At 61.9% G+C, this 50819-nt stretch carries 49 protein-coding genes and 2 pseudogenes (1 of these 51 cut by a window edge); 34 read left to right on the forward strand and 17 right to left on the reverse strand.

Annotation, left to right across the window (positions count from 1 at the left end):
- Nucleotides 1-599, reverse strand: the 5' end (the start) of a protein-coding gene (locus I554_RS0111495; protein ID WP_024575691.1) for an MmgE/PrpD family protein. It extends 769 nt beyond the left edge of the window; 599 of the gene's 1368 nt are visible here — the first part of the coding sequence; it begins with the start codon at nt 597-599; the stop codon falls past the left edge of the window.
- A gap of 160 nt (nt 600-759) precedes the next feature.
- On the opposite strand from I554_RS0111495, the gene I554_RS0111505 reads away from it, so the two are divergent.
- The gene (locus I554_RS0111505) at nt 760-1515 is read left to right on the forward strand and encodes a DUF4239 domain-containing protein (RefSeq protein WP_024575692.1); all 756 of its coding nucleotides are present in this window, start codon (nt 760-762) and stop codon (nt 1513-1515) included.
- A 30-nt stretch (nt 1516-1545) separates the two neighbouring features.
- On the opposite strand, the gene I554_RS27270 is transcribed toward I554_RS0111505, so the two are convergent.
- From I554_RS27270 to rpsT, 9 genes and pseudogenes are all read right to left on the reverse strand, one after another.
- Nucleotides 1546-1719: a hypothetical protein gene (locus tag I554_RS27270; RefSeq protein WP_192817758.1), complete on the reverse strand. Its 174-nt coding sequence runs from the start codon at nt 1717-1719 to the stop codon at nt 1546-1548.
- A gap of 110 nt (nt 1720-1829) precedes the next feature.
- Nucleotides 1830-2312: a DUF2867 domain-containing protein gene (locus tag I554_RS0111515; RefSeq protein WP_024575693.1), complete on the reverse strand. Its 483-nt coding sequence runs from the start codon at nt 2310-2312 to the stop codon at nt 1830-1832.
- The gene (locus I554_RS0111520) at nt 2293-3711 is read right to left on the reverse strand and encodes an MATE family efflux transporter (RefSeq protein WP_024575694.1); all 1419 of its coding nucleotides are present in this window, start codon (nt 3709-3711) and stop codon (nt 2293-2295) included. Before I554_RS0111520 ends, I554_RS0111515 begins: the two co-directional genes overlap by 20 nt.
- 96 nt (nt 3712-3807) lie before the next feature.
- A complete protein-coding gene (gene gyrB / locus I554_RS0111525; RefSeq protein WP_024575695.1) occupies nt 3808-6252 on the reverse strand; it encodes a DNA topoisomerase (ATP-hydrolyzing) subunit B in 2445 nt (814 codons plus the stop codon).
- Between the two features lie 245 nt (nt 6253-6497).
- A complete protein-coding gene (gene recF, locus I554_RS0111530) occupies nt 6498-7643 on the reverse strand; it encodes a DNA replication/repair protein RecF (protein ID WP_024575696.1) in 1146 nt (381 codons plus the stop codon).
- 81 nt (nt 7644-7724) lie between these two features.
- Nucleotides 7725-8008: pseudogene (locus I554_RS25535) on the reverse strand (GIY-YIG nuclease family protein).
- 121 nt (nt 8009-8129) lie between these two features.
- A complete protein-coding gene (gene dnaN, locus I554_RS0111540) occupies nt 8130-9248 on the reverse strand; it encodes a DNA polymerase III subunit beta (RefSeq protein ID WP_024575697.1) in 1119 nt (372 codons plus the stop codon).
- Between the two features lie 226 nt (nt 9249-9474).
- On the reverse strand, nt 9475-10911 hold the full coding sequence (dnaA, locus tag I554_RS0111545) for a chromosomal replication initiator protein DnaA (RefSeq protein WP_024575698.1): 1437 nt from the start codon (nt 10909-10911) through the stop codon (nt 9475-9477).
- Between the two features lie 1230 nt (nt 10912-12141).
- On the reverse strand, nt 12142-12408 hold the full coding sequence (rpsT, locus tag I554_RS0111560; RefSeq protein ID WP_006023567.1) for a 30S ribosomal protein S20: 267 nt from the start codon (nt 12406-12408) through the stop codon (nt 12142-12144).
- 310 nt (nt 12409-12718) lie between these two features.
- On the opposite strand from rpsT, the gene I554_RS0111565 reads away from it, so the two are divergent.
- From I554_RS0111565 to I554_RS0111575, 3 genes are all read left to right on the forward strand, one after another.
- The gene (locus I554_RS0111565; RefSeq protein ID WP_024575699.1) at nt 12719-13036 is read left to right on the forward strand and encodes a hypothetical protein; all 318 of its coding nucleotides are present in this window, start codon (nt 12719-12721) and stop codon (nt 13034-13036) included.
- 168 nt (nt 13037-13204) lie between these two features.
- A complete protein-coding gene (msrA, locus tag I554_RS0111570) occupies nt 13205-13858 on the forward strand; it encodes a peptide-methionine (S)-S-oxide reductase MsrA (protein WP_024575700.1) in 654 nt (217 codons plus the stop codon).
- 134 nt (nt 13859-13992) lie between these two features.
- Nucleotides 13993-14559: a polysaccharide biosynthesis/export family protein gene (locus I554_RS0111575; RefSeq protein ID WP_024575701.1), complete on the forward strand. Its 567-nt coding sequence runs from the start codon at nt 13993-13995 to the stop codon at nt 14557-14559.
- Nucleotides 14560-14692: 133 nt separating this feature from the next.
- Here I554_RS0111575 and I554_RS0111580 read toward each other — a convergent pair whose 3' ends face one another.
- Nucleotides 14693-15025 carry a hypothetical protein gene (locus tag I554_RS0111580; RefSeq protein WP_024575702.1) on the reverse strand — a complete coding sequence of 111 codons (333 nt, stop codon included), beginning with the start codon at nt 15023-15025 and terminating at the stop codon, nt 14693-14695.
- A 75-nt stretch (nt 15026-15100) separates the two neighbouring features.
- Between I554_RS0111580 and I554_RS0111585 the strand changes: the two genes are divergently transcribed.
- From I554_RS0111585 to I554_RS0111615, 6 genes are all read left to right on the forward strand, one after another.
- Nucleotides 15101-16459, forward strand: coding sequence for an acyclic terpene utilization AtuA family protein (locus I554_RS0111585; RefSeq protein ID WP_024575703.1), 1359 nt, complete (start codon nt 15101-15103; stop codon nt 16457-16459).
- Nucleotides 16453-16797, forward strand: coding sequence for a hypothetical protein (locus I554_RS0111590; protein ID WP_024575704.1), 345 nt, complete (start codon nt 16453-16455; stop codon nt 16795-16797). Before I554_RS0111585 ends, I554_RS0111590 begins: the two co-directional genes overlap by 7 nt.
- A gap of 225 nt (nt 16798-17022) precedes the next feature.
- Nucleotides 17023-17940, forward strand: coding sequence for an EamA family transporter (locus I554_RS0111595; RefSeq protein WP_024575705.1), 918 nt, complete (start codon nt 17023-17025; stop codon nt 17938-17940).
- 206 nt (nt 17941-18146) lie between these two features.
- Nucleotides 18147-18638, forward strand: a complete 492-nt coding sequence (locus tag I554_RS0111600; RefSeq protein ID WP_024575706.1) for a (2Fe-2S)-binding protein — start codon at nt 18147-18149, stop codon at nt 18636-18638.
- Complete coding sequence (locus I554_RS0111605) at nt 18635-20920, forward strand: molybdopterin cofactor-binding domain-containing protein (protein WP_024575707.1); 2286 nt, start codon at nt 18635-18637, stop codon at nt 20918-20920. Before I554_RS0111600 ends, I554_RS0111605 begins: the two co-directional genes overlap by 4 nt.
- Nucleotides 20921-21054: 134 nt before the next feature.
- Entirely contained in the window at nt 21055-21288 is a 234-nt protein-coding gene (locus I554_RS0111615) for a hypothetical protein (protein ID WP_024575708.1), read from the forward strand.
- 2 nt (nt 21289-21290) lie between these two features.
- Here the strand turns inward: I554_RS0111615 and I554_RS0111620 are convergent, their stop codons facing one another.
- The 3 genes from I554_RS0111620 to I554_RS0111630 all read right to left on the reverse strand — a co-directional run bounded on the left by I554_RS0111620 (nt 21291) and on the right by I554_RS0111630 (nt 22924).
- Nucleotides 21291-22151 (reverse strand): SDR family NAD(P)-dependent oxidoreductase, encoded by an 861-nt coding sequence (locus I554_RS0111620; protein WP_024575709.1) that lies wholly within the window; start codon nt 22149-22151, stop codon nt 21291-21293.
- On the reverse strand, nt 22148-22366 hold the full coding sequence (locus tag I554_RS0111625; protein WP_024575710.1) for a hypothetical protein: 219 nt from the start codon (nt 22364-22366) through the stop codon (nt 22148-22150). The genes I554_RS0111620 and I554_RS0111625 overlap by 4 nt, the downstream gene beginning before the upstream one ends.
- Before the next feature lie 72 nt (nt 22367-22438).
- Nucleotides 22439-22924 (reverse strand): anthrone oxygenase family protein, encoded by a 486-nt coding sequence (locus I554_RS0111630; protein ID WP_024575711.1) that lies wholly within the window; start codon nt 22922-22924, stop codon nt 22439-22441.
- A gap of 179 nt (nt 22925-23103) precedes the next feature.
- On the opposite strand from I554_RS0111630, the gene I554_RS0111635 reads away from it, so the two are divergent.
- Together I554_RS0111635 and I554_RS0111640 are read left to right on the forward strand one after the other, a co-directional pair.
- Entirely contained in the window at nt 23104-23358 is a 255-nt protein-coding gene (locus I554_RS0111635; protein ID WP_024575712.1) for a DUF3551 domain-containing protein, read from the forward strand.
- 304 nt (nt 23359-23662) lie between these two features.
- The gene (locus I554_RS0111640) at nt 23663-25552 is read left to right on the forward strand and encodes a GGDEF domain-containing protein (protein ID WP_024575713.1); all 1890 of its coding nucleotides are present in this window, start codon (nt 23663-23665) and stop codon (nt 25550-25552) included.
- A gap of 15 nt (nt 25553-25567) precedes the next feature.
- On the opposite strand, the gene I554_RS0111645 is transcribed toward I554_RS0111640, so the two are convergent.
- Nucleotides 25568-26554, reverse strand: coding sequence for an aliphatic sulfonate ABC transporter substrate-binding protein (locus I554_RS0111645; protein WP_024575714.1), 987 nt, complete (start codon nt 26552-26554; stop codon nt 25568-25570).
- Between the two features lie 426 nt (nt 26555-26980).
- Between I554_RS0111645 and I554_RS0111650 the strand changes: the two genes are divergently transcribed.
- The 9 genes from I554_RS0111650 (at nt 26981) to I554_RS0111690 (ending at nt 33791) form a co-directional block, all read left to right on the forward strand.
- On the forward strand, nt 26981-27931 hold the full coding sequence (locus tag I554_RS0111650; RefSeq protein WP_024575715.1) for a sulfonate ABC transporter substrate-binding protein: 951 nt from the start codon (nt 26981-26983) through the stop codon (nt 27929-27931).
- A 71-nt stretch (nt 27932-28002) separates the two neighbouring features.
- Entirely contained in the window at nt 28003-28935 is a 933-nt protein-coding gene (locus tag I554_RS0111655; RefSeq protein ID WP_244432739.1) for a sulfonate ABC transporter substrate-binding protein, read from the forward strand.
- Nucleotides 28932-30098 (forward strand): FMNH2-dependent alkanesulfonate monooxygenase, encoded by a 1167-nt coding sequence (gene ssuD, locus I554_RS0111660; protein ID WP_024575717.1) that lies wholly within the window; start codon nt 28932-28934, stop codon nt 30096-30098. The genes I554_RS0111655 and ssuD overlap by 4 nt, the downstream gene beginning before the upstream one ends.
- Entirely contained in the window at nt 30095-30907 is an 813-nt protein-coding gene (locus I554_RS0111665; protein WP_024575718.1) for an ABC transporter permease subunit, read from the forward strand. The genes ssuD and I554_RS0111665 overlap by 4 nt, the downstream gene beginning before the upstream one ends.
- 7 nt (nt 30908-30914) lie before the next feature.
- Nucleotides 30915-31772, forward strand: a complete 858-nt coding sequence (locus I554_RS0111670; RefSeq protein WP_024575719.1) for an ATP-binding cassette domain-containing protein — start codon at nt 30915-30917, stop codon at nt 31770-31772.
- Nucleotides 31773-31779: 7 nt separating this feature from the next.
- Complete coding sequence (locus tag I554_RS0111675; protein ID WP_024575720.1) at nt 31780-32367, forward strand: flavin reductase family protein; 588 nt, start codon at nt 31780-31782, stop codon at nt 32365-32367.
- 155 nt (nt 32368-32522) lie between these two features.
- Nucleotides 32523-32993: a hypothetical protein gene (locus I554_RS0111680; RefSeq protein WP_024575721.1), complete on the forward strand. Its 471-nt coding sequence runs from the start codon at nt 32523-32525 to the stop codon at nt 32991-32993.
- Between the two features lie 56 nt (nt 32994-33049).
- A complete protein-coding gene (locus I554_RS0111685) occupies nt 33050-33334 on the forward strand; it encodes a hypothetical protein (protein WP_024575722.1) in 285 nt (94 codons plus the stop codon).
- Nucleotides 33335-33506: 172 nt separating this feature from the next.
- Complete coding sequence (locus tag I554_RS0111690; protein WP_024575723.1) at nt 33507-33791, forward strand: hypothetical protein; 285 nt, start codon at nt 33507-33509, stop codon at nt 33789-33791.
- Between the two features lie 50 nt (nt 33792-33841).
- On the opposite strand, the gene I554_RS27275 is transcribed toward I554_RS0111690, so the two are convergent.
- Nucleotides 33842-34249: a hypothetical protein gene (locus tag I554_RS27275; RefSeq protein ID WP_024575724.1), complete on the reverse strand. Its 408-nt coding sequence runs from the start codon at nt 34247-34249 to the stop codon at nt 33842-33844.
- A 22-nt stretch (nt 34250-34271) separates the two neighbouring features.
- Between I554_RS27275 and dapA the strand changes: the two genes are divergently transcribed.
- The 9 genes from dapA to I554_RS0111745 all read left to right on the forward strand — a co-directional run bounded on the left by dapA (nt 34272) and on the right by I554_RS0111745 (nt 44573).
- The gene (gene dapA / locus I554_RS0111700) at nt 34272-35204 is read left to right on the forward strand and encodes a 4-hydroxy-tetrahydrodipicolinate synthase (RefSeq protein WP_081710764.1); all 933 of its coding nucleotides are present in this window, start codon (nt 34272-34274) and stop codon (nt 35202-35204) included.
- Between the two features lie 4 nt (nt 35205-35208).
- The gene (locus I554_RS25540) at nt 35209-35628 is read left to right on the forward strand and encodes a hypothetical protein (protein WP_024575726.1); all 420 of its coding nucleotides are present in this window, start codon (nt 35209-35211) and stop codon (nt 35626-35628) included.
- A gap of 377 nt (nt 35629-36005) precedes the next feature.
- Entirely contained in the window at nt 36006-36095 is a 90-nt protein-coding gene (locus I554_RS25545; protein WP_034461992.1) for a K(+)-transporting ATPase subunit F, read from the forward strand.
- A 51-nt stretch (nt 36096-36146) separates the two neighbouring features.
- Nucleotides 36147-37850, forward strand: coding sequence for a potassium-transporting ATPase subunit KdpA (gene kdpA, locus I554_RS0111720; protein WP_024575727.1), 1704 nt, complete (start codon nt 36147-36149; stop codon nt 37848-37850).
- A gap of 24 nt (nt 37851-37874) precedes the next feature.
- Nucleotides 37875-39995: a potassium-transporting ATPase subunit KdpB gene (gene kdpB / locus I554_RS0111725; RefSeq protein ID WP_024575728.1), complete on the forward strand. Its 2121-nt coding sequence runs from the start codon at nt 37875-37877 to the stop codon at nt 39993-39995.
- Nucleotides 39996-40066: 71 nt separating this feature from the next.
- A complete protein-coding gene (locus I554_RS0111730; RefSeq protein WP_024575729.1) occupies nt 40067-40669 on the forward strand; it encodes a K(+)-transporting ATPase subunit C in 603 nt (200 codons plus the stop codon).
- 9 nt (nt 40670-40678) lie between these two features.
- Nucleotides 40679-43399, forward strand: a complete 2721-nt coding sequence (locus I554_RS0111735; protein WP_024575730.1) for a sensor histidine kinase KdpD — start codon at nt 40679-40681, stop codon at nt 43397-43399.
- The gene (locus I554_RS0111740; protein WP_024575731.1) at nt 43396-44085 is read left to right on the forward strand and encodes a response regulator transcription factor; all 690 of its coding nucleotides are present in this window, start codon (nt 43396-43398) and stop codon (nt 44083-44085) included. Before I554_RS0111735 ends, I554_RS0111740 begins: the two co-directional genes overlap by 4 nt.
- 44 nt (nt 44086-44129) lie before the next feature.
- Nucleotides 44130-44573 (forward strand): PTS sugar transporter subunit IIA, encoded by a 444-nt coding sequence (locus I554_RS0111745; protein WP_024575732.1) that lies wholly within the window; start codon nt 44130-44132, stop codon nt 44571-44573.
- A 61-nt stretch (nt 44574-44634) separates the two neighbouring features.
- Here I554_RS0111745 and I554_RS0111750 read toward each other — a convergent pair whose 3' ends face one another.
- Nucleotides 44635-45624 (reverse strand): AraC family transcriptional regulator, encoded by a 990-nt coding sequence (locus I554_RS0111750; RefSeq protein WP_024575733.1) that lies wholly within the window; start codon nt 45622-45624, stop codon nt 44635-44637.
- Nucleotides 45625-46237: 613 nt separating this feature from the next.
- On the opposite strand from I554_RS0111750, the gene I554_RS0111755 reads away from it, so the two are divergent.
- From I554_RS0111755 to I554_RS0111770, 4 genes and pseudogenes are all read left to right on the forward strand, one after another.
- On the forward strand, nt 46238-47218 hold the full coding sequence (locus I554_RS0111755; protein ID WP_029769706.1) for a formylglycine-generating enzyme family protein: 981 nt from the start codon (nt 46238-46240) through the stop codon (nt 47216-47218).
- Between the two features lie 87 nt (nt 47219-47305).
- Nucleotides 47306-48924: pseudogene (locus I554_RS25550) on the forward strand (arylsulfatase).
- A gap of 120 nt (nt 48925-49044) precedes the next feature.
- Nucleotides 49045-49518 (forward strand): hypothetical protein, encoded by a 474-nt coding sequence (locus I554_RS0111765; RefSeq protein ID WP_024575735.1) that lies wholly within the window; start codon nt 49045-49047, stop codon nt 49516-49518.
- 101 nt (nt 49519-49619) lie between these two features.
- Nucleotides 49620-50579 carry a transporter gene (locus I554_RS0111770; RefSeq protein WP_244432740.1) on the forward strand — a complete coding sequence of 320 codons (960 nt, stop codon included), beginning with the start codon at nt 49620-49622 and terminating at the stop codon, nt 50577-50579.
- The last annotated feature ends 240 nt before the right edge of the window (nt 50580-50819 follow it).

Raw genomic sequence — 50819 nt, forward strand, 5'->3', positions numbered from 1 at the left:
ACCAGAAACTGCAGCGAGCCGGCAGCCTGGCTGCCGGAGACGCCGAACGCGGCGACAATCTGCTCGGCGTTGAGCTTGTACAGTTTCGCGGCCGCGGCCGCCGCGCCGTAGGTTCCGGCAGTGGCGGTTGGATGGAAGCCCTTGGCATAGTGCGATGTCGGATCGAGCGCGTTGCCGAGACGGCAGCAGACTTCATAGCCTGCGACAATGGCTGTCAGCACGTCGCGGCCGCTGGCCTCCACGATCTCGCCGACGGCGAAGGCGGCGGGCACCACCGGCGCACTCGGATGCAGCGAGGAATCCGCGTGGGTGTCGTCGAAGTCGAGCGAGTGGCCGAGCGCGCCGTTGAGCAGCGCCGCGATGGCGGGCGTATAGGTTTTGGCGTCGCCGCACACGGTCGCATCGCCCTTATTGTCGAGGCCGAGGGTCGCCAGCATCGCCAGCAGCGACGGCGTCGATTCCGCCTCGCTGCGCGCCCGCACGGCGCTGCCCAGAAAATCGAGGGTCAGCGCCTTGGCGCGCTCCAGCACCTCTGGTGGAATGTCTTCATATCTGAGGTTTGCGACGTAAGCGGCCAGCGTTGCGGTTTCATTCGCCATTGTTGTTTTCCCATTCGTTGGGCGGCAGACTAGGCATCCCGTGACGGATGTTCAACCCGGCGGCGTTCAACCCGCCTTGCGCGAGCCCGCCTTGACATCGGCCGGCTTGCGGGACGACCTTTGAGCCCGGTTCAGGTCCATTTTCACCAGTTGATGGGTCATGTTTACCGGCGCCGGTTTGATCGCCTTCATCTGTATCTTCGGCGCAGCCATGCTGGGCTTTGTGCTCAGCCGTTTTCTGCCGGATCATCACCTGACCGATCAGACCGGCAAGGCCATTCACAACGTGATGGGAGTGGTCGCGCTGCTGGCAGCGCTTGTGCTGGGACTTCTGGTTGCCAACACCAAGGCGAGTTTCGATCTGCGAAGTCAGGAAACCCAGCAATTCAGCGCCAATCTGACGCTGCTTGATCGCGAGCTGATGCATTTGGGTCCCGATGCAGCAAGAATGCGCGAGATGTTGCGCACATTTACAGCACGCAAGATCGCGCAGTTATGGACCGATCGCGACCTGGACATCGAGAATGATACGATTGAATCGGTTCGCCTGCTCGATCAGATCGAGGGTGATCTGCGGGGCCTGCTGCCGCAGAATGCAACCCAGACCGAAGGGCGCAAAAATGCGCTCGACATTATCCGGGAGCTGAAGCGCACCAGCCGCCTTCTTTCCGTCCAGCAAATCAATACGACGCCGCGTCCGTTTCTGATCGCCGGCATTTTCTGGGTCAGTGTGCTGTTCCTGTGGCGGGGGGTATTTGCCCCGTTCAACGCAAGTGTGATCGCCGCATTTTTCCTTGCCGCACTGTCAGTTTCGGTGGCGATCAATCTGATCTTCGATATGGACCGGCCGTTCACGGGCTTCATCAAGGTCTCGCCCGTGCCGATGCAGCAGGCGCTGGACCGGATGACGCGTTAAGCCGGGCGCACTGTCTGGCCAAATATCGGATCAGGTCTTCGACTTCCGGATGTAGGGCCAGAACGCGAAAACCGCGACAATGATGGTGGCGATCACGGTGGCCATCAAGGTCTGGATGATGTCGAAGTGCTGGCTATCGCGGGCGACAAACAGCGCGGTGATCGGAGCCGCCAGCGTGAGCAGCAAACGCACAAATAAGGACATGACCGGACTCCCTTGCACATGCCGCCCTTTGCGGGTGCCAGAAGTCCGATAGCGCGCCGGGGTTCATTTGCCTTTGATCCGTGTCAAGAGGCGGCCAGGTTCGATACGCGTCAGACCTGCCGCAGCATGGCCGGAACGATGATCCGGTGAAACGGCATGATGGTCGCAAGATAGACTCGGCCGAGCAGGTTGTGGGTCATCACCAACGTGGTCGCGGTGACCTGACAGCGGGGCGGGTTGTCGGCAACATCAACGATCACACGGAAATCGAGATGCCTGTCGTCGAATCCCGCCACCAGCCGCTGCGGCGTTTCGCTGATGACGGGAAACGGCCCGATCGAGTTCGCGGCGATGGCCTTCGTATGCGTGGGCGTCTTGAGGCCAAGAGGCGCCACGACAAGATTCCGCAATCTCATCAGGGTGTCGATCCAGCGCGGCAGACGGAGAAACATCCGCTCCGCCGCCTGCCGGGCGGTGAGGGTGTCGTCACTTACCGCAATCCGAAATGCATCGGCGAACTGCGCGCCGGGAAGCAAACCTTGCATCCCGGCATCGGTTTTGAGTTCCTGAACGCTAAGAGCCTGACCGGTCATGTTGCAACCTCAGCCGCTGCGTCAGGGTGCGGAAGCGCAGCACGAGCAGGATGGCATAGATACCGGTTCCGATCGACAGGCCGATCCAGACACCGATTGCGCCCAGGTGAGTCCAGAATGCGAGCCCGCAGGCCGCGGTGAAACCGATCAGCCAGTAGCTGATGGCAGCAAGCAGCAGCGGAATGCGCGTATCGCTGAGACCGCGCAGCGCACCGGCGGCCACGGTCTGGATGCCGTCGGCGATGAAGAATGTCGCGCCGACCAGCATCAGGGTCGCGGCCAGTTCAATCGCGGCCAGACCTTGCCGCGTATCACCGAAGAAAAATCCGGCCAGATCAAATCGCACGACGATCACGGCAAGGGTCATCGTCGTCATGAAGACGATGCCGAGCACAATCGCGGCGACGCCGGCGCGGCGGATCGCCAGCGTGTCGCCCCGCCCCAGCGCCTGTCCGACGCGCACGGTGGCCGCCATACCGATGCCGAACGGCACCATGAACAGGATAGCCGCGATTTGCAGCGCGATCTGATGCGCCGCCAGCGCCGTCGTGCTGATCAGGCCCATCAGCAGACCGGCGGCGGAGAACAGTCCGTATTCCAGCAGGAACGACACCGCGATCGGCGCGCCGATGATGACGAGCTGGCGCATCAACGGCCAGTCGCTCCGCCAGAAATGTCCGAGCACGTGAAATTTCCTGAACGGGCGCTGGCTATAGGTGAACCACAGCGCAGCGGCACACATGCCGAAGTTCACGGTGGTCGTCGCAACGCCTGCGCCCAGCAGTTCCAGTTTCGGCATGCCCCAGTGGCCATGGATCAGCGCATAGCCGAGGACGGCGTTGGCGGGGATCGCGGCCAGGGTGATCCAGAGACCGGGCTCGGGACGATTGACCGCGCCCATGAAATTGCGGATGGCCATGAAGCACAGCGCGGGCGCCATGCCGGGTGCGAGACCGAGCAGGTAACGCTGCGCGAGGCGGGCGTTCTCCGGCGCCTGGCCGAGCATCAGGAGAATCTTCTCGCCAAACAGCGGCAGCAGCATCATCGGCACGCACAGCAGCAGCGCCGCCCACAGCCCGACACGCAGGGCGCGGCGGACGATGCGCGGCTGGCGCGCGCCCAGCGCCTGTGCGGCCAGCGGCGCCACGGCGGACACCAGCCCCATGCCGATCACGAAGGCGACGAAGAACACGGTATGCGCCAGCGAGGCGGCGGCAACCGCAGTGTCGCCGAGACGTCCGATCAGCGCGAGATCGGTGGTCATCATGGCAATCTGCCCCAGTTGCGTCAGCGCAATGGGCAGGGCGAGCCTGATGGTTTCGATGAACTCCGTCGCAGTCGGCGAGGGATAGGCGGTGACGGCGGCCCGTTCGGGCTCTGTTTTGCTGAAGGTCGTCATGAAGGCAACCCTAGCACAGCCGCCTGACGAAATGATGGCTCTGCGTCAGATCGACGCCCCGTGCATGACGGGCGCGTCCCGATAAATGCCTGAAGCCTAGACGTCCACGTTGGCGTCGAGCGAGTTGTCCTGGATGAACTCGCGGCGCGGTTCGACCACATCACCCATCAGCTTGGTGAAGATGTCGTCGGCAGCGTCGACTTCCTTGACCTTGACCTGCAGCAGCGAACGGGCATTGACGTCGAGCGTCGTCTCCCACAATTGCTGCGGGTTCATTTCGCCGAGGCCTTTGTAGCGCTGATAGGTCACGCCCTTGCGTCCGGCATCGGTGACGGCCTCGAACAGGCTGACCGGTCCGTGGATCGGCGTTTCGGCGTCCTTGCGGCGGAGCACGGCGCTGCGCGGATAAGCCTCCTGCAGCCGTCCCGCATACTCATCGAGCTTGCGCGCCTCGGCGGAGCCGAGCAGCGCGTCGTCGATGATGGCGACATCCTTGACGCCGCGCACGGTGCGCTCGAAGAAATAGCCTTCGCCCTCGGTGAAGCGTCCGACCCAGCCGCGTTCGACCTCGTCGGCCAGCGCATCGAGGCGCTTGGCGATGTAGTCGGCGGCCTGGTTGGCGGTCTCGATGTTGCCGATCACATGAGGGCTGAGCACACCGGCGATCGCGGCCTGCTCAATCACGGTGCGATTGTAACGGCTATGCAAGCTGTTCAGGATGCCCCGGATGACCCGTGCGTCCTCCAGCAAGGCCTGAAGATCGCGGCCCTTGCGGTCCTCGCCGGACGACAGCTTGAGAACGCAGTCATCAAGACCGGTCTCGATCAGATAGTCCTCCATCGCCCGCTCGTCCTTGAGGTACTGCTCGGACTTGCCGCGCGTCACCTTGAAGAGCGGCGGCTGGGCGATATAGAGGTAGCCGCCTTCGATCAGTGCGGGCATCTGGCGGAAGAAGAACGTCAGCAGCAGCGTGCGGATATGCGCGCCGTCGACGTCGGCGTCGGTCATGATGATGATCTTGTGGTAGCGCAGCTTCGAGATGTCGAAGTCATCGCGGCCGATGCCGGTGCCGAGAGCGGTGATCAGCGTGCCGACCTGCTCCGATGACAGCATCTTGTCGAAGCGCGCGCGTTCGACGTTGAGAATCTTGCCGCGCAACGGAAGAACCGCCTGGAACTCGCGGTTGCGGCCCTGCTTGGCGGAGCCGCCTGCGGAGTCACCCTCGACGATGAACAGTTCGGACTTCGCCGGGTCGCGCTCCTGGCAGTCGGCGAGTTTTCCGGGCAGCGACGCGATATCCAGTGCGCCCTTGCGGCGGGTCAGCTCACGCGCCTTGCGCGCGGCTTCACGCGCGGCCGCGGCTTCCACCACCTTGCCGACAATGGTCTTGGCCTCGGAGGGATGCTCCTCGAACCACGCGGCGAGTGCTTCGTTGAGCACGTTCTCGACCACGGGGCGCACTTCCGAGGACACCAGCTTGTCCTTGGTCTGCGACGAGAACTTCGGGTCCGGCACTTTCACCGACAGAACGGCCGTGAGGCCTTCGCGGCAGTCGTCGCCGGTGAGCGCAATCTTTTCCTTCTTCGCCATGGCATCGGCATAGCCGGTGACCTGGCGCGTCAGCGCGCCGCGGAAGCCCGCCAGATGGGTGCCGCCGTCGCGCTGGGGAATGTTGTTGGTGAAGCAGAGCACGTTCTCGTGGTAGCTGTCGTTCCACCACATTGCGACTTCGACGCTAATGCCGTTCTGCTCCGCGCGCATCACGATGGGCGTCGGCACCACGGGCTTCTTGTTGCGGTCGAGATATTTGACGAATTCCTCGACGCCGCCCTCATAGAACAGCTCCTCACGCTTCTCGACCGCGTGGCGCATGTCGGACAGCGTGATGTTGACGCCCGAATTCAGGAACGCGAGTTCGCGCAGGCGATGCTCCAGCGTGGCGAAATCGTATTCGATGTTCTTGAAGGTGTCGCTGGAGGCGAGGAACGTCACTTCGGTGCCGCGCTTGCCCTCGGCGGCGTCGCCGACAACCTTAAGCGGCGCAACAGCATCGCCGTGCGCGAAGGCGATGTAATGCTCCTTGCCGCCGCGCCAGATGCGCAGTTCGAGCTTGCTGGAGAGCGCGTTGACGACGGAGACGCCGACACCGTGCAGACCGCCGGAGACCTTGTAGGAGTTCTGGTCGAACTTTCCGCCGGCATGGAGCTGGGTCATGATGACCTCGGCGGCGGAGATCCCCTCCCCCTTGTGAATGTCGGTCGGAATGCCGCGGCCGTCGTCGCGCACGGTGACCGAGTTGTCGGGATTGAGGATCACTTCGACGCGCGTGGCGTGACCGGCGAGTGCTTCGTCGATTGCGTTGTCGACGACCTCGTACACCATGTGATGCAGACCGGAGCCGTCATCGGTGTCGCCGATATACATGCCCGGACGCTTGCGAACGGCGTCGAGACCTTTCAGCACGCGGATCGATTCAGCGCCGTATTCCGCACCCGGATTGGAGACAGGTTCGGCGCTGGTTTGCCGGGCTGGTTCGGTCATGAGTGGCCTTCGAAAGTGGTTCGGCAGAAAGATCGAATCGGGCCGCGAAAAATGCGCCTTCGATTGTCGATTTGTGCCATGAAAACAGACAAGCTCCTAGGACAAAGTGACGTCCCGCAAGCTATTGAATAGATGGGGTTTTCAGGCTGTTTTTCAAGGCTCCGAAACGGCATTTTCGGGGCTGTGGAAAAGCCTGATTCGGACCGCCCGAAAGAGGGTCTCCGTCAGCGGGATTGCCGCCTGATTCAACCGCGCGGGCGGCGCTTTACGGTCCCTGCATCGACCTCGAAGACATCCGCGCGCGCGCCGATATCCGCGAATGCCGCCGGATCGGCGCCGGTCATCCAGACCTGCGCACCCAGCGCCGCGAGTTCGTCGAACAACGCGGCGCGGCGATTGGGGTCGAGATGGGCGACGATTTCATCGAGCAGCAGGAGTGGCGTGATGCCGGTCATCTCGGCCACCAGCGTGGCATGGGCCAGCACCAGCCCGATCAGGAGTGCTTTCTGTTCGCCGGTGGAGGCGTCGCGTGCCGGCATGTTCTTCGGTGCGTAGATGACCTGCAAATCGGTCAGGTGCGGCCCGTTCAGCGTACGGCCTGCGGCTGCATCCTTCGCACGGCTCTCGCGCAGTATTTCGCGATAGCGATCCTCGACGGCGATGGCCGTGTCGGCAAGCAGCGCGTTCTCCATCCAGCCATCCAGTGCGATCAGGGCGGATGGAAATGCCGACGCCGAACCGCGTGCGGCCAGCATCGAACTCAATCGCTGCAATGTCTGGCCGCGCTGGGCGGCGACCGCGACCGCAAGTTCCGCGGTTTCGCGCTCGATGGCGTCGCACCAGTGCGCATCGAAGTTGCGGTCTTCCAGCAGGCGGTTGCGCGACCGCAGCGCGCGGTCCAGCGCCGAGACGCGGCTGGAATGTTCGCTGTCGATCGCCAGCACCAGACGGTCGAAGAAACGCCGGCGCTCCGATGCGGCGCCCATGAACAGGCCGTCCATCGCCGGCGTCAGCCAGACCATGCGCAGATGGTCGCCAAACGCTGTTGCAGATGTCACCGGTTCGCGGTCGATGCGCACGCGGCGGGAGGAGGCTGCGCCGTCCGCGCGCGGGGCATCGATGCCGGTGCCGAGCGTCGCAAGGCCGAGTTCGCCTTCCACCTCGGCGGACACCGCCCACGAGCCGTCGCCCTGGATATCCGCGACGTCATCGAGCGTGGCGCGGCGCAGGCCGCGTCCGGGCGAGAGAAACGAAATCGCCTCCAGGCAATTGGTCTTGCCCGCCCCATTGGCGCCGACCAGCACCACGACATCGCCGCGCACGTCCATGCTTGCCGCGCGGTAGTTGCGGAAGTGCGTGAGACTGAGGCGCAGAATGCGGGAGACGGTCATGGTGGTGATATAGCCCAATGCGCCCGCTCTGAAACCCCGAACTGTCATTGCCGGGCTCAACCCGGCAATCCATCTTCCGCGTCAGCGGACAATCTCGTCGTAAAGATCCAGCCACTCGGGATTGTTTGCGACGATAAGGTCGATTTTCCACTCGCGCGACCAGTGATGTTTTTTTCGCGCTGGAGTGCGGCAGCGATAGTGTCATGCTGCTCGAAATAGACGAGCGTTTTAACGTCGTAGCGTTTGCTGAAACTCTCAGCGAGTCCTTCACGGTGTTCGTAGATGCGCCGTACCAGATCGTTGGTAACACCCACATACAGGGTGCCGCCCGGCCTGCTGGCAAGGATGTAAACCCAATAGCTCATTCAAAGAGGATGGATTGCCGGGTCAAGCCCGGCAATGACGATCTTCAGTTTTGCGAGATCGCACCTCAGGTCTCCTCTCCCACAAGGAGAGGGGAAAGCGCAGCAGTCTGTTCTGGGCGTACTACACCCGCATCGGCATCAGGACGTAAAGCGCGCCCTTGGAGTCCTTGTCCTGCACCAGCGTCGGCGAGCCTGGATCGGCAAGGCGCAGCACGGCGACCTCGCCTTCAATCTGGGCGGCAATGTCGAGCAGGTAGCGCGAGTTGAAGCCGATATCGAGCGCATCGGCGGCGTATTCGACTTCGAGTTCTTCCGTCGCGCTTCCCGAGTCGGGATTAGTCACCGACAGCACCAGCTTGCCGGCGGACAGCGCGAGTTTCACGGCGCGGCCACGCTCCGAGGAAATCGTCGAAACGCGGTCCACCGCCGCCTCGAAATCCTTCTTGTCGACGATCAGTTCCTTGTCGTTGTTCTGCGGAATGACGCGGCCGTAATCGGGGAACGTGCCGTCGATCAGTTTCGAGGTCAGCACAACATCGCCGATGGTGAAACGGATCTTGCCTTGCGACAGTTCGATCTTCAGTTCGGCCTCGTTGTCCTCGATCAGGCGCTGCACTTCGCCGACGGTCTTGCGCGGTACGATGACGCCAGGCATGCCCTCGGCGCTCTTGGGCAGCGGCAAATCGACCTGTGCGAGGCGATGACCGTCGGTCGCGACCGCCCGCAGCGTCGCAGCCTTGGCGGCGCCTGCTGCGTGCAGATAAATGCCGTTGAGGTAGTAGCGGGTTTCTTCGGTCGAGATCGCAAACTGGGTGCGGTCGATCAGCCGCTTCATGTCCGCGGCGGCCAGCGTGAACGAGTGGGTCATGTCGCCGGCGGCGAGATCGGGGAAATCGCTTTCCGGCAGCGTCTGCAGCGTGAAGCGCGAGCGCCCCGCGCGGATGGCCAGCACGGAGCGATCGCCGTCGCCTTCCAGCACGATCTGCGAGCCGTCCGGCAGCTTGCGCACGATGTCGTAGAACATGTGCGCCGGAACGGTGGTCGATCCGCCGGTCGCGGTTTCAGCCGCCAGCGTTTCGGTCACTTCAAGGTCGAGGTCGGTGGCCTTCAGGCTGAGGCGCGACTTGTCGGCGCGGATCAGCACGTTGCCCAATATCGGAATTGTGTTGCGGCGTTCGACCACGCGATGGACGTGGCTCAGCGATTTCAGGAGTTGCGCCCGCTCGACCGTAACCTTCATGACAATTCCGCCCGATCCCAAGTCCATAGCGTGATTGGAGGTGCCGGGCGACTGGACAGCGCGCCGCGGCGACTGAACCCTGCGATCCGGCGAAACGGGAATTTCGCCGGAGCCGCAGGGGACCGTAAGGTGGCGCGGTTGAACGCGAAGCGCAAGGGCGAGAGCCGCCGGAAGGCGGCTTTCCCCCTTTGTTATCTCAGGTTTTTCCAACCCGGGCTGGGCTGGATCACTCCTGAAGCTGGCGCTTCAGCAGTTCGACCTCGTCGGACAGCGACACGTCCTTGGCGACCAGTGCCTCGATCTTGCGCACCGCGTGCAGGACCGTGGTGTGATCGCGGCCGCCGAACCGGCGCCCGATTTCGGGCAGGGAGCGCAGCGTCAGTGTCTTGGCCAGATACATGGCGACCTGACGCGGGCGGACCACATTGGCGGTCCGGCGCGAGGAGAGCAGGTCGGAACGGCTGACATTGTACTGTCGGGCGACCACGCGCTGGATGTCCTCGATCTTGACCCGCTTCGGCTCCATCGGCCGGACCAGATCGCGCACTTCGCGCTCGGCCATTTCCAGCGTCACGGCGGTGGCATTGAGCTTGCTGTGAGCGAGGAGGCGGTTGATCGCGCCTTCGAGGTCACGGCCGTTATGGGTGATGGTCTTGGCGAGATATTCCAGCACCGGCATCGGCACATCGAAGGTGGCGTGATGTGCCTTCGCGGCCGACACGCGCGACTTCAGGATTTCGAGCCGCAGTTCTTCGCCAAGCGAACCCATCTCGACGACGAGACCGCCAGCGAGGCGCGAGCGCACGCGGTCGTCGAGGCTTTCCAGATCGGACGGCGGCCGATCGGCCGCGATCACGACCTGACGGCCGGCGTCGATCAGCGCGTTCAGCGTGTGACAGAACTCGGACTGGGTCGACTTGCCCTGCAGGAACTGAAGATCGTCGATCACCAGCACGTCGATGCCGCGCAGCGCTTCCTTGAAGGCGAGCGCCGTCTGGGATTTCAGCGCGGCGACGAAGCCGTACATGAATTTCTCGGCGGTCAGGTACAGCACCTTGCGCTCGGGATTTGAATTCCCGGCCCAGGTCACGGCCTGCAGCAGGTGGGTCTTGCCGAGGCCGACGCCGGCATGAATGTAGAGCGGGTTGAACATCACGCTGTCGCCGCGACGGCCTTCCGCGACCTGACGCGCGGCGGCATGCGCCAGCGTGTTCGAGCGGCCCATCACGAAGGTCGCAAAGGTCAGGCGTGGATCGAGCGGCGATCCGCCGAGCGCGTCATGGCTTGCGGACACCGGCGCGGTGGCGGTGTTGCGCAATTCGGGGGCAGGGCGGCTTGCGCCAGTGCCGAGTTCCGGCCGGCGCAGGTCCTGCGGCGCCTTGGCGTCCTTCACCGGCACGGCGCAGCGCATCGCGGTGCGCACGGTCAGTTCAATTCGCTTCACGCTCGGCGCTTCCGACTGCCAGCAGGCGAGAACCCGGTCGGCGTAGTGCGCCTGGATCCAGCTCTTCAGGAACTTGGTCGGGACCGTCATGTGAACGCAGTCATCATGAATGCGCTCGAGGTCCATGCGGGCAAACCAGCTCGTGTAAAAATCCTCGCCGACGTTGGTCCGCAGCCGTCCTTTGAAGCGCGCCCACTGATCGCGCTCGATGTCTGCCAGTTCGATGCCTGCCGGGATTGATTCTGCCGAGATTGTCATTTGCGTTCTGATCTTTTGATTGAGTTGTGGTCCGGCCATTGCCGTGGTGGTGCTCCCCGCTGACATGCGCTTCTTCCGTCACTTGCAGACGCTCCGCCGTTCGGCGCTGACCGCCGCGGGCATCGCTCAGCTTTGGGAAGGAAACGCGTGTCGCGTTAGCGCGTACTGGAATGAGGTGGCGGACCGCAGGGCGCGGCTGGAGTGCTCGCTGAAATGAATTCGCTGGAAATGATTGCTGTAAAGTCGATGTGCCTGCTCTGACTGCTGGACATAGAAATTCCCCCTCCTGCCACGGTAAAACCATGGCAAGTTGTTATCGCCTTGATCTGTTCTAGTCTTTTGTTTCGCCCGACCAGTTGACTGATCAGGCTTCAGCCGCCGCTTCGTTTTGCCCGTCCAAACCTATCCCCTGCCTTCAAGCCGGTGGGTTTTTCCTCTGCGGGGTTTCTCGCTTTGTTACGCGGAGCCCGGAATGATCCGGCCGCCGCGGCGGAGAAATTTTTCGCACAGAAGACCGCTCTCACAACTCACGTGAGCTCAGGCCCGACCATCGCTAGGAAAGCGTCGCTAACTTGCAGACCAACTGACTTGCATGCCCGCCCAAGAGTCTCAAACCGCGCTGATCAAGAGAGCCGTGGGCGACGCGACGTAATAAGAAATACACGAGGCGCTGCGGCTCGCAACGAAATTGATTTCGCATCGCGCGCTCAAAGCGCGACTTGCCGCTGATGCGAAACACCGAGCGGTTCATGACAAAACAGCAAGGTTTTGAATCTGTGCGCAGATTCGAAAAGTCGGACAACTGTCACAAATGGAGCAATCGGCAAAACTTCCTTCATAAATAATTTATGATTCCTCAGGCGACGCATGCGTTTTCCAACTGCTGTCCGCCACTATGCCGATAAGGCCTTCGCCAAGCGTGTTTTTTTGTGATCGGCAGAACAGGGTAACCCCAGCGCGCGCTTCAAGGCCGGCGCATCAACGCGCTTGCATTTTCAAAATGTCGAAGGCGCGGCGCGTGCCGTTGGCTTGCGCATTTTGAATGGTGCTCGCGTGCCGCTCGCGTTGTCACATGCCGGAGATTGTTTGCGCGTGATGGTGCACGTGCAAAAGAAAAAGCCCGGCGCTGGCCGGGCTTTTGCAGACGATCTTTTTGAAGATCAGTTTTTCGAGACGCGTGCGCCGCGGAACTTACTTGGCGAGCTTGGCGATCTGGTGGGTCAGGCGCGACACCTTACGGCTCGCGTTGTTCTTGTGAATGATGTTGCGCTGCGCAGCCTGCATCAGATCCGGCTCGGCCTTCTTCATCGCTTCGAGAGCGGCGGCGCGATCGCCCTTCTTGATGGCTTCTTCGACGTTGCGAACCGAACCGCGCATCTGGGTGCGGCGCGATTTGTTGATCAGGGTGCGGCGAGCAATCTTGCGAGTCGCCTTCTTGGCGGAGGTGGTATTGGCCATGGTCTCTCGGTTTCTCTCGGTCCGTCAGACCGCGGCTGTCGTTGTGAGCCGCAGGGCTGATCGCTATCGACCGTTCGGCCGATGATGGGTGAAAATCGGTGGTCCTGAAAATGTTCTTCGCAAAGAGCCTGTCCAAACAACACACTCTTAAAGAACATCGGCGGCAGGATTGCGCCCGCCGCCAGTTGCGGGTTCTTATAGGGATACTGGCCTGCACCGTCAACGATTTCCGGGCCCATTTTGGGGTTTCCGGGGCCGGGTGGGGCGCCCGCCGGGACCGGCGAAGTGATTGAAATAAATGGGGTGAATGATGATCCGTGGGTTTTTTCGTCTGATTGGGCTGTTTCTGCTGGTGATCGGCTTCTTGTCGCTGGTTTACGACGGAGCCCGGACCATTGCCGACCAGACCCTGCGGATTACGCGGCTCGGAGAGCTCTGGAACGACATCAACCAGGCCAGCCAGCAGTCGTTTCAGGCCATGGTCGAGGGCGTTTCGCCGTTGCTCTGGAGCAGCGTGATGAAGCTTCTGCTCAACCAGCCGGCCTGGGCGGTTCTGGGCATTCTCGGTATCGTGCTGATGCTGCTGTTCCGGCCCTCGAAGCCGTTGATCGGTTATTCCCGAAACTGAGCGGCCGCCTGCCGCAAGGGAATTCGCCTGGCGGGCGGACGGCAAAAGCGGATCGCGGATATTTCAAGGGGCGATGCCGGACATATGATGAGCCGGCCGTCCGTAACGCTCTGACAATTGCCGCGTAGAGGCCCATATAGAGAGACGCGAACCCGTAAGGAGCACGCCATGTTCTTCTCCCGCAAACCCCTCGATCTGCCGAGCACCGCCGATGCCCTGCCGGGCCGCGCGACCGCGTTGCCGACGGCGAGAACCCATTTCGTCAACGGGCACGCGCTGAAGGGGCCTTATCCGGAAGGCCTTGAGACTGCGGTTTTCGGTCTCGGCTGTTTCTGGGGCGCCGAACGCAAGTTCTGGGAAATGGACGGTGTCTATGTGACCGCGGTCGGCTATGCTGGCGGGGTGACGCCGAACCCGACATATGAAGAGACCTGCTCGGGCCGCACCGGCCACACCGAAGCGGTGCTGGTGGTGTTCGATCCGAACAAGGTGTCGTACGACGCGCTGCTGAAGACGTTCTGGGAAAGTCACGATCCGACCCAGGGCATGCGTCAGGGCAACGACATCGGCACGCAGTATCGCTCGGCGATCTACACCACCAGCGACGCGCAGATGGCGGCGGCGCTGGCGTCGAAGGACGCCTATAACAAGGCGCTCAACGCCAAGCGGTATGGCTCGATCACCACCGAGATCAAACCGGCCGGCGAGTTCTATTTTGCCGAGGACTATCATCAGCAATATCTGGCGAAGAATCCCGCCGGCTACTGCGGTCTCGGGGGAACCGGCGTGTCGTGCCCGATCGGAGTGGGTGTGAGCGCGTAACGCATGATCCGGAAAAGTGGGAACCGGTTTTCCGATCAGATCATGCGCAACTAACCCCGCGCTTACCCTTTATTAACCATAAATGCTGCAAACCGGGCCTGTCTCTCATCACGAGGACAGGTCCGGAGCGTTTCATGCGTGCGTCGCGGTTGTCGCTGATCGCTGTCGTTGTTACTGCGCTCGCGCTGACGGGCTGCATGCAGACGTCTGCGTCTGTGACGACCGGCTATGCTCCGGTTGATGAGCCGTATCGGCTCGACGCCGGAGACCGGCTTCGCATTGTTGTTTACGGCCAGGAAGGTCTCACCAACACCTATGCGGTCGGTGCCAGCGGGTCGATCACCATGCCGCTGATCGGCTCGGTTCCCGCACGCGGTCTGACGCCGGCCGAGCTTGCAGCCGCGGTGACGGCGCGCCTGAAGCGAGGCTATCTGCGCGAGCCTTATGTGGCGGCGGAAGTCGAGAGCTACCGTCCGTTCTTCATCCTCGGCGAAGTGACTGCGCCGGGCCAGTATCCCTATGTGCCCAACATGACGGTCGAGAGCGCGGTGGCGATCGCCGGCGGTTTCACCCCGCGCGCGGAGCGCAAGGCCATCCGGCTGACCCGCGTTGGTGAAGGCGGCGCAGCACAGGCCGTTGTGCCCCCCGGCACGTTCCTCAAGCCCGGCGATACCATCTCGGTCGCAGAACGCTGGTTTTAAGGGCCTGTCATTGCCGGGCTTGACCCGGCAATCCATCTTTTCAACGCGCGATCGATGCGTGGTTTAAGCCCGCGCATGACTTGCGGACGTCCTTCCATCAGATGTCGGGGATGCCAGAGAGAAGGATGCGGGCTTATCGCCACATCCAGTTGCGGCTCCAGTCGGCCTTCCAGCCGGTGAGGCGGCCGCCGCGGAATTGCAGATAGAGCGGATCGTCGCGGAACGACCACCGCGCGCCGACATTGCGGATCACGACAAAAATTTCGTTGCCGGGCTGCCCGCTGACATAGCTCAGCGGTTGCCCGAGCGCGTCGGTTGCGTCCTCCACGCTCATGCCGAACACCAGCGGGGTGTGGTTGGATAGCGTCGTGGTGAAGGGGGAGGGCGGCAGCCGCTCCGCGCGCGCAGCCGCCGGGGTATGCGCAAGAGCGATGGCGACAAGCGAGGCGAAGGCAACTAGTTTCATGCCCAAAGTGTTCATCGGTTTTGCCGGTCAAGGCAAGCCGAAAGACAAATGAAAATTCCGGGGAAGGATCAATTTTTGTCGGGTTTACGGATAGGTGCGGGATCGGCGTGGTGGGGTGACCGCATCGAGCCTGCGAAGCTCAACGCCGAGCAGGGCGATCTCGATTATCTCTGTTTCGAGACCATGGCGGAGGCGACCGTCTCCGCCGCGCAGGTGCGCAAACGGCGCGATCCCTCGTTCCCCGGATATGACACCTATCTTGACGACCGCATGAAGGCGGTGCTGCCCGGTTGTTTGAAACGCGGCACCAAGATCATCAGCAATCAGGGTTGGATCAATCCGGACGGCGCGGCCCAGCGCATCGTTGAATTGCTGCGCGCGCACGGCGCAGCGGGGAAGAAAGTCGCCGCGGTTTCCGGCAGCCTGATCACCGAGCGGATCGCGAAACTTGGCGGCACCATTCTGGAAAACGGCGCGGCGGTGAGTTCGATCGCGCCGGAGATCATTTCCGCCGAAGCCTATCTCGGCGCGGAGCCGATCGTTGAAGCCCTGCGGCAGGGCGCGGACATCGTGATCACCGGGCGTGTTGCCGATCCCTCATTATTTCTCGCGCCGATGATGCATGAATTCGGCTGGCGCTCCGATGACTACACAACGCTCGGCGCGGGTAGCGGCCTCGGGCATCTGCTGGAATGTGGCGCGCAGGTCACCGGCGGCTATTTCGCCGATCCGGGCTTCAAGGATGTGCCCAACCCGTGGGATCTGGCGTTTCCCATCGCGGAGGTCGAGAGCGACGGCTCTGCGGTGATCGCGAAGGTCGCGGGCACCGGCGGCGTCATCAACGCCATGACGGTGAAGGAGCAGATGCTCTACGAGGTGCATGATCCGGCGAATTACATCACGCCGGATGTGGTGGTGGACTTCACCACGGCTGCGCTTGAACAGGTGGGGCCGGACCGCATGCGTGTCAGTGCCATCGGCGGCAAGCCGCGCACGCCGACTTTGAAAGTCTCGATGGGCTGCATGGGCTTCATCGGCGAGGACATGTTCTTTTATGCCGGTCCCGGTGCGCTGCGCCGCGCGCAGCTCGCCAAAAAGATTCTGGAAGAGCGGTTCCGCATCGTGAATCTCAAGGCCGACGACTTGCGGATCGATTTCCTCGGTCTCAACGCGATCCACGGTGAAGCGACTCCAAACGATGCACCAGAGCCTTATGAGGTCGCGATACGTGTCGCAGCGCGTTGCAGGACGCGCGAGGAAGCCCTGAAGGTCGGCCGCGAGATCGACGGCATGGCGGTGTCCGGTGTCGGCATGACCGGCAAACGGGTGCCGCATCAGGACCGCGCCCGCGAGATCATCGGCGTGTGGTCCACGCTGGTGCCGCGCGAGGCGGTCCCGCCCGTCATCACCTGGTACGAGCTGACGCCATGCTGATCAAACTCGAGCAGGTGGCGCATGTGCGGTCCGGCGACAAGGGCAACACCTCGAACATCGCAGTGATCGCCTATCGCGATGAATTCTATCCGCTGCTGAAGGCGCAATTGACTGCGGCAAAGTTCAAGGAATTCTATCGCGGGGCGATCAAAGGTCGCGTCACGCGTTATGAAGCCGACAATCTGGCGGCGCTGAACTTCGTGGCGGAAGGCGCGCTCGGCGGCGGCGTGTCGCGCAGCCTCAGTCTCGACAATTACGGCAAGGCGCTATCGGCGGCGATCCTCGGCTTTCCGATCGAGGTGCCGGAGAAGTATGCCAACCTGCTGCGCGGCGGATAAACTTCGATCCGCATCGAAACAACGATTGTCTGATATGAGCGAGTATCTGGCTACGAACGAAAAGTGCTCCCTCTCCCCGGCGGGGAGAGGGTGGGGGTGAGGGGATCTCAATCTATCGAGAGATTCTACGCCCTCACCCGGCACGCTTTGCGTGCCGACCTCTCCCCACGGGAGAGGTGAATCATTGCTAACCGATACTTCTGGAAAAGAACGTTATAGGCCGACATGACTCTCGCCATCGAGACGCCTCCCGCGCGCACCGCGGTCAACCTTGCCCTGCTGGTGCTGCTGGCGACGCTGTGGGGCGCGGCCTACACACTGGTCAAGATCGGCGTGGAAACCATCCCGCCGCTGACTTTTATTTCCGGGCGTACGCTCATCGCAGGCGGCATCCTGCTGGCGATCATGGCCCTGCGCGGCATCGCCCTGCCGCGCGATCCGGCGGTGTGGAAGCGTTTCATGATTCAGGCCTGTCTCAACAGTGTGGTGCCCTTCACGCTGATCGCCTATGCGGAAACCCATGTTGGTGCCGGCCTCGCGACCATCCTGGGTTCGAATGCGCCGATCTTCGCATTTCTGCTGGCGCTGCTGTTCGTGCGTCACGAACGTCCGACCCTGCGCCAGTCGTTTGGCGTGGCGGCGGGTCTGGCCGGAATCTGTCTGGTCGTGGGCGTCGACGCGTTGAACGGACTGGGGCAGGACGTTCTCGCGCAGCTGGCGCTGGTCCTCTCCGCCGTGATGTTTGGTGCTGCGGCGTTGTTCGGGCGCAATTTCAACGGGCTCGATCCGATGGTGCCGGCTGCCGGATCCATGATCTGCGGCGCGGTGATGCTGACGCCGCTCAGTCTCATCATCGACCGGCCGTGGACTCTGACGCCGTCGGTGACGTCCATCGCGGCCCTGATTGCACTCGCGGTGTTCTCGACCGCGCTCGCCTTCGTGATTTACTTTCGGCTGATCCAGACGCTTGGATCTGTGGGCACGACCGCGCAGGCTTATCTGCGCGTGCCGCTTGGTGTCGGCCTTGGCGTGGTGGTTCTGGGCGAAACGCTCTCGCCAACGGTCTGGATCGGTCTGGTATGCGTGGTCGTGGGGATCGCTGCGATGACAATTCCCAAGCGCGCGGTCGCACCCATCAGCTAGCCCTTTATCGGCTTGTCGCATCGCACAACTGCAGCGCTGCGTTGCCGCGCATCATTTCATTTTGACCGATTCTAATTCTGTTGCCAGCAGTTGCAAACGCGACCATGCTCCGGTGGCTCGTTACCGACCGGTGCGTGACGGGCGGACGACCTCGATGTGAGTCATCGCCGTAAGCGATGTCGTGCACCGGCGGGGAAACGCAAAAGATGCCAACGATAAGCATTAACGGACGGAATGTGTCCGTCGACGCGGCGAACGACACGCCGCTGCTCTGGGTTATCCGCGAACAACTTCAAATGACAGGGACGAAATTTGGCTGCGGCGCAGGTCTTTGCGGCGCATGCACCGTGCACGTCAACGGCGAAGCGGTGCGCTCCTGCCAGACCGCACTGAGCGACGTCGCCGGCAAGAAGATCACCACCATCGAAGGGCTGAGCGCCAAGGGCGATCACCCGCTGCAGAAGGCATGGATCCTCGAGCAGGTGCCGCAATGCGGTTACTGCCAGTCCGGCCAGATCATGCAGGCGGCCTCGCTGCTCGCCAAGAACACCAATCCGACGAAGGATGAAGTCGTTGCGCATATGGACGGCAATCTGTGCCGCTGCATGACCTATTCGCGCATTCAGAAGGCGATCATGCGCGCTGCCAATGACATGCGCACCGCGTCGAATGCGCCGACCAATCGGAGCGCAACATGAACAAGCACATCAAGGCCGATTCACCGGCAGACCTCAGCCGCCGCTCGTTCATTGTCGGCACATCCGCAGCAGGCCTCGCGCTTGGCTTCGCCTCCGTTCCGGGATCATCGGCGCTCGCCGCCCCGGCCACGCCCGCGGCGTTCGATCCGAGCGTGTGGTACTCGATCGCGCCGGACGGGCTTGTCACCGTGACCTGCGGCAAGGCCGACATGGGCCAGCACATTGCGTCCACCATGGCGCAGCTTGTGGCCGAAGAACTCGGCGCGAGCTGGAAGGACATGCGGGTTCAGCTCGCGTCCAACGATCCGAAGTACAACGATCCGGTTCTCGGCGCGCAGATCACGGGTGGCTCCTGGAGCACCATGATGAACTTCGACGCCATGAGCCGCGCGGGCGCTGCCGGCCGCATTGCGTTGACCGAGGCTGCTGCCGGTATCATGGGTGTCCCGGCCAGCGAACTCGTGGTGCGTGATTCCAGAATCTCGCATGCGAAGTCGAAGAAGTCGCTGAGCTTCGCGGAGATCGTCAAGAGCGGCAAGGCCACCAAGAAGTTCTCTGCCGATGAGCTAAAGGCACTCAAGCTCAAGACACCGGATCAGTACACCTTGGTCGGTCAGTCGATTCCGCAGATCGACATTCCGTCGAAGACCAACGGCACGGCGAAGTACGGCATCGATACGTTCCTGCCCGGCATGGTCTACGGCAAGATCGTGATGCCGCCGGTGCGCTATGGCGCAACGGTGAAGTCGGTCGATGACAGCGCAGCAAAGAAGGTGCCAGGCTTCATCAAGGCGGTGACGCTGGAGGACAAGACCGGCACCACCACGGGCTGGGTGGTGGCGGTGGCCAACACCTACGCCAACGCCAAGAAGGCGGCGGAAGCGCTCAAGGTCACCTACGACAACGGGCCGAATGCCAAGGTCTCCAGCGAATCCCTGCTGGCAGAAGCCAAGCGGTTGCAGGCCGACAACGCATCGGGTCTGTTCTTCGTCAAGAACGGCGACACTGCGGAAGCGCTTGGCAAGGCATCGAAGGTGATGGAGGCGGAATATACCACCAACATCAATATCCATGCGCCGATGGAGCCGATGAATGCCACGGCCGAGCTGAAGGGCGACATCTGGCACGTCTACACCGGCAACCAGTTCGCCACCCGCTCGGGTGCGATTGCCGCCGGTGCGCTCGGTGTCGATCCGAAGTTCCTTGTCATGCATCAGGCATGGCTGGGCGGCGGCTTCGGCCGGCGTCTTGACGGCGACATGCTGATTCCGGCGGTGCTTGCGGCGAAAGCCGTCGGCAAGCCGGTCAAGGTCATTTACTCGCGCGAAGACGACACCACCATGGACTTCTCGCGGCCGTTGACCTTCCAGAAGATCAAGGCCGGTCTCGACGACAGCGGCAAGCTGATCGCGTTCAATCATGACGTGGTCAGCGCGTGGCCGACCAAGCGCTGGGGCATCCCGGCGTTCCTATCGCCGGATGTCGAGAAGAAGGGCGCGCTCGATGCCTTCACGGTGAACGGCGCGGATTTCTTCTACACCGTGCCCAACCACAACGTCCGCGCCATCATCAACGAGATGGCGCAGTCGGCGACGCCTTCGGGCCAGTTGCGCTCGGTGGCTCCCGGCTGGACCTTCTGGGCGGTGGAAAGCATGCTCGACGAACTTGCGGTGGCGGCGGGGAAAGACCCGGCGCAATTCCGCATCGACATGCTCGACGGCGCGGGCGCCAATGCCGGCGGCGCGCAGCGGCTGCGCAACACGCTGCTCGCGGCGATGGGCCTTGCCGGTTACGGCACCAAGAAGCTGCCCAAGGGCGAAGGCATGGGCGTTGCCTGCGTGTCGTCGCAGGAACGCGCCACCGCGAGCTGGACGGCGTGTGTCGCCCATGTCGCGGTGGACGACAGCGGCGAGGTCAAGGTGAAGAAACTTACCGTGGCCACCGATGTCGGCACGCAGGTCAACCCGGACGGCATCCGCGCCCAGGTCGAGGGCGCGGCGCTGTGGGGCATGTCGCTGGCGCTGTTCGAGAAGGCCACCATGAAGGATGGTGCGATCGAACAGACCAATTTCGACACCTATACCCCGATGCGGATGAGCCAGATTCCGGAGGTGGCGCTTGCCGTCATCGCCAATGGCGAACCTGCCACCGGTGTGGGCGAACCTGCGGTGACCGTGGTCGCTCCGGCGCTGGCCAATGCGATCTACAACGCGGTCGGCGCGCGGGTGCGCTCGTTGCCGATCACGGCGGAAGCGGTGAAGGCCGGCATGAAGAAGGCCTGATCACCCCGACTGGTTAAACGAAAGCCGGAGCATCAACGATGCTCCGGCTTTCTGTTGGCATGCGATCCGGAAAATAGCCCTCATATGGAAAGCTGTGCAATTGACCACGATTGCGCCGCGCGCGATCATGACAAATGACTGGAAAATTCCAGAACAAGCTTCCGGAGTGGCGAGGCAGTCTTGAACGGGCCTTGCTGCCGATCCTGATTTTCGCACCGTCGGTCACCGTGCTGTGCTGGGTGGCGGCCTGGATCTTCCGCGACGAATTTGTCTTCAAGGCCGTGCTGATCGGGCTTGGCTGTTTCGCCATCGTGCTCGGAGCCGTGGCCTGTCTGCTGGTGCTTTTGAAGCGGATCGACCGCGAGTGAGGTCAGTCCTTTTTCACCGGCACCCTTCGCCGGGTCATCGTATCGACCACGCGGTCCGGTGTCAGCGCGCGGCCGAAGGGGCCAAGATGCGCGATCACGCCGACGCTGTAACGCGTTCGCGGCCGCTTCACCGTCGCAGCCTTGAACACCGCACGGGCGACTGTTTCGGCGCTCATCACCCCGAACCCGCGCGGATCGAGAAAATCGTGCATATAGGCCGCGAGCCGCTGCTTGAAAAAGGCATAGGGGCTGTCCGGCCCGGTATCCGGAATCTGTTTCAGCAGTGTCGCCTCGAAGTGCGTGGCGATGGGCCCCGGCAGCACGTTGACCACGTCGATCCCGAACGGTTCGACCTCGGGACGCAGCGCATCGGTCAATGCTTCAATGGCGAATTTCGTGGCGTGATACGCGCCGCCGCCGATTGAACTGACACGGCCGGCGACTGAGCTGACATTGACGATCCGCCCATGCCCGGTGCGGCGCATCGCCGGCAGCACCAGCTGCGTCAGCCGCAGGCCGCCAAAAACATTGGTTTCGAACTGCCGCCGAAGCGCGTCGAGCGTAATTTCCTCGAGCGGGCCGTACTGGCCATAACCCGCGTTGTTGACCAGTATCTTCACTGCGCCGAATTCGTGCTCAATGGCCTCCACCGCTGCGCGCCGCGCTGCTTCATCGGTGACATCGAGTGCGAGCGTGCGGCAGCCCAGCGTGCGCAGCTCCTCGAGTGTGGAAATGTCGCGCGCCGTTGCGAACGTCTCGTAGCCCGCGGCGCGGAAGAGTCTTGCCGCTGCCCGGCCGACGCCGCTTGAGCATCCGGTTATGAGCACAGGGCCCATCGCATTCCTGCTGAGGGCTTCCGTCATTTGCGGCGGGCGGTTGTCTTCTTGCGCTTGGCGCGGGGAGCAGAGGCTTTTGCGCTTCTGCGCAATGCCTCCCGCAGGTCCTTCGGCACGCCGTGCTTTTTCAGGAGATCGGCGAAGGATTCATCGGCCAGTTCCTGAAGCGTCGCCATCCGGTCACGGCCGAGCTGCACCAGGGCCTGATAGGTTGTCTCGTCGAATTCGATGACCTTGCGCATGCCAACCCCTCATATGACCGGGCATTCAGGCTGTCATCATACAAGGGATTCCATCGCCTCCGGTCAACGCTTTCAGCGTGCGACAAGTGCGACCACGAACAATGCGCTGGCAGCGGCCGAGGCAACCGTCCGCACATGATTCCAGAAGGTCCAGTCCTTCAGGTAACGCGCCCACACCGCCGCGGCGTCGGCACTGGCCGGATCGACGGCGTCGAGGGCGTTGTTGAGCGGCACGTTGAAGATCACCGTGCAGACGAACATGCCGACCACATACAGAAGACCGGCCGCAAGCGTAGCTGTCGCGGCGGTCTCTCCGAGGCGAAACAGCGCCAGTCCCGCGAGCAGCAGGGCCGCCAGTGTCGTTCCCCAGAACAACGGCATGAACAGCGATTGCAGGATCGTGGTGTTGATCGACTGCATCGCGGAAATGCCATGCGCCTGCGGAATTCGGCCAAGCGCGGTCATGATGAAGGTGGAAAAGGCAAAATACAGCCCGGCCATCATGCCGCAGCCGAGCGCCGAGAACCACAGCAGCACTGTAGAAACGGACTGGTCCATGTCTCATGCCCTCCATGCGCCGGTTGCGGCTGCCTTGCAGACATAGTGGCTGCGTTTTCGAGCGGGCGCTACGGGAGTGCCCGCCCCACGCGCATGGTCACATATTCGTTTCTTGACGGATCGGGAAAGCCGGAGGAACGCTTCAAGGCGGGCCCGTTCCGCTCGGGAGATTGCCAACGATGAATGGACAGAAGATTATTGTGGCCGCGGCGGCGTTTGCGGCGTTTTTGATTCTCGGTACCGGCCCATCGGCCGCGCGCGATTATCCGTTTTGCAGGAAGGCTGAGGCGGGGCCGGGCGATTGCCGGTATGATACATACGAGCAGTGTCTGGCTGCGGTCTCCGGCACGGCTGGTTACTGCCAGCAGAATTTCTGGCTCGCGCCCGCAGGGCAGGGAAGTCAGCCGCGCCGCGCGCGCGCCGTGCCCCGATAGCAATACCGCTATCTTGCCAAAGGAGACGGCGAGGCGTGTAAACGATGCGCCTTGTTGATGCGTCCGCCCGTTATACATGTCACGGCCGGTTAAGCTGAATTTTCCCCTAACGCGCTCGAACCATGCGTGAAGATACGGCGCTGTTGCCGGTGTTTGCGCAGCTTTTCCCCGTACGCTCAACCGGCGCTCGGGTGCAGCCAGCTGTGGGTCCAATCTTAACTGTGTCATTTTACTCAAATGAAATCTCCGCATGTGCTTATGGCGGCAGATGCAGAAGCGCCGTGATGAAGGACCAGCAAGAACGATGACCTCGCGGTCCATCAACCATTTCGGAGCGAGCCTGCAACGGATGAAAAGCCGGTTCGTGCGCAGCATGCCGTGCGGCAGCGACCACAGCCTGCGCCGCAAGCTGCTGATCGGCACCGGCATTGCTCTCATCTGCACCGCGATCCTTGCCGTCAGCGTGATCGGTCAATCGCTCGATGATTATCGCCACGCCCGGCAGAATCTTCGCGGGCTGGAAAGTTTCCGGCTGATCCTCGATACCGCCAATCTTCTGTCGGCCGAGCGGGGGCCGTCGAACAGTGTGCTGGGCGCGACCGCCGCGGAGCATGGTGTGCTCCGCGAACGCCTGACCGCATTCCGCGCCCGCTCGGACGCGATTCTCGATCAGCTATCCACGGGGGCCGGTGTTCCGCCGGAATTGCTCGATGCGACAAGGGCGCAGCTTCGGAAAGGCCGGCAGGAGGTAGACCGGGTCGCAGCCATTCCGCGCGATCGCCGCCGGCTCGAAGACGTGCAGTCGGTCATCGAGAACATGTTCGAGGTGGTCGATATCTTTCAATCCGTGGTCACATGGAAAGCCGGGGACCTGACGACGCAGAATCCCGAACTGGCGGCGCCTGTCATGGTCGGGCGGATTTTCGGAGAGCTGCGGGAGTATGGCGGCAGGATCGCGTCGCAGATCATGGCGCCGATCGCCGTCAGTCAGCCCTTGCAGTCGAAACACCTCGTGGACAGCAACCGGACGCGTGGCCGCATTCTGGAGCTGTGGCGGCTGGCCGGGAATCAGAAAGTTATCGGCATCCACGATCCGCGCCTTGCGTCTGACCTGGGCGATGCTGAACTGATGTTTTTCGGTGAAGGCTTGGGCATACTCGACGGGCTGATTGCGGAGGGCCGGAAATCGGGCAACTACTCCATGACAGCCGACGAGTTCACCGTCCGCTTCGTAAAAACCCTGAAGCCGCTGGAACGTCTGCGCGGAGATTTTCTCGACGTCACCATTGAGCGTTTGACCGAGCTCCGCAACGGCGCTCTCACGATCCTTGCGGTGACGATCACGATCACCATGGTTATCCTGGCCATTCTCGCCGGCCTGCTGATCGCGGCCCAGCGCTTTGTGTTCGGTCCGCTGATGCGGGCGCGGGAAGCCGTGATCGTGCTGGCGGAAGATCGGCCCACCGTGCCGTATCAGGAGCCGCCTCATCACGCCACCGAGATGCGACGGCTGTTCGACGCCATCGCGATCCTGCGCGACAGTCTGGCCGAGCGCGCCTCGCTGACAAAGAAGCTCAAGCAGCAGGCGGAGACAGACGGCCTGACCGGTCTGATGAATCGCCGCGCAATCGATATGATCGGCGAAAGTCACACCAGCAGTCAGGTGATGGCAGACGGCGCCTGCCTGATTCTGATGGATATCGATCACTTCAAGTCGATCAACGACCGTTACGGTCATCTCGAAGGCGATCACGTTTTGAAGGAGAGCGTGCGGCTGGTGCGCGCGATGCTCAGCCAGAACGATATCTTCGCCCGGTTTGGCGGCGAGGAATTTGTCATCCTGATTCCGGGGCATGATCTTGGCGAGGCGAATGCGCTGGCGAAGCGGATTCGCGCCGCGCTGGAAACGCACGAGATTATCCTGTCCAACGGCGCCGCACTGAGCGTGACGGCGAGCTTCGGCGTTGCCAGAGGCAATCTCGGTCAGTTCGCATGGCGGCGGCTGGTCGAGGCCGCCGATGCCGCGCTCTACCGTGCAAAATCCGACGGCCGCAACTGCGTGCGTCATGCCCTGACATCGCAGCCGACATTGGTGCCGGATCTGCCGGAAGAAGGCGCTCTGAATTTGTCGCTTGAAAATGCGCCGCAGACGCTGGCCATTGTCGGAGGAGCGCCTGCGGCGAAGCGTTCGTAGCGAGCCGTCAGCGCATCACGGCGCGTTCGGCGTCCAGATCTTGACGGCGGCAGTGTCCAGCTTTTTCGGAATCAGGCCCTCGCCGAGGAACGCATCGGCGATTTTCTGCTGCTCGCTGAGGCCCACAGGCGTGACCGCACCGACGCCGTAGCTGCGGTGGCTGTTGGCTTCCTCGACAGTCGCGGCGTCGATGCCCCACAGTCCGGCCAGCAGCGTGGCGGCTTCCTTCGGATTGGCCTTCACCCATTTGCCGGTATCGCGCAGCTTGGCGAACACGATGTTCAGCACGTCGCTGCGGCGGTCTGCGAAGCTTTCCGAGGCGAGATAGTAGCGCTTGTAGCTCGCAAGGCCGCCGCTGCCGTCGGTGAGAATGCTCGCGCCGGACTGCCGCTGCGCGCTGGTGAGGAAGGGATCCCATGCCACCCAGGCATCGACATTGTTGCTGACGAACGCCGCGCGGCCGTCCGCCGGTGCAAGATAGGCGGGCGTGATGTCCTTGAAGTTCAGTCCAGCCTTGCCGAGTGCTGCGAGCAGCAGATAGTGGCTGCCGGCGCCCTTGGTCACCGCGATCTTCTTGCCCTTCAGATCCGTCAGCGTCTTGATCGGCGAATCCTTGGTCACGAGGATCGCCTGTGCTGCGGGGGACGCGCTTTCTTCCGCCACGTAGGCGAGTTTCGATCCCGCCGCCTGCGCGAAGATCGGGACGGTGTCGGCGACATCCGCACCGAAGTCGAGATTGCCGACGCCGAGCGATTCCAGCAGTGGAAGACCGCTGGAGAATTCATGCCATGAGACCTTCACGCCGAGCGGCGCGAGCGCCTTGTCGAGTTCGCCGTTGGCACGGAGAACCGCAATCAGCGTCGATGATTTCTGCAAGCCGATGCGGATCTGATCGGCAGGCTTGTCCTGCGCGAGCGATGCCGTCGCTGCGAGCATGATCGACGCGGCAGTGAGCGCGCCGGAAAGCAATCTGGAACCGGATAATCTGAAGCGTTGCGTCATCGTTTCTTGATCCTTGGCATGGGTTGATCCGCTGATCTTGCTTGTGAAGCGCAATCATGACGGCCTCTGGCGAGAGACTGTAGGAAACAAGCCGGACAATGAGTTGCCAAAGTTCCGATACCCGCCGCGCGTTTCATTCTCAATTTCAACGGCGGCGTGAAATGAATGCGCGACGATAAATTGTTGTTTGTTGTGCGCGCATGAGGGATCGGGGACTTCAATGCTGTGGTTTGTTTGGCTCACACCGGCGTGAACAAAATCCGTGCAGAAAATCAGTCTGCGTTCAGTGCGCTTCCTGAAACATTCGTATTGAGCGCGCGCATAACGGCAGCGCAGGCATCGCTATTTTTGTGGAGCACTCGACACCCCTAATTCGCATGATCATCATTCCAGACAACGAACGCAGGTATGTGCGGGAGATCTGGAATGAAGCGGCGAGAATTTCTGAAACTGTCGACGGCGGTCATCGCCGCTGCGGCGTCGCCGGTGGCGACGTTCGCGCAGTCAGCGCCGAGAGAAGTTCGCATTGGCTATCAGAAGACCGGCGTTCTGGTGATCGCGCGCCAGCAGAGAACTATCGAGAAGCGATTTGCCGCCGGCGGTGTGTCGGTCAAGTGGATCGAGTTTACATCGGGCCCGCCATTGCTCGAAGCCATCAGCAACGGTGCGGCGGATTTCGGCGCGGTGGGGGATTCGCCGCCGATTTTCGCGCAGGCCGCGAATGCCAATATCGTCTATGCGGCGGCATCGCCGATCAGCAACGGGCAGGGAATTCTGGTTCCGCCCGGCTCGTCCATCCGCACCATCGCCGATCTGAAGGGCAGGCGTGTCGGCTTTACCAAGGGGTCAAGCGCACACAACATTGTCGTACAGACCCTCGAGAAGGCAGGGCTTACCTATGAAGACATCACTCCTGTCTATCTGACGCCGCCGGACGCGGGACCCGCGTTTGCCAATGGCAGCATCGATGCATGGGCGGTGTGGGACCCTTACTTCGCGATCGGCGAGAGGAAGCAGAATGCCCGCATTCTCATCAACGCGTATGAGGTCGCGAAAACCAATGCCTTCTTCATCGCCAATCGTGACTTTGCCAGCAAGCAGCCGGGACCGCTGCGCGAAGTGATCGCGGGGCTGGCGGTGGCCGCGAGTTGGGCGGAGAGCAATCGCGACGCAGTGGCAAAATCCCTGCATGAAATCACCGGCGTGCCGCTCGATATTCAAGCGGTTGCTGCGAGCCGCGCGTCGTTCGCCATCGGTCCGGTAACCGACGGCATCATCGAAACCCAGCAGGGTGTTGCCGATCGCTTCCACAAGCTCGGACTGATCCCGAAGAAGATCGCCGTCCGGGACATCGTCTGGAAGCCGGCGCAAACCTGATGCGTCATCACCATTCTCCTTCAAAGGATATTTCCATGCACACCCGTCGCGCGTTTACGAAGCTTGGCCTGATGGCCTCTGCCACGGCAGCGTTGGTGCTTACGGCGCTCCTGCCGGCTGCTCCGGCTCAGGCGCAGGACAAGGTCGTCCGTATCGGTTTTCAGAAGTACGGCAAATTGGTGCTGCTGAAGAGCAAGGGCTCGCTCGAACCCAAACTGAAGGCGCTTGGTTATAACGTCGTCTGGACCGAATTTCCGTCCGGCCCTCCACTGCTCGAAGCGCTCAACGTGGGCGCGATCGATTTCGGCAACACCGGGGAGGCGCCGCCGATTTTCGCGCAGGCGGCCGGCGCACCGATCCAGTACGTCGCCTATGAGCCGCCCGCGCCGCAAGGCGAGGCCATCCTTGTTCCAAGAGACAGTCCGCTGAAATCGATCGCCGACCTGAAAGGCAAGAAGGTCGCGCTGAACAAGGGTTCGAATGTTCACTATCTGCTGGTGAAGGCGCTGGAAAAGGCCGGGGTCAAGTACAGCGAGATCACACCGGTGTTCCTTGCGCCGGCTGACGCCCGCGCAGCCTTCGAGAAGGGCGCGGTCGATGCCTGGGTGATCTGGGATCCGTTCCAGGCAGCGGCGGAAGTCGCCACGCAGGCACGTACGCTGGCGGACGGCACCGGCATCGTCTCCAACTATCAATTTTATTTCTCGTCGCAGAAATTCCTCGCCGCCGATCCGAAGATCGTAGATCTGGTTCTGGCGCAACTGAGCGAAGTCGACGACTGGGCCAAGGGGGACATCAAGGCGGTTGCCGAGCAGCTCAGTCCCTCGGTGGGCTTGCCGGTGCCGGTGCTCGAACTGGCGCTGAAACGTCAGTCCTACGGCATCAAGCCGATCAACGACGCCGTGATTGCCGAGCAGCAGCAGGTTGCAGACACGTTCCTGTCCCTCGGCCTGATCCCGAAAGCCATCAAGATTTCCGACGTTGCACGAAAGTCCGGATCATGAGCACAAATACCACGCCAGCCAATATCCTCTGGTTCCTGCCGACGCACGGCGACAGCCGCTATCTCGGCACCACCACAGGCGGGCGCGAAGTGAACTTCAACTACCTGCGCCAGATCGCGCAGGCCGCGGATCAGCTCGGCTATTTCGGGGTGCTGCTCCCGACCGGGCGGAGCTGCGAGGATTCGTGGGTCGTGGCATCGGCAGTTGCGCCATGGACAGAGCGACTGCGCTATCTCGTCGCCGTGCGTCCCGGTCTGCAGTCGCCGAGCGTGGCGGCGCGCATGACCGCGACACTGGATCGCGTCTCGAACGGACGGCTGCTGATCAATGTCGTGACCGGCGGCGATCCGGTCGAGAACAAGGGGGATGGCATCTTCCTGGATCACGATGAACGCTACGCCGTGACGCGCGAGTTCCTGAACGTCTACAGCGATCTGCTCGCGGGCAAGACCGTCAACGTGAAAGGCAAGCATATCTCGATCGAGGACGGGCGGCTGCTGTTCGAACCGATCCAGTCGCCGCGTCCGCCGCTCTATTTCGGCGGTTCGTCGGACGCCGGCATCGACGTCGCCGTCGATACCGTCGACAAGTATCTCACCTGGGGCGAGCCTCCGGCGCAGGTCGCCGAGAAGATTGCGCGGGTGAAGGCGGCTGCCGACAGGAAGGGCCGCAAGCTCTCCTTTGGCATTCGCCTGCATGTGATTGTGCGCGAGACCAACGAAGAGGCGTGGCGCGCAGCGGACGAACTCATTCAGTACGTTACGGACGACACTATCGCCGCGGCCCAGAAGATTTTCTCGCGGATGGATTCCGTCGGTCAGCAGCGCATGGCGCAGCTTCACGGCGGGCGTCGCGACAAGCTCGAGATCAGCCCGAATCTGTGGGCTGGTGTCGGTCTCGTTCGCGGCGGCGCAGGCACCGCGCTGGTCGGCGATCCGCAGACGGTGGCAGCGCGGATCAAGGAGTATCAGGACGTCGGTGTCGATACCTTTATCCTCTCGGGTTATCCGCATCTCGAAGAGGCCTATCGCTTTGCCGAACTGGTGTTCCCGCTGCTCAACCTGAACCGGTCCAACGTTGCGCACCTGCGCGTCAACACCGGACCGTTCGGAGAGACCATCGGCAACGATTTCCGTCCTCAGAAACAGGCCTCGTCGTCATGAGTCTCGCCGAATCCCTGTCACAGGCGCGGTCGCGCAGCTTTCGCATTCCACGGGCCGATGGCCTGACGCAGTGGATCGTCCCGCTGGTCATTCTGCTCGTCTGGCAGGTGGCCTGCGTCACCGGTTTCGTATCCGCACGCGTCCTGCCTGCGCCCTCGGATGTAGCGGTGGCGGGGTGGAAGCTGCTGCTGTCCGGTGAACTCGTCCGTAACATCTGGGTCAGCTTCTGGCGCGCGAGCGTCGGGTTTCTGATTGGCGGCGGCATTGGATTCATCTTCGGGTTGGCCAACGGGCTGTCGGAGCTCAGCAGCAAGCTCACCGACACCACATTGCAGATGGTGCGCAATGTCCCGCATCTCGCGCTGATCCCGCTGGTGATCCTGTGGTTCGGGATCGACGAGTCGGCCAAGCTGTTCCTGGTCGCCCTCGGGGTGTTCTTCCCGATCTACCTCAACACGCTGCACGGCATCCGCACGGTCGATCCACAGCTCATCGAAATGGGCCGGATTTACGGGATGGGCAACGGCGAGCTGTTTCGCCGCGTGATCTTTCCGGGTGCGCTGCCGTCGATCTTTGTGGGCCTGCGCTTTGCGCTCGGCATCATGTGGCTGACATTGATCGTGGCGGAAACCATCGCGGCGTCGTCCGGGCTCGGTTACATGGCGATGCAGGCGCGCGAGTTCATGCTGATCGATGTCGTCGTCCTGAGCATCCTGATTTACGCCTTGCTCGGCAAGGTGGCGGACTCAACCGCGCGCGTGCTGGAGCGGTTTACGCTGTCCTGGCACCCGGCGTTTCAGAAACATTGAGGCTCTCATGCAGCAACTTGTCCGGCTTGTGCCCTCGAGCGCCGAAAGTTTGCAGGCTGCGGAACTGATCCGCCGCGCGGCATTCGTTCGGGAAGACCGGCGGGAGCCCGTCGCGTCCCGCGCGTTATCGTTGACCATTCGCGGTGTTCGCAAATCCTTCGGCGACAACGAAGTGCTGCGCGGCATCGATCTCGATATTCCGGCGGGGCAGTTTGTCGCCATCGTGGGAAAGTCCGGTTGCGGAAAGAGCACGCTGCTGCGTCTGATCGCGGGACTGGACAAGCCGACGGCGGGCAAGATCGAGTTCGGCGATCATGAGGGCAATCCCGGCGATCATGTTCGCGTCATGTTTCAGGAGCCGCGGCTGCTGCCGTGGGCGCGGGTATTGTCGAATGTCGAGGTCGGGCTCGGGCGCGACCGCGACACCACCGACGCGAAGACGCGGGCGGACGAGGCGCTTGTCGAGGTCGGTCTGGATGACAAGCGGGATCAGTGGCCAGCAGTTCTCTCCGGAGGACAGAAGCAACGCGTGGCGCTGGCGCGTGCGCTGGTCAGCCATCCGCGGGTTCTGGCCTTTGACGAGCCGCTCGGCGCGCTTGACGCACTGACGCGCATCTCCATGCAGCGGCTGCTCGAACGCGTCTGGCGCGATCAGGGGTTCACCGCGATCCTGGTAACGCACGACGTGTCGGAAGCCGTGGCGCTCGCGGATCGCGTCCTGGTCATCGACGACGGCCGCATTGCACAGGATATCGATGTCGATCTGGCGCGCCCGCGTGAGCGCGGCTCGGCGGAGCTCGCCGCGCTCGAAGGCACTATCCTTCGCGAGTTGCTCAGGGAAACCGGCGAACCTGCCGGCGCATGAGGCTGTCATGAATTCGGTGGTCCGGAATATTCGCGAAAGCAGGATCGAAGCGTCGGGCGATAATTTCCGGAGCGCGATGCGCTCGCTGGCGGGCGGCGTCAGCGTTATCACGGCGGGGCGGGGGAACGATCTCTCCGGCATGACCGTGACGTCGGTGTCGTCGCTATCGGTTGAACCGGCGACGCTGATCGTCAGCATCAACCGCAAGGCGTCGTCATGGCCGTTGCTTCAGCGGCATGGCGTGTTCGGCGTCAACATCCTCAGTTCCGATCATATCGACATCGCGGAGCGGTTTTCCGGAATCGGCGGGCTGAAGGGCGCGGAGCGCTTTGCCGGCGCCAAGTGGATCAGCCTCGTTTCCGGCGTGCCGTTGCTGGCCGGCGCGCTTGCTGCGTTCGATTGCGAAGTCGAGCATGTCGTCGAGCGTCATTCGCATGCCATTGTGATCGGGCGTGTGCTCGATCTGAGAGTCTCGCCGGGTAAACCCGCGCTGACCTACTGGCAGGGCCAGTATGTCGCTCTCGACCAGAATGAGGACGCGGCGCGGCTTGCGGAAGTGAGTTTCCCGACGTCGCGGGCACTCTGGCAGATCTGACGGCCGCGCGCCTGTCGATGAGCCGCCTATATCGAGCGCCTGCAAATCCTATGAAATGGCTATATTCGCGGCGGCGCTTCCCTCTCGAATTCCAATGACGTTTCGCTCATCTGGATAGCGTGACCATGCGTGGTTGCTATCGAGAGGAGGCCGCCATGTTATTCCATCTCACGCACGCCGAACGGCTGGACAGAGCCGCGGATCGCTTGCAGTCCACCGATGTGGTGACGGCCGGTCTTGTGTCGGAGATCATCGCGGAATGCTGCGATCGCCTTCCGGTCTCGGGTCAGGGCCGCGCCGCTGCGCACCTTCGCGAGCTTATAGCGGCCGGCGCCTGGACTGACGCGGTCGTGATGCTCATGGAGACAGAACTGCCGCGATGGAGGCTGCGTCGCCTGGTGTATGACGAGGGTGAATGGCACTGTGCGCTCTCCCTCCAGCGCGATCTTCCTGATTGGCTGGATCAGGCAGTCGAGACCAGCCATTCCGAGCTGCCCCTGGCTTTGCTCAAGGCATTCGTCGAAGCGAAGAGGCGCGATGGCAAAATTGTCGAAGACGCGCGCCGTCCCACCGGTCTCGGTGTCTCGCCGCAGCAGCCTTCAGTGTCCTGCGAGAACTTCACCTGAATCGCGGTAGCTGCGTGAAGGTGTTCGGGCTGGATCCAAAGAAACGCTTCCAAGACATGGCGCAGTCACCCAACACGCCGAACGGCGCGATATCCGTGCAAGTGTTTGTCCGGTTCTGTTTGCGGATCGTCGTCCTCTGCGTCTTCGCGACGCTGGGAAGTGTCGGTTTCGGCAGGAGCCTTGCGGCGCTGTTGTGGTTCTCGACGATCCTGTGCACCCTCGCTGCGATACTGCGCAGAGAATTGCCGTTGGGTTCCACGCTGACGCACTGGGATGAGGGCGCCGCTTATGGCGCCCTCTACTGCCTGACGCTGACCATCAATCAGGCGAGCGGCACCTGACCCGCAACTCGCAACCCCCATCCTCCATCACTTTACTTTCCCTATGAGACAGCCATGGCTCTGTTCTCGAATTCATATGCCGGTGATCGGATATTGGCGGAGTGAAACTCCACGGGATTGCCCTCAGGCAGTCCTCCATCTCTCCAACAAGGCTCTCATCAGGAGACGAATCGTGAAGCAGACTGAACCTCCGTCGTGTCGCTCCGGACTTGTATTTGTCGGTAAAAACAGTCGCGGCAACTGGGTTGCCCAGGAAGAGCACGGTCTTTTCGGCGGCCTTTTCATTAACCGCGCCGAGGCGATTCGATATGCACTGTTCGAGAATGGCCACCGGCCCGAGGCCGTGGTGACGGCACCAAATGGACTCGAGATCGACATGGGCCGGACGCCACACCCCTCTGATCTCGCGCCGGCACGCGCCAACGACGAAAGCGCCGCTCAGCGGCGGGCCGCGTGAGGCATCGTTTCAACCCTGCCAGTCAGGACATGACAATGCTTAAGCCAGTATCAGATCCCGCGCGCGAGCAGATCATCCGAACCATGATCGAACTCACACGCCCGTCCAGCCTTCACCGGATTGCCGTCGCCGGCAGCGAGAGTACGGAAATCGATCTTGAACTGCGGCGCCGGGGCTATTTCCGGGTCGCGACGACACTCACCTGTGTGCCACGGGCGCAGTATTCGATTGGCCTCGTCGTCGGTCAACATTCGCTTCACGCCCTTGAAACCGCGTTGACCCAGATTTCTCATTTTCTGAGTGCCAACGCGACGATCGCCGTCGTGATCGATTCCTGTGAGAAAGGCCTTGGCCTGAAGGTTCGAGACAGGCTGGAGCAGCTCGGCTTTCGAATCCAGGCCGGTGTGAAATGCCATCGGCAATTCGTGCTCGCGGCGCACCGGCACGGTTTCAGTCACATGGCCAAAGCGGCATAAAGAAATGCCTTCGATGATGAACCATCCGGCTCCCTGGTTAGCCGGCTACATCGCCGATCTGCCGACACCGTTCGACGACAACGACGAAATCGACGCGGCTGCGTTCAGGCAATTGTGCGAGCGCCAGATCGCGGCCGGCGCGAAAGCGCTTGTGGTCGGAGAAACGGCCGGCGAAGACTCGACGCTGTCGCCGCCGGAGCATTCGGCCCTTGTTCGTATCGCAGTCCGGGCTTCACGCGGCCGTGCGGCGGTCATTGCCGGCGCGGGCTCCAACTCAACGAGCCAGGCCATTGAGTTGTCCAGGCGGGCCGAGGCGGACGGCGCCGACGCCGTGCTTTCCGTGGTGCCTTACTACAACAAGCCGACGCAGGCGGGCATCTATGCCCACTTCCGGACCATCGCGGATTCGACGCGGCTGCCGATCATTCTGCATGATGTTCCATCCCGAACGGTCCGCGAGTTGGCGGATGACACTCTCGTACGGCTGGCTGAGTCGGATCAGTTCATCGGCGTGAGAGATGCAACCGGCGATGTTGCGCGCCCGTTGCGTTTGCGGCCGCTGGTTCGGCCGGATTTCCGGCTGCTGTCGGGAGACGACAGGACCGCGCCGGCCTTCCTGGTTCACGGAGGCGACGGATGCATGTCGGTGACATCGAACGTCGTGCCGGAACTCTGCCGGCAACTGTATCTCAATTGCAAGCAGGGTGAATTGCGATTTGCGCGGCATTCCGCATTCCGGATCGGGCAACTGACGGATGCATTGCTGCGGGAGGCTACTCCCGCTCCGCTGAAGTATGCGCTCAGCCTGTTTGGCCTGATGTCGCCCCGTCTCCGTCTGCCGCTTGTTGAACTGGCAGAGCCGGCAAAAGCGGAGGTGGCGCGGGTCGTAGCGCTCGTCTGCAACGGCGCGAGGCCTGTGTCGTTGAACTGCGGCTGAGCGCATGACAGACACCGGCGAGCACAATGAGAAGCTGGTTCAGTCCTGGCTGTTGGCGGTGCTGCGATTTGCGGTCACGCTGGACAACAACGACAGACTGGCGGTCCATGCAATCGCGACCGAGATCGACGGGCGGGACGCGCGATCAACCGGCTTCAGTTTCTTCCGCAAGACCAGTGCGGAACTCTGTAATGCGATCGCCGATCCGCAGCACGCATCCAGTCCTGCCATTCTGCAGCGTCATCTCGACCGGATGGGGAGCGGTCGCCTGAAACAGGCTTTCGCCGCTACCGTTGGACTTTGTGGTCCACAGCCAGGATCGAAGCTGAAGCCGGCTGGACCGGACGGGCGGCATGATTTGTGGAAAGGGCTTCCGGCGCGATCCCGGTCACCACGACAAGCAATGGTCCCGGCAAAGTCATAGAGCAATTCCGGCCAAATCCAGAGCAATCGGGACGCACCTTATTGCTGTTCGGAGTATATACGGCCTTTGCGGTGCCGGCCGGCCGATACAGCAGTGGGTCAACGGAACCCACGGAACCTTTATAAGATTCCTATAACGTCGCGTTCCCGCCCATCTCGAAACTCTATGGCGCAGATGCCATTCCATCCCGTGCAGAAGCTGCGGGATGTGCTCGTGCTTCGGTTGAGACACATGAGACAGCGCCGGCATCGATGGTGCCGTCGCACCGCAAGGAGCATTCAATGTTGGACGTCATCATGCTGGCCCTCGGACTGGGCTTCTTCGTGTTGTCGGTGGGCTACGCCTACGCTTGCGACAGACTCTGAGGGAGAACGATCATGATCTTCGATTACGCACTCGCCGGCGTCGTTTCCGCCGGGCTGCTGTTTTACCTGACCTACGCGCTGCTGCGGCCTGAACGGTTCTAAGCGCCGCTTCCTCGAGCGAACAGGCGCGCAATTTCACGAAAGCACACGACCATGACTGTCATTGGCTGGATTCAAATTCTGTTGTTCTGCGCGATTATCGTCGCGCTGGCGAAGCCGCTCGGCGGCTATATGACGCGCGTCTTCAATGGCGAGCGTACGTTTCTCTCGCCGATCCTGCGCCCTGTTGAGGCAGGGCTCTACTGGATCGGCGGCGTCGATGAGAAGCGTGAGCAGCATTGGCTGACCTACACGGTCGCGATGCTGTTCTTTCACGTCGGCGGTTTCGTGATTCTCTATGCGCTGATGCGCTTCCAGGCTGTTCTGCCCTTCAATCCGATGGAGCAGTCCGCCGTCGCGCCGGATCTGTCGTTCAACACCGCCGTCAGCTTCATCACCAACACCAACTGGCAGAACTACGGCGGCGAGACCACGCTGTCGTATCTGACCCAGATGCTTGGTTTGACTCACCAGAATTTCCTGTCCGCCGCGACAGGCATCGCAATCGCCGTGGCGCTGATCCGCGGCTTCGCCCGCTCGTCCGTGCGCACCGTCGGAAATTTCTGGGTCGATGTCACACGCACCACGCTGTACGTGCTGCTGCCGATCTGCGTTGTGTACGCGCTGTTTCTGGTCTGGCAGGGCATTCCGCAAACGCTCGGCGCCTATGTCGACGCGACCACGCTCGAGGGCGCCAAACAGACCATCGCGGTCGGTCCGGTCGCATCGCAAATTGCGATCAAGATGCTGGGCACCAACGGCGGCGGCTTCTTCAACGTCAATGCCTCGCATCCGTTCGAGAATCCGACGGCCTTGTCGAACTTCGTGCAGATGCTTTCGATCTTCGCGATCGGCGCGGCGCTCACCAACGTATTCGGCCGCATGGTCGGCAACCAGCGCCAGGGCTGGGCCATTTTGGCCGCCATGGGCGTGCTCTTCATTGCTGGCGTCGCCGTCACCTACTGGGCGGAGGCCTCGGGCACGTCGATCATGCACGCGCTCGGCCTGACCGGCGGCAACATGGAAGGCAAGGAAGTCCGCTTCGGCATCGTTGCATCGTCGCTGTTCGCCGTCATCACCACTGCGGCCTCCTGCGGCGCGGTTAACGCCATGCACGATTCGTTCACCGCGCTCGGCGGCATGATCCCGCTGATCAACATGCAGCTCGGCGAACTGATCATCGGCGGCGTCGGCGCCGGTCTCTACGGCATGCTGCTGTTTGTCGTGCTGGCGATCTTCGTTGCCGGTCTGATGGTCGGGCGCACGCCGGAATATGTCGGCAAGAAGATCGAGGCGCGTGAGGTCAAGATGGCGATGCTCGCCATTCTGATCCTGCCGCTGATGTATCCGGGCTGGACCGCGGTGGCCGTCGTTCTGCCGTCGGCCGTCGCCTCGATGGCCAATGCGGGGCCGCACGGTTTCAGCGAAGTGCTCTATGCCTTCACATCCGCGACCGGCAACAACGGCTCGGCGTTCGGCGGCCTCACCGGCAACACGCTGTTCTACAATCTGACGCTGGCGTGCTCGATGCTGGTCGGCCGCTTCTTCATGATCGTGCCCGCCATGGCGCTGGCCGGATCGCTCGCACAGAAGAAGTCGATCCCGCCGTCCGCCGGCACGCTTCCCACAACAGGCGGTCTGTTCGTTGGGCTCGTTGTCGGCGTGATCCTCATCGTTGGAGGCCTCACGTTCTTCCCGGCGCTCGCGCTCGGGCCGATCGTCGAGCATCTGGCGATGACCGCGAACACCCTGTTCTGATCGATCCCTTTTGGAGTGACACTCATGGAAACCTTGAAACTGCAAAAGCGGACGACGGGATCGGCAATGCTCGATCCGAAGATTGTCCTTCCCGCGATCTGGTCGGCTTTCGCCAAGCTCGATCCGAGGGCGATGGTCAGAAATCCGGTGATGTTCGTGGTGGAAGTCGTCGCCGCGCTGACGACGGTTATCTTTCTGCGCGCGCTGCTGACCGGCGGCGACGACCTCGGCTTCACCTTCCAGATCATTCTGTGGCTCTGGTTCACGGTGCTGTTCGCCAACTTCGCTGAAGCCGTCGCCGAGGGCCGCGGCAAGGCCCAGGCCGAGTCGCTCAAGAAGACCCGCACCGAAAGTCAGGCCAAGCTGCTGACCGGCTCGGGATCGGACCGGACCTATCACCTGGTGCCCGGCACCAGCCTGAAGGTCGGCGACATCGTGCTGGTGGAGGCGGGTGACAACATCCCGTCCGACGGCGAAGTCATCGAAGGCGTAGCCTCCGTCAACGAGGCGGCGATTACCGGCGAATCGGCTCCGGTGATCCGCGAGTCGGGCGGCGATCGCTCAGCGGTGACCGGCGGCACGCAGGTTCTGTCCGACTGGATTCGCGTCCGCATCACCGCGGCGCAGGGTTCGACCTTCATCGACCGCATGATCAAGCTGGTCGAAGGCGCCGAGCGGCAGAAGACGCCGAACGAGATCGCGCTGAACATCCTGCTTGCGGGTCTGACCATCATCTTCGTGTTCGCGACGGTCACGATCCCAAGCTATGCCGCCTATGCCGGCGGATCGGTGTCGGTCGTCGTGCTGGTGGCATTGTTCGTCACCCTGATCCCGACCACCATCGGTGCGCTTCTGTCCGCCATCGGTATTGCCGGCATGGATCGGCTGGTGCGCTTTAATGTGCTGGCCATGTCCGGCCGCGCGGTCGAGGCGGCGGGCGACGTTGACACGCTGCTGCTCGACAAGACCGGAACCATCACCCTCGGCAATCGCCAGGCGACGGCGTTCCGTCCCGTGCACGGCGTGACCGAGCAGGAGCTTGCGGATGCTGCGCAGCTTGCCTCGCTCGCCGACGAGACGCCGGAAGGCCGCTCCATCGTTGTTCTCGCCAAGGAGAAGTATGGCATCCGTGGCCGCGACATGGGCGAACTTGGCGCGACCTTCGTTCCGTTCACGGCGCAGACCCGCATGAGCGGCGTCGATGCCGGCGGCTCGTCGGTTCGCAAGGGCGCGGTTGACGCGATCCTGAACTTTGTCAACAGCGGCCCGCGCGCGGCAGTTGCTTCGGGCGGCGCGGTTCGTGCGATTTCTCCCGCAATCGGCGCCGACACCGTCCGGGAAATTCAGACGATTGCCGATGAGATCGCGAAATCGGGCGGCACACCGCTGGCGGTCGCGCGTGACGGCAGGCTGCTGGGCGTGATTCACCTCAAGGATATCATCAAGGGCGGCATTCGTGAGCGGTTTGCCGAATTGCGCCGCATGGGTATCCGCACCGTGATGATCACCGGCGACAACCCGATGACCGCGGCGGCCATCGCTGCCGAAGCGGGCGTGGATGATTTCCTCGCCCAGGCGACACCCGAGGACAAGCTGAAGCTCATTCGCGACGAGCAGGCCAAGGGCAAGCTGGTGGCCATGTGCGGCGACGGCACCAATGACGCGCCTGCGCTGGCGCAGGCCGATGTCGGCGTGGCGATGAACACCGGCACGCAGGCGGCCCGCGAGGCCGGCAACATGGTCGATCTCGATTCGAACCCGACCAAGCTGATCGAGGTCGTGGAAATCGGCAAGCAGTTGCTGATGACGCGCGGCGCGCTGACCACGTTCTCGATTGCCAACGACGTGGCGAAGTATTTCGCCATCATCCCGGCGATCTTCCTCGCGTTCTATCCGCAGCTGCAGGCGCTCAACATCATGAACCTGTCGAGCCCGCAAAGCGCGATCCTGTCGGCGATCATCTTCAACGCGATCATCATCATCGCGCTGATCCCGCTCGCGCTGAAAGGCGTCGCCTACAAGCCGATCGGGGCTGGCGCGCTGCTCAGCCGCAACCTGCTGATTTACGGCGTCGGCGGCATCATCATTCCGTTCATCGGCATCAAGGCGATCGATCTGATCGTGACCGCCCTGCATCTCGCCTAGCGCATGATCCCGAAAGCCGGACCACCGGCTTTCGGGAGCACCGTGCGCAAGAATCTCGAAGGAGAGACACCATGTTGAAAGAAATCCGGCCCGCATTCTTTATTCTCGTCGGCCTCACGCTCATCACCGGCCTGGCCTATCCGCTCGCCATCACCGGCATTGCCGGCACGATCTTTCCATATCAGGCGCAGGGCAGCCTGATCGAGAAGGACGGCAAGACGATTGGCTCGGCGCTGATCGGGCAGGAGTTCAAGGAAGACAAGTATTTCCACGGTCGTCCGTCCGTGACCACGGCGGCGGACCCCGCGGATTCGACCAAGACCGTTCCGGCGCCCTATAACGCCGCGAATTCGTCGGGATCGAATCTCGGCCCGACCAGCAAGGCGCTCAGCGACCGCGTGAGCGAGGATGTCGCCAAGCTGAAGGCCGAGAACCCGTCGATGCCGGTCCCGGCCGATCTGGTCATGAGTACGGGCAGCGGCCTTGATCCCCACATCACGCCGGAAGCCGCGCTGTTTCAGGTCCCCAGGGTCGCGACCGCGCGCAAACTGCCGGAGGATGCGGTGCGCAAACTGGTTAACGACAACGTGGAGGGCCGTTTTGCAGGGCTGCTCGGCGAGCCGCGCGTGAATGTGCTTGCGCTCAATCTGGCGCTGGATCGCGCGGCGAAGTAACCTGCATGTCTGATGGCAACCATCCGCGACCCTGAACAACGGCCCTCACCGGAAGCGCTGCTTGAGGCGGCCCGCCGTGAAAACGGCGGCGGCCGTCTCAAGATCTTTCTTGGCGCGGCTCCCGGTGTCGGCAAGACCTACGAGATGCTGCAAAGCGCGCATGCCAAGGTGAAGGCCGGCGTGGACGTGGTGGTCGGGGTTGTCGAGACCCATGGCCGGCTGGAAACGCAGGCGCTGCTGCACGGTCTTGAAATCCTTCCCCGCAAGGCGCTGGCCTACAAGGGCCAGACCCTCGACGAGATGGATCTCGATGGATTGCTGGCACGGCGGCCGAAGCTCGCCATCGTCGACGAGCTCGCGCATACCAATGCGCCGGGTAGCCGCCATCCGAAGCGCTACATGGATGTCGAGGAACTGCTGGATAACGGCATCGATGTCTACACCGCCGTCAATATCCAGCACATCGAAAGCCTGAACGATGTCGTGGCGCAGATTACCCGCGTGCGCGTGCGCGAGACCGTCCCGGATTCCATCATCGACCGCGCCGACGACATCGAACTGGTCGATCTGACGCCGGGCGACCTGATCCAGCGGCTCAAGGAAGGCAAGGTCTACGTTCCCAGGCAGGCCGAGCGCGCGCTCGAGCATTACTTTTCGCCGGGCAATCTGACCGCGCTGCGCGAACTGGCGCTGCGGCGGACCGCCGAGCGCGTCGACGAGCAGCTGCTCAATCACATGCAGGCCAATGCGATTTCGGGGCCATGGGCGGCGGGCGAGCGGATTCTGGTTTGCGTCAGCGAAGACCCGCGCGCCGCCGGTTTGATCCGTTACACCAAGCGCCTCGCGGACCGGCTGCATGCGCCGTGGACGGCCATCTGCATCGAAACCCGGCGGAGCCTGCAGCTCAGCGATGCCGAGCGCGACCGGATTGCGACCACGCTGCGGCTTGCGGAGGCGCTGGGTGCCGATGCCCTGACGATCCCGGCCGTCGAACGCCGCATTGCCGACGACATTCTCACCTTCGCACGTGCCAACAATGTCACCCAGATCGTGATCGGGAAGGCTACCCGTTCCTGGTGGTTTGAACTGGTGCGCGGCTCGGTGGTTCACGATCTGGTGCGGCGCGCCGGCAATATCAGCATTCATGTTATCGCCGGCGACAAGCTCGATCCGGAGACATTCGCAGGCAAGGGCGTGCGGACGGCGGAGCGCGCGGAAGCTGCCGACCCCGTGCCGTATGTCTGGTCTTTGGCGCTTGTCGCCGTCGCCCTCGGAATCAGCAAACTGATCTTTCCGTTTCTCGGCATCGAGAATGTCGACCTTGTGTTCCTGACCGTCGTTGTCACTGTGGCGGTGCGGTTCGGTCTGTTCCCGTCGCTGGTCGCCAGTATCGCGGCGTCGCTGTGTTACAATTTCTTTTTTCTTCCGCCGGTCTATACGTTCACCATCACCGATCCGACCAATGTTGCGGCGTTCTTCTTCTTCATGCTGATCGCAGTGATTGTTTCCAACGTCGCGGCGCGGGTGCGGACCCAGGCCGTGATGGCGACGGGCAGGGCGCGCACGACCGAGTATCTTTATTCGTTCAGCCGAAAGCTCGCCGGAACGGCGACGCTGGACGATGTGCTGTGGGCGACGGCGTACCAGACAGCGCTGATGCTGAAGGTGCGTGTCGTGCTGCTGCTGCCCGAACACGGTCTGATCACGGTCAAGGCGGGGTATCCGCCGGAGGACGAACTCGATCAGGCCGATCTCGCGGCGGCCAACTGGGCGTGGAGCAATGATCGTCCGGCGGGGCGCGGCTCGGACACCTTGCCCGGCGCGAAGCGGCTGTTTCTGCCAATGCGGACGGGCCGTGGGCCGATCGGCGTCATCGGAATCGACGACGATCGTACTGGCCCCATCCTCACGCCGGACCAGACCCGCCTGCTGGACGCATTGATGGATCAGGGCGCGCTCGCAATCGAGCGCGTGCGGCTCGTGGAAGATATCGATCACGTCAAGCGCGTGGTGGAGACCGACCGCCTGCGGTCGGCGCTGCTGACCTCGATCTCACACGATCTCAAGACACCGCTGTCGTCTGTGCTCGGGTCCGCGAGCACCCTGCGCGATCTGTCGGGTCAGTTGACCGATGCAGAGAAGGGCGATCTGCTCGCAACGATCATCGATGAGTCCGAGCGCCTCAACCGCTTTATCGCCAACCTGCTCGACATGACCAAGCTGGAGTCCGGTGCGATTGTGCCGAATTCAGCGCCACACGATCTCGGCGAGGTGGTCGGCAGCGCATTGCGGCGGGCCAGCAAGATTCTGATACGGCATCGCGTCGATCTGGAACTGCAGGCCGATCTGCCGATGCTCGATCTCGATGCGGTACTGTTTGAACAGGTGCTGTTCAATTTGCTGGACAATGCGGCGAAGTATGCGCCTGCCGGCAGCTTGATCCGGATTCAAAGCTGGCGTGAGAGCGATTCCGTCTGTCTCCAGATTCTGGACGAGGGCGACGGCATTCCGCCGGACGAACTGGAGACCATCTTCGACAAGTTCTACCGCGTGCAGAAGGGCGACCATGTCCGGCCGGGCACCGGCCTCGGCCTTGCCATCTCGCGCGGATTTGTGGAAGCCATGCACGGCACCATCTCGGCGGCGAACCGGTCGGACCGCAGCGGCGCCGTTCTGACGATCCGGCTTCCGATCCCCAAAATCACCGAAACACTGGATACCGCCGCATGAGCCCCGCGCCGCTCAAAATTCTGGTGATCGATGACGAGCCGCCGATCCGCAAGCTGTTGCGGATGGGCCTGAGCACGCAGGGCTATGACATCCTCGATGCGCCCAACGGCAAGACCGCGCTTGAGCTTCTGGACAACAAGCCGGACCTCGTGATCCTCGATCTCGGCCTGCCCGATATTCAGGGTCACGATCTCCTGCGCATGATCCGTGCGCGCAATGAAAGCGTGCCGATTGTTGTTCTGTCCAGCCGGGGCGACGAGGCCGGCAAGGTTCAGGCGCTCGATCTCGGCGCCGACGATTATGTCACCAAGCCGTTCGGCATGGATGAACTGCTCGCGCGTATCAGGGCGGCGCTGCGTCACCAATTGCAGGTTCATGGCGAACGTCCGGTTTTTCGCACCGGCGATCTGTCGGTCGATCTGGTCCGGCGCATCGTCAAGGTCGGCGACAGGGACATCAAACTGTCACCGAAGGAGTATGATCTGTTGCGCGTGCTGGTTCAGCATGCCGGCAAGGTGCTCACCCACAAGTTTCTTCTGCACGAATTGTGGGACGAACTGACCGACGCGCAGTATCTGCGCGTCTATGTGCGGCAGCTCAGGCAGAAGATCGAAGGCGATGCGGAGCGTCCGCAATATGTCCTGACCGAAACGGGCATCGGCTACCGGCTGCGTGCACCGGATTGAACCCGCCCTTGTTGCGACGAACAGCACATTCCACTGGATCATCGATGAAGATTGCAGATTTTCTCGCTCCGACCGACGTCGTTATCGACATGCGGGCGCCAAACAAGCAGCAGCTCTTGCAGGAGCTAGCACGCAGGGCGTCTGTAAGCCTCGGCCTGCAGGCGGACTATGTCGCGTCCGAGCTTCTGAAACGCGAACAACTTGGGTCAACCGGGATGGGCAATGGCGTAGCGATCCCGCACGCGCGTTTGCCGGTGGTGAAACGGCCTTACGGCCTCGTCGCGCGGCTGAAACCGCCGGTCGATTTCGACGCGATCGACGGTCAGCCGGTCGATCTGGTGTTTCTGCTGCTGCTTCCGCCTCCGCCCGAGGCCGATCAGCTGACCGCGCTGGCCCTTGTCGCCCGCACATTGAAGGCGGCCGGCATGCTCGAACGCATGCGGCGCGCCAAAAGCGCGTCCGACTTTTTCGCGGTCATGACCGGATAGCGTAGCGTTTGTGAGGGCTGGCGCTGACCAGCATAACCGAAGTTAAGGCACTTCGAGTCACTCAGGCGCGCGCCAAAGCGCGACGCGTTCGCAATGTATTATTTCCCGCTTGGAGAGTCTGTGAAGGATGCTCTCCAAAGAGGGCATGGTAGTAGTGGGCGAAACGTCCCAATTCGATAAAACCGTGCTTCATTGCGATCTCGGATACCGTGGTTTGGGCCGGATCGCTTTCCTTCAGCGCGGAGTGGGCCTTGCAAAGGCGTTTCTGGCGCAGGAATTTCACCGGCCCCATGCCGAGCACCTCGTCGAACGCCCGGTACAGACTTCGGCGCGAGACACCGAACTGCTGACAGATCTCTGAGATATGGACCGGTCCGTCGTGAACTGAGGCGGTATAGGTCTCCACATCGCGTACCAGACACCCGGATGACGGCGCCCACTCCTGGCCGTCAGGGGGAAGCGTGTGGAGGACGCTCGCGGCAAACGCATCGATCATCGAGCGCCGCCAGAAGTCCACCGCCCGATGTGAAAGCGAGCTCTTTTTCGCGAACAACCCTTCGACAATTCTGCTCAGTTGCCGAATCGTGATTGCCCCAACGCGCGGATCTGCCCTGAACCGGTTTTTCGCCATCCATATCGCTGGATCGTTGAGGCGTGAATCCCCTACAAAAATTGAAGCGATATCAGCAGGGTCAAAACGCACTGCTGCATAGGACGAGCCGCCGAAGAATCGACCGTCGTGCTCGACCCCGGGCGGAACAACGAGAACGTCACCCGGATGCATGTCATAGGACCAGTGGGTAACCGCGCCAGCAGCGCTCAGAAGCATACCTACGATCACATGGTCGTCGCTCGCGATCCTCTGCGTGCGTAAGCCGTGTGAGAATGAGCCTACGCTGAGCGATAAATCGTCGATGCCGATATGCGTGAGCATTCCGCGGAACTTACCGCGCTGGAGCTGGACAACGTCTACGTGAGAGCCGTGGACCGCGCTGTGGAATCCCTCGAAACTATCTACGTACGTTCTGGTGACTGCAATCGATCTGCTCATTTCGGAAATCCGATCCTTCTGCCTTATGGCGAGGGCGACGAACGAGATTTCTTCGAATGGAGTGGCTTCCGATATGGGTGGTCGCAAATGGACTTTCAGAATTTAATTTTTGCCATGCTAGAAATGCGTGACGGATTAGGGGCCTTCGCATCGCCAACTGACCGAGTCGAGATTGCCGACAAGGGTAATCTATGCGGAAGCGAGAAAAGGGCACAATCTGTTTGTGCGGGCGCGACTTCATTGGCGAATGTCAGTACCATCTTGATAAATCGATGAAACATGTAGCGTTCGAGAGAACGCGGATAATCTGTAAAAATGTTAGCAATGCTTTCCTAAGCGTGGCCGAGTTTTGGCACAAACTGCACATCACATGCCGAAAGTCTTCGACTAAGCTCGCACGTATTACTCGCGACGTGTGCGATCGCCCGCCGTACGGACGAGGGGAAGGCTTTGACTCGTGTTTCCGGAGAGGGAGAACTTCAACAAGCTGACTGCAGTAATTCCAAAAGGGCTGTCAGGCTATGGAGATAGAAAGGTTCGTGCTATGCAATCCAGAATGATCTTGCTTAGGGACGTGTGCCAGTAGTCGATTGTTGGTGGGAATGCCATGACGATGCTGCGGGCGGACATCGAGGGAAGCGATCAGCCAGCGGAGGATATGCGAACGAACGGGATGATGTGGATTCCCGGCGGGACGTTCCGCATGGGATCGGACAAGCACTATCCCGAAGAAGCCCCCAGCCATCGCGTCACTGTTGATGGTTTCTGGATGGATCGGACGCCGGTCACGAACAGGCAATTCAAGGCCTTCGTCAAAGCCACGGGACATGTGAGCTTTGCGGAAATTCCGCCTGATCCCAAGGATTATCCCGGCGCGCTGCCTCATATGCTGTACGCAGGATCGCTGGTTTTCTCGCCGCCGCAACGGCCGGTCGGTCTCCGGGACTGGAGCCAATGGTGGTCCTTCATGAAGGGCGCCAATTGGCGGCATCCTTATGGGCCGAGGACCAACATCAACGTGCAAGACAATCACCCTGTCGTGCACATTTCGTATGCGGATGCGCTGGCTTATGCGAAATGGGCCGGCAAGGATCTGCCGACCGAAGCCGAATGGGAATTTGCCGCGCGAGGTGGCCTTGATGGCGCTGAGTTCGCCTGGGGCGACGAGTTCACGCCGGGCGGGATGCATCTGGCCAACACGTGGCAAGGCGAATTCCCGCTGCGGAACCTCAACCAGGATGGCTATGAACGCACCTCGCCGGTGACGGCGTTCCCGCCGAACGGTTACGGCCTGCACGACATGATCGGAAACGTCTGGGAGTGGACCAGCGACTGGTACACGGCGAAGCATGAAGCGGATGCACCGAAGGCGTGCTGCATCCCGGAAAACCCGCGCGGCGGCCGAGAAGATCAGAGCTACGACGCCTGTCAGCCGAACATTAAAATTCCCCGCAAGGTGCTCAAGGGTGGTTCGCACCTCTGCGCGCCGAATTACTGCCGCCGCTATCGTCCGGCCGCGCGGCATGCCGAGCCGGTCGATACATCAACCAGTCATGTCGGATTCCGGTGCGTGACAAGGAAACGATCCTCTTAACGACATTCAACGTCTTGGTGAAGAACGGAGAGTAGAATGGCCAGCAGCGACAAAGACCGAGATCAACTTGAAGCTCCATCGAACGAGATGGAAGAGCGCTCGCTAAGCCGCCGGAATATTTTGCTTGGCTCGTCTGCGCTGGTGGCGATGGCTGCGATGACCGCGACGGCTCAGACTCAGAAAGCCGCGCCGGTAGCGACGGCCACTTCCTCGGGCGGCAAGCCCAACATCCTCGTCATCTTCGGCGACGATATCGGCCAGACAAACATCAGCGCCTATTCCTTCGGTGTGATGGGTTACAAGACGCCGAACATCGACCGCATCGCCAAGGAAGGCATGATGTTTACCGACTACTATGCGGAAAACTCCTGCACGGCGGGTCGATCATCCTTCATCACCGGCCAGACACCAAAACGGACGGGCCTCTCCAAGGTCGGCGTTGCTGGCGCAACGGTAGGCTTGCAAGACCGCGACATCACCATCGCGCAGGCGCTCAAGCCACTTGGTTACGCTACCGGCCAATTCGGCAAGAACCACCTCGGCGATCTCGATCAGTATCTTCCGACCAACCACGGCTTCGATGAATTCTTTGGCAATCTCTACCATCTGAATGCAGAGGAAGAGCCTGAATATCCCACCTTTCCAAAGCCGGGCAGCGATCCACTCTTCAAGCAGAATCCGCGCGGCGTTCTCAAGAGTTCGGCGGACGGCAAGGTCCAGGATACCGGACCTCTGACGTGAAAGCGGATGGAGACGATTGATGACGAGACATCAGATGCCGCGATCGATTTCATGCAGCGACACGCGCGTGCCAATCGCCCCTTCTTCTGCTGGTTCAACGCGACCCGCATGCATCTGTTCACGCACATTCGGCCGGCGATGCTGGGCCAAAGCGGTATGCCGGGCAACGAGTATGCGGATGGCATGATCGAGCACGATGGCCATGTGGGAAAGCTCCTCAAGATGCTCGACGATCTCGCCATTGCCACCAATACCATCGTGATCTACACGACCGATAACGGCCCCAACCGCTGGTCGTGGCCGGATGCCGCGACGTCCCCGTTCCGCAACGAGAAAGACTCGAACTTCGAGGGTGCGTTCCGCGTGCCTGCGATGGTTCGTTGGCCAGGCAAGATTGCCCCAGGCTCGGTCTCGACTGAGATGTTTTCCGGCCTCGATTGGTTCCCGACCCTGCTCGCGGTCGCCGGCGATACCGAGAACGGCTGCTGAAAGGTGCGAATGTCGGCGGAAATACCTTCAAGGTCCACCTCGACGGCTACAACCAACTGCCATACCTGACAGGGCAGCAGCCCAAGAGCGCCCGAAGTGAATTCGCCTATTTCAATGATGACGGCGTGCTCGTGGCCTACCGCCTCGACGACTGGAAAGCGGTTTTCGTCGAGATGAAATATCCGGGCGGTTTTCAAGTTTGGCAGGAGCCCTTCACCCCCTTGCGGGTTCCCAAACTGTTCAACCTTCGGATGGACCCGTTCGAGCGCGCCGACATTGTCTCCGACCAATATTTTGACTGGGCGGTGCGGAACGGCCCCAAAATAGCACAGGTCACCTCACATGCGGCGGTCTTTCTCCAGAGCTTCGTCGAGTATCCGCCGAGCCAAGAACCGGCGAGCTTCTCGATCGATCAGATCGCGCGCGACGTCGAGGCAAAAATCAAGGCGAACGCCGCCAAGGCTGGCGCCAAGTAGTTGCGTCATATGCGAGACGCCGATGTCTTCCGGCGTCTCGCGACCAGCGAGACTTCAATGCACGAGAGTGGTTCGGCCGAGTTAAGGGCTTCGTCGGCGCCGCAAGGAGGCGCGTCGTCGATGGCCCGCGACGCCGTGCTTGAGCTAAAATCGCGGATCGGCAAATCCGTACTCGGCAAGGATCACCTGGTCGAGAGCATGCTGATCGGGCTGCTTGCCAACGGAGGCGCCGAGGTGCCAAAGAATCGGCCGATCGACGGCGTGGACCAGTCGGATTTCTTTATGGGGAAGGCCGACAAGCCAGCGCGCGAAGGAATCTTGGTCTGGTGCGCGGACCGCCTGCAGGCGGTGAAATGGCGGAACTACAAAGTCCATTTCTACCAGCAGGAAACGATGGTTTCGCCGCCGGTCAAGCTCGCGATCCCGTTTCTGTTCAATCTCTATACCAATCCGCGTGAGGATACCGACAAGCAGATCACCGATAGCTGGGTCATCGGTCCTGTGCTGAAGATGGTCGGCGAGTTCGAAGCCAGCGTGAAGAAGCATCCATTGATCGCAATGGGAACGCCGGATCCATACGTGCCGTCACATTGATGCTGGATGACATTTTTGAAAGGGGGGGAATGCGCGTGAACCTGATAGCTGCAAGCGGAATTCGTAATATCCGGAAATATGCTGCGGTTGGCCTGTTCGGAATGGCAGCCTGCATGGCGTCGCGGACGGCGATTGCGGACGAAGGCGGCGTCAGCTTCTGGCTTCCGGGTCAATTCGGGAGTCTGGCGGCAACGCCGGGGACGCCCGGCTTGTCGTGGGCGATGCTCTACATCCATCCCTCAGTGGATGCCGGTGCTGGTGCGAGATTCCCGCGCGGGGGGCGCGTCGATCTTGGTATTCAGGGCCGAGGTGATCTGCTCGCTTTCGGTCCTACCTATATTTTTGCAACGCCATTTCTGGGGGCACAGGTGTCGGCGAGCGTCCTTGGCATCGTGGGGCGCAATGAGGGGACAGTCTCCGCTTCATTGACGGGCCCGATGGGTAACACGATTTCGGGAAGCCGGACTCAGGCGCTGACCTCGGTCGGCGACATCATTCCGCAAATCAGTCTCAAGTGGAATCAGGGCGTGAACAACTACATGGTCTACGGGATGGGGGACATCCCCGTGGGCGATTACGATCCCAAACGGCTCGCCAATCTCGGCATCGGTCACGGAGCGATCGATTTCGGCGGCGGCTACACCTACTTCAATCCGCAGACCGGCAACGAACTGTCAGGCGTCTTGGGGATGACCTACAATTTCAAGAACACCGACACGCAATACCAGAACGGGGTCGATCTTCACTTCGACTGGGGTGCGTCGCACTTCTTCTCGAAGCAGTTTCATGCCGGTCTGGTTGGCTATTATTTCCAGCAAATCACCGATGATACCGGCGCCGGCGCAACGCTCGGCGGGTTTCGATCACGCTTAGCGGGCATCGGTCCGCAGGTCGGCTTCCTGTTTCCGGTCGGCGATATGGAAGGGTACTTCAATGTGAAGGCCTACAAAGACTTCGCAGCTGAAAATCGACCCGAAGGATGGAGTGCGTGGGTGACTTTCGCCATTTCGCCGAAGGCTCCAGAGGCAGCGTCGCCGAGGCCGCTGCAGCGCAAGTACTGATCAAAAACCGGATTGTTCGTTTTCGATGCTGCCAGACGGGCTTTCAGAAGCTGGCGCGGAGCAGATATCCAGCGCTTCATGACATTCAGTTCGTCGACGATTAGTCAATCTGCCGATCAGCTCGGCTAGCCAATACCCTGTTGCTTGCTATCTATCTGCTAGCTAAGTCAAAAATGCCAGGGTGAGGACAATTGCTAAGTCTTTGATTCCATGGCGCACCCGACACGATTCGAACGTGTG

This window comes from Afipia sp. OHSU_II-C1, assembly GCF_000497575.1.
Classification (GTDB): domain Bacteria; phylum Pseudomonadota; class Alphaproteobacteria; order Rhizobiales; family Xanthobacteraceae; genus Afipia.

Bases quoted from the DNA above. Each gene is read 5' to 3' on its own strand.
- I554_RS0111675 (WP_024575720.1), top strand. From the start codon at position 31,780: ATGAATTCGGTGGTCCGGAATATTCGCGAAAGCAGGATCGAAGCGTCG.
- I554_RS0111575 (WP_024575701.1), top strand. From the start codon at position 13,993: ATGCGTGCGTCGCGGTTGTCGCTGATCGCTGTCGTTGTTACTGCGCTC.
- I554_RS0111565 (WP_024575699.1), top strand. From the start codon at position 12,719: ATGATCCGTGGGTTTTTTCGTCTGATTGGGCTGTTTCTGCTGGTGATC.
- I554_RS0111630 (WP_024575711.1), bottom strand. From the start codon at position 22,924: ATGGACCAGTCCGTTTCTACAGTGCTGCTGTGGTTCTCGGCGCTCGGC.
- I554_RS0111590 (WP_024575704.1), top strand. From the start codon at position 16,453: ATGCTGATCAAACTCGAGCAGGTGGCGCATGTGCGGTCCGGCGACAAG.
- I554_RS0111670 (WP_024575719.1), top strand. From the start codon at position 30,915: ATGCAGCAACTTGTCCGGCTTGTGCCCTCGAGCGCCGAAAGTTTGCAG.
- I554_RS25540 (WP_024575726.1), top strand. From the start codon at position 35,209: ATGACAGACACCGGCGAGCACAATGAGAAGCTGGTTCAGTCCTGGCTG.
- I554_RS0111730 (WP_024575729.1), top strand. From the start codon at position 40,067: ATGTTGAAAGAAATCCGGCCCGCATTCTTTATTCTCGTCGGCCTCACG.
- kdpA (WP_024575727.1), top strand. From the start codon at position 36,147: ATGACTGTCATTGGCTGGATTCAAATTCTGTTGTTCTGCGCGATTATC.
- I554_RS0111650 (WP_024575715.1), top strand. From the start codon at position 26,981: ATGAAGCGGCGAGAATTTCTGAAACTGTCGACGGCGGTCATCGCCGCT.
- I554_RS0111750 (WP_024575733.1), bottom strand. From the start codon at position 45,624: ATGAGCAGATCGATTGCAGTCACCAGAACGTACGTAGATAGTTTCGAG.
- I554_RS0111740 (WP_024575731.1), top strand. From the start codon at position 43,396: ATGAGCCCCGCGCCGCTCAAAATTCTGGTGATCGATGACGAGCCGCCG.
- I554_RS0111765 (WP_024575735.1), top strand. From the start codon at position 49,045: ATGGCCCGCGACGCCGTGCTTGAGCTAAAATCGCGGATCGGCAAATCC.
- I554_RS0111770 (WP_244432740.1), top strand. From the start codon at position 49,620: ATGGCAGCCTGCATGGCGTCGCGGACGGCGATTGCGGACGAAGGCGGC.
- I554_RS0111745 (WP_024575732.1), top strand. From the start codon at position 44,130: ATGAAGATTGCAGATTTTCTCGCTCCGACCGACGTCGTTATCGACATG.
- I554_RS0111640 (WP_024575713.1), top strand. From the start codon at position 23,663: ATGACCTCGCGGTCCATCAACCATTTCGGAGCGAGCCTGCAACGGATG.
- I554_RS0111595 (WP_024575705.1), top strand. From the start codon at position 17,023: ATGACTCTCGCCATCGAGACGCCTCCCGCGCGCACCGCGGTCAACCTT.
- msrA (WP_024575700.1), top strand. From the start codon at position 13,205: ATGTTCTTCTCCCGCAAACCCCTCGATCTGCCGAGCACCGCCGATGCC.
- kdpB (WP_024575728.1), top strand. From the start codon at position 37,875: ATGGAAACCTTGAAACTGCAAAAGCGGACGACGGGATCGGCAATGCTC.
- recF (WP_024575696.1), bottom strand. From the start codon at position 7,643: ATGACCGTCTCCCGCATTCTGCGCCTCAGTCTCACGCACTTCCGCAAC.
- I554_RS0111655 (WP_244432739.1), top strand. From the start codon at position 28,003: ATGGCCTCTGCCACGGCAGCGTTGGTGCTTACGGCGCTCCTGCCGGCT.
- I554_RS0111625 (WP_024575710.1), bottom strand. From the start codon at position 22,366: ATGCGCAAGGTCATCGAATTCGACGAGACAACCTATCAGGCCCTGGTG.
- dapA (WP_081710764.1), top strand. From the start codon at position 34,272: ATGCCTTCGATGATGAACCATCCGGCTCCCTGGTTAGCCGGCTACATC.
- ssuD (WP_024575717.1), top strand. From the start codon at position 28,932: ATGAGCACAAATACCACGCCAGCCAATATCCTCTGGTTCCTGCCGACG.
- I554_RS25545 (WP_034461992.1), top strand. From the start codon at position 36,006: ATGATCTTCGATTACGCACTCGCCGGCGTCGTTTCCGCCGGGCTGCTG.
- gyrB (WP_024575695.1), bottom strand. From the start codon at position 6,252: ATGACCGAACCAGCCCGGCAAACCAGCGCCGAACCTGTCTCCAATCCG.
- I554_RS0111515 (WP_024575693.1), bottom strand. From the start codon at position 2,312: ATGACCGGTCAGGCTCTTAGCGTTCAGGAACTCAAAACCGATGCCGGG.
- I554_RS27270 (WP_192817758.1), bottom strand. From the start codon at position 1,719: ATGTCCTTATTTGTGCGTTTGCTGCTCACGCTGGCGGCTCCGATCACC.
- I554_RS0111615 (WP_024575708.1), top strand. From the start codon at position 21,055: ATGACTGGAAAATTCCAGAACAAGCTTCCGGAGTGGCGAGGCAGTCTT.
- I554_RS0111635 (WP_024575712.1), top strand. From the start codon at position 23,104: ATGAATGGACAGAAGATTATTGTGGCCGCGGCGGCGTTTGCGGCGTTT.
- I554_RS0111520 (WP_024575694.1), bottom strand. From the start codon at position 3,711: ATGACGACCTTCAGCAAAACAGAGCCCGAACGGGCCGCCGTCACCGCC.
- I554_RS0111605 (WP_024575707.1), top strand. From the start codon at position 18,635: ATGAACAAGCACATCAAGGCCGATTCACCGGCAGACCTCAGCCGCCGC.
- dnaN (WP_024575697.1), bottom strand. From the start codon at position 9,248: ATGAAGGTTACGGTCGAGCGGGCGCAACTCCTGAAATCGCTGAGCCAC.
- I554_RS0111680 (WP_024575721.1), top strand. From the start codon at position 32,523: ATGTTATTCCATCTCACGCACGCCGAACGGCTGGACAGAGCCGCGGAT.
- I554_RS0111755 (WP_029769706.1), top strand. From the start codon at position 46,238: ATGCTGCGGGCGGACATCGAGGGAAGCGATCAGCCAGCGGAGGATATG.
- I554_RS0111685 (WP_024575722.1), top strand. From the start codon at position 33,050: ATGGCGCAGTCACCCAACACGCCGAACGGCGCGATATCCGTGCAAGTG.
- I554_RS0111600 (WP_024575706.1), top strand. From the start codon at position 18,147: ATGCCAACGATAAGCATTAACGGACGGAATGTGTCCGTCGACGCGGCG.
- I554_RS0111645 (WP_024575714.1), bottom strand. From the start codon at position 26,554: ATGACGCAACGCTTCAGATTATCCGGTTCCAGATTGCTTTCCGGCGCG.
- rpsT (WP_006023567.1), bottom strand. From the start codon at position 12,408: ATGGCCAATACCACCTCCGCCAAGAAGGCGACTCGCAAGATTGCTCGC.
- I554_RS0111505 (WP_024575692.1), top strand. From the start codon at position 760: ATGTTTACCGGCGCCGGTTTGATCGCCTTCATCTGTATCTTCGGCGCA.
- I554_RS0111665 (WP_024575718.1), top strand. From the start codon at position 30,095: ATGAGTCTCGCCGAATCCCTGTCACAGGCGCGGTCGCGCAGCTTTCGC.
- I554_RS0111620 (WP_024575709.1), bottom strand. From the start codon at position 22,151: ATGACGGAAGCCCTCAGCAGGAATGCGATGGGCCCTGTGCTCATAACC.
- I554_RS0111580 (WP_024575702.1), bottom strand. From the start codon at position 15,025: ATGAAACTAGTTGCCTTCGCCTCGCTTGTCGCCATCGCTCTTGCGCAT.